We start from the raw sequence: 57,671 nt of genomic DNA on the forward strand, positions 1-57,671 counted from the left end.
TCCGCACCACCATCTTCTTTTATTATATCTTCTATCTCTTTTTTACCTAGGCTAACTAAAGCCTTTTCTACTCTTTCTTTACTACAATCACATTCATAATATATATGATGTTTTTCTAATATTTCCATATTAAAATCTCCGAAGACTTCATCTATTATTTTTTCCGGAGTATAGCCATTATCTATCATGGTAGAAATAGGTTTAGATTTCTTTATATTTTTTTCTATCCTATCTATGTCTTCCCCTGATACTTCAGGAAGTAATTGAAGTATATAGCCCCCAGCAGCTTTTACCGATAAGTCTACATCTACCAAAACACCTAGACTGACAACAGATGGTTGTTGTTCTGAATTTGCAAAATAGTATGTTAAATCTTCAGCTATTTCTCCTGATATAAGATTTGATTGCCCTATATAAGGTTCTTTTAATCCTAAATCCCTTATGACAGTCAATATTCCATCTTTCCCTACTACTCCACCTACATCTAATTTTCCCTTAGATTTTGATGGTAAATCTGCCACCGGATTGTCAACATATCCTTTAACTTTTCCTAAACTATTAGACACAGTTACTATTTTTCCTAAAGGGCCGTTTCCTTTTATTTGTAAAGTTAAAGTATCTTCATCACCTTTCATCATTAACCCCATTATACTTGATGCAGTTAATGTTCTACCTAAAGCTGCAGTAGCACTAGCGGAAGTATTGTGAGTTTTTCTTGCTTCTTCTACTATATTAGTACTAGAGGCTACTAATAACCTAATAGTACCTTTCTCATCTATTGCTCTAACTATATAATCTTCCAGCTTTAACACCTCTTCCTTTAAATATTTAAAGCCCCTTTACAGGGGCTTATTTGCTACCGTTAAAAACTAAGTAACTGTTTATAGTTTTGTAACATTTGTAGCTTGAGGACCTTTGTCTCCTTCAACAATTTCAAATTCAACTTCTTGTCCTTCTTCTAGAGTCTTAAATCCATCTCCTTCAATTGCGGAATAATGTACGAATACATCTTCCCCTTCTTCTGTGGATATAAATCCATAACCTTTAGTAGCGTTGAACCACTTAACATTACCTTTAACCATTTAAAACATTCCTCCAATACAACTAATTTAAATAGATGCTTCTCATCTACTTTCAATTTAGTTTATCATAAACAACATACTCTGTCAATTATTATTACCTAGATTAAGATAAATATTCCCCTAAAATAAGCTATTATTTATGTGCAATAAAATGTATCCTTTCAGATTTATCCCTAGGTTTATTAAATGTAAAATCCTCATAACATACAATATCATTGAAATTAGCCTCTTTTAATAGCTCCCTAACCTCTAAAATTGTATAGGCTCTCTCTACATGTTCTTCATCAAATCTAATGTATTTATTATCTTTATTCTTTATAAAAAAGGTTAAATAAAAATTGGATAAATTCTTTTCTTCATCAAATTCATTTTGCCAAGCGTAAAATAGATTATCATTTTCATCTACAAAAGTATTGTTGCCTATTATATTTTTTAATTTATAGTATGAATTAATATCAAATATGAATATTCCTTTATCATTTAAATGATTATGAACATTTACAAAAGTTTTATATAAGTCATTCTTGTTAGTAATATAATTTACACTATCACAGATACTTAAAACTGCATCAAATTTTTCATAAATATTGAAATCTACCATGTTTTGCGAAAGTACATTTACATTTTTAAATTTAAATAATTTATTGTAAGCTATAGCTAGCATATCCGAAGATACATCAAAACAGGTTACATTATAACCATTCTTACAAAGATAATATGTTAAATTGCCTGTACCACAAGCCATTTCCAATATAGTCTTAGGCTTTTTATTAAAACGGGAAAAAATTTCTTCAGTATATTCAAACCATTCTTCATAATTTACATCTTGCATTAACTCATCATAGTAATTTGCAAATAGTTTATAGGTTTCCATGTTAGTTACTCCTTTAACTCTTCTAATATAGCTTGTAGAGTCTCTCCAGCACCGCCTTTTATAATTAAATCTGCAAAAGAGTCCATCGAAGTATCCCCTTGATTTATTAATATTAAATTTTTAGCCCTCTGTGGTAGATAACTAACTGGTGCTACCGCTAAGCTTGAACCAACAACTATTAATAAATCACTTGTGCTTACCTCTTCCCATGCAATAGTAAAAGCTTCAGGAAGCATGTCCCCAAAAAAAATAACGTCAGGTCTTAAGGTTCCACCACATTTATCACACTTAGGTGGGATCTCTCCATTGTCAACCTTTTTGGTTAATACTCCTATTTCCACAGTATTGCTACAGTTTAAACAACTTCCTTTTCTTGTATTTCCATGAACCTCAAGAACATACTTTGAACCAGCTTCAATGTGAAGATTATCAATGTTCTGAGTTATAATCCCTTTTATATAACCTAGTTCCTCCATTTCCCCTAAAGCATAATGTCCATCATTGGGTTTAGCCTTTGTCATATCTAGTAACATTTTAAAACCTTCATTATAAAACTTTCCAGGGTCATCATATAAAACCGTAGTTGACAGAGCTTCCATAGGATCTACATTCTCCCACAAACCAGTATCAGGGCTTCTAAAATCCGGTATTCCACTTTCTGTAGATATACCAGCTCCTGTTAACACCATAGTTTTTGACGATGTTTTTATCATAGTACTAGCCTTTTTAATTAAATCTTTTGCCACTAAAATACCCCCTATTTTATTCTTCTTTAGCTTTTTTCATTTCTCTCTTTCTAACAGTCATAAGACCGCCAATTTTTCCAGATTCTTTTGCCGTTAACCCTCCCCATCCTACTTTATTTATTTTATCTATAAGATTTAACTCTTCTGCAATTTCATATTTTAATTTATCTTCTAAAGTTTCTATTTTTTCCTTCTTATTCTTCTTTTTCTTGGACATTTTAAACCTCCTTCTTTTTAGTATTCCAGAGGTTTTAAAATTTATTCTTTAAAGTGTAAAAATCATATAGTTATAAAAGATATATATTCCCATTACTATAATAATAGGTATATATGAATATGCTGGAGTTTTCCATTGATTCTCTATATAATCCCCATTATAATTCACATCATAATATTCACCATAATTTACATTGTTTTCTACGCCCTCATATATATAATCCCTACTACTTTCATCCATTTCTCTATCTTCAGGCAAAGATCTTAAGATAGTTAAAGCTATTGCCCCTAGGGCCAACACAATTATACCTAATATAATTATTCCAATAATAAAATATTGATTCATATCAACTGCCATTGGATTTTCTGACATATCCATATTCTCCATTATATCCATACTATTATTTGCGAAATAACTTATTATCATTGAGATACTATTATTAACTGTGTGCCCAATCATTGCAGGATAAATTGAATTAGTTTTATATACCATTATTCCAAAAACTATACCTAGTAAAAATGGGCCTATAAAATTTTGTAAATTGAAATGAAATATTCCAAATAAAAAAGCTGAATAAAGAATAGCCTTCTTTTTTCCTAATTTATCATAGACGGACATGATTAATCCCCTAAACATGAATTCCTCACAAATCCCAGGAGACAAAGCTATTACAAATAAACTTATCCATAATTCACTTGGCGTATTTGGCAAAGGTATTGATGGGGTTTTAAGTTCTACAAAGAGACCAATTAGAAGTAAAACTAGGTAGTTAATAAAAATACCAAGTGGATATGCAAATATAACTATTAGACCACTCAAGAATCCTTGTCTTGGAGAAATTTTATTTAATTTAAAAGTTTCCCTGATATCGTACCCTTTAATTCTTGTATATATAAGACTTGTTAAATACACCAATATGTAAGAAGTAATAAGGGAACCGATTAAAATATTTTTACTCATAATAAATCCACCTAGCGTCAACAATACAAGCCCCATAAGCAGATAAAATAAATTAACTTGAAAAATACTATTTTTATCTTCTCTAATTTCCATAAATACCTCCTATAATTTCCTTTTTTATATTGTATCTTTTTTTATGGTTTTAAGCAAATATCAAATTTCTTATGACAAAATACTATATAATAGTATACTATATAATAATAGTATATGAAAAATTTATAATAGGGGTGATAAAGTGAAAAAAGTAAATGTGGCAGTTATAGGTGCTACTGGTATGGTAGGAATGACAATCTTGAAAGTAATGGAAGAAAGGGGTTTCCCAGTTAATAACCTATACTTATTTGCCTCTAGCAAATCTAAGGGAAAAAAGGTAGTTTTCAAAAATGAAGAATATACTGTAGAAGAATTGAATAAAGATTGTTTTTGCAGGGATATTGACATTGCTTTATTTTCAGCTGGAGGTGGTATAAGTAAGAAATATGCACCTATTGCCAAAGAAAAAGGGATAATTGTTGTAGACAATAGTAGTGCTTGGCGAATGGATGATACTGTACCTTTAATAGTTCCAGAGGTAAACGCTTCATCTATTAAAAATCACAAAAATATTATTGCCAATCCAAATTGTTCAACTATCCAAAGTGTAATACCCTTAAAACCTCTCGAAGATAATTTTGGTATAAAGAGAGTTGTTTTTTCAACTTACCAAGCTGTTTCAGGTTCTGGGATTGGTGGCCTTACGGATTTAGAAAAAGGTATAAAAGGTGAAAATGGTGAACTTTATCCATATCCTATTGCATATAATTGTTTACCTCATATTGACTCTTTTATAGAAAATGGATATACAAAAGAAGAAATGAAAATGATTTTAGAAACTCAAAAAATTCTTAACAACCAAAATATAAAAATTACTGCTACTACAGTTAGAGTTCCTGTTAAATATGGTCATTGTGTTTCAGTTAATGTAGAATTAAAGAAAGATTTTAAATTAGATGAAATTCGTAAATCCTTAGAAGAACAAGAAGGTGTTATAATATTAGATAATATCTCTAAAAATCTATATCCAACTGCTTTAGATGTAGAAGGTAAAGACAAAGTATATGTAGGTAGAATAAGAAGAGACTTTAGTGTAGATAATGGTTTAAACCTATGGATAGTAGCCGATAACATTAGAAAAGGGGCTGCTACCAATACTGTACAAATTGCTGAATTATTAATTTAAATATAAAGAGGGAGGCTTGGACATGAGTTTATTTAAAGGTTCTGGTGTAGCTATAGTTACACCTTTTAAAAATGATGAAATTGATTATGATAAATTAGAGGAATTAATCGAATGGCATATTGAAGAAAAAACTGATTCTATTATAATTTGTGGTACTACTGGAGAATCAGCTACTATGACTGATGAAGAGCGTAAAAAGGCTATAAAGTTTACTGTTGATACTGTAAACAAACGTATACCTGTAATAGCCGGTACTGGTTCAAATAATACAAAATATTCAGTAGAACTAAGTCAATATGCGGAAAATATAGGTGCTGATGGTCTATTAGTAGTTACTCCTTATTATAATAAAGCTACAGAAAAAGGTTTAATTGAACACTATGAAGCAATAGCAAATAATGTAAACATACCTATAATAGTATATAATGTTCCCGGAAGAACTGGAGTAAACATATTACCAAAGACTATATATGAATTATCAAAACATCCAAATATAAGGGGTGTTAAAGAAGCTAGCGGAAACATTGCCCAAGTCGTTGAAATTGCACGATTATGCAAAGACAATTTTTATATTTACTCCGGCAACGATGATATGATAGTTCCTTTATTATCAGTAGGTGGCGTAGGTGTTATATCTGTCGTAGCCAATATTCTTCCAAGAGATACCCATGATATGGTTTTTGCATATCTTGAAGGGAACTTAGAAAAATCAAGAAAATTACAATTAGACATGAAACCATTAATTGATGCATTATTTATAGAAGTTAATCCAATACCAGTAAAAGAGGCTATGAATTTATTAGGAATGGAAGTAGGCCCTACAAGATTACCTTTAACCTCAATGGCTGAAGATACTAAAGAAACTTTAAAAAACGAAATGAAAAACTACGGTCTTAATATAAGGGGGTAGAATAATGCTAAAAGTCGGTATTAATGGGTATTTAGGAGCTATGGGCCAGGTAATTGCAAAGGAAATAAAAGAAAATAAAGAAATGTCTTTAGTAGTAGGAATTGATAAGAAAGCTATTGAAAATGACAAAAATAACATTAAAGTATATGATAATATTTCAGATATTAAAGAAGAATTAGATGTAATAATAGATTTTTCCCATCCTAGTTCTCTAGAGCCAATATTAAAATTTGCTAGTGAAAATAACATAGCCTTGGTCATTGGTACCACAGGACTAGAGAATGAACATATAGAGAAAATAAAAGCTGCATCAGATAAGATAGCTATATTTTATTCCGCCAATATGTCTTTAGGTGTAAATTTACTACTTTCTCTAGTAAAGAAGTCTGCTAATCTTCTTGGGGATAGTTTTGATATTGAAATAATAGAAAAACATCATAATAAAAAAATTGATGCACCTAGTGGTACTGCCTATATGATTGCAGATTCAATTAATGAAACTTTGAATAACTCTAAAAATTACGTTTATAATAGACATGATAAATCATTAAAAAGAGAGAAAAATGAAATCGGTATTCATTCAATACGGGGTGGCACAGTTGTAGGAGAGCATACTGCTATTTTTGCAGGACCAGACGAAGTAATAGAAATAACTCATAGTGCTGCATCTAAAAAAATCTTTGCACAAGGTGCCCTTAAAGCTGCAAAATTTATTATTAATAAAGACAATGGATTATTTAATATGGATGACTTAATAAACAATTAAAATAATCCCAGCAATAGATATTGCTGGGATTATTTCTATTCATCATAAGTAAAAATATAAGGAATATTTCTATAATGATTGCCATAATTTAATCCATATCCAACAATGAAAACGTCTGGTATAGCAAAGCCTGCATAGTCAGGTTTAATATCAACCCTCCTTCTACTAGGTTTATCTAACATAACACAAGTTTTTATTGAATTAGGATTATATTTTATAAAATGTTCAACTACATATCTCATTGTAAATCCAGAATCCATTATATCGTCTACTATTAATATATCCTTTCCTGTAACTTTAGTTCTAAAATCATTTATAATATCTACTACTCCTGAAGTTTCCTCATCACTTCCATAACTAGACGTAGTCATAAAATCTATTTCAACTGGTACATTAATTTCCCTAACTAAATCTGCTGCAAATATAAAGCTACCTCGTAATAATGATATAACTATAAGTTCTTTACCTTTATAATTCTTTGATATTTCTTTTCCTAACTCCTCTACTCTAACTTTAATTTCATCACTATTAAATAATATTTTCTCTTTTTTACTGTTTTTCATTTGTTCCTCCCCCTTGCTCGTCTTTAGTTTTTTAGTTTTTTTAGTTTTTTGTAATTACATTTAAACATTATTGTAATACTAATTAATTTTTTAACTTTTCTCTTACAATAGTGCTTTCACCCTATTTTTAACCTTTGCCTATACTCTACCCTCATTTTTACTTTATTTCTTGGCTGCTGTCTTTATCTCTTCTATTATTATCATTTTCTATATGTTGAAGTTTAGATATGGAGACCTCGTAAGCAACTCTGGATTCCACTTCTCCATCGGACAATTTTTTTTGATATTTCCTACTTTGAATTCTTCCCCATAATCTTATATGATCTCCAACTAATAATTTTTCACAAAATCTTGCATTTCTTCCCCAAGCAATAGTAGGTATATAGTCTGATTTATTATAGGGTCTATTAACAGCTATTAGTAAATCTGTTATTTCTCTACCAAAAGGTGTTGTCCTGTAAATAGGTGGTTTACATATATAGCCATCAAGATAAATTTCATTAGGTTTTTTTAACAATTCCTCTAATTCTATTTCTTGTGGCAAATATATGTCTCTAGCAAATATTGTTAAAACTAATTTGTTGGAATTCTCAATATAACGATTATAAGATCTTAACTGCCCCTTAATTACGACATAATCACCAGGCTTTATGTCTAAGTTTACAAGTAATCGTTCAGAAATAGTTACTGGCAAAATATCAATAGAATCACTTAGCCTAGGTACTTCTAAAGAAAAACGATAAAATCCTTCCCCATACATTTCATGAGTAAACTCCTTCTCTGTGGTGACCTTCCCCACTAGTGTAACTGTATTTGTATCTATAACCTTATCTACCATTAAGATTCACTCCCTATTCTTATGTATTTTATTAACTTATATTTATACTTATTCAGTACTAATATACTTTATGAATCTAATAGGGATAATACTAACGACTTAATGATATGAATAGATCTTATAATAAAAAACCAGCTAAAATTTATTAGCTAGTTCCAAATTTATAATTTCCTTAGCTTTATTTAAGTTTTCTCCACCCACTAGAAGTAATATATCATTTTTATTTAATAATTCTATACCTTTCCCTATGGACAATTTTAAATCATAATAGATAGAAAAATCAACACCTTTTTTTTCTAACATAATTTTTATATTATCCTCTATTAATTTATTCTGATTATCCATATGAAATAATAATGTATTTACTCCTAAAATAGGAAGCCAACTTATTATAACATCAATGTTTTCCTTAATAGAAACAATTCCTTCATCTATTTCAATCCCCCAAAAAATAATAAGTTCTTTATATTTTAAATTTTGTATAGTTTCAAAAGTTAAATTAAGAGCCAAAGAATCTTTACAATAATTATCAATGATTAAATAATCAGCTTCATATATTTTTTCGTATTCTCTTCCAGAACTTCTTATATTCTTTAATGCTGCATTTATAATGTTTATTTTTATATTATAACATATACTACCTATAATTGCTGCTAAAGCATAATAAATATTCCATTTACCTATTAAATCGAGAGTTATAGGTATTTCAAAGGGTTCAATTTCATCACCATTTAAAGTCAATAGTTGTCTTTGTAGGCAAAAGTTAAAATTTATAGAATTAGTTATCTGAAAACTAGAGGCTGTAACTGTAGATTTTTTATTAAATCCATAAGTAACTATTAAAGCATCATTGTTATTCTCTATTAAATTAATACTTTTTTCTTCATCAGTGTTTAAAATTACAAATTTTTTAGTTCTTTTAAAAAGTTTTTGTATAGCCAATTTATTATAATCTTCATCTTCTAAGAAGGTGTGTATTAGTACTTGAAAATTCAAATTTAAACTTAATAATCCTTCTGCTATTAAAGGAGTAATCTCTATTAATCCGATATTTTTATCATTCTTCTTAAAAAATATAATATTACCTTGTTTATTTTCATAAATAGTTGCATAACCATCCTTTAACATAATCTCTTTCAACATGATAAAAGCCATATTTTCTTCTTTACTAGTCACCACACCTATAAAACTCATTTTTTGTAAATTCATTTTTTCCCTTTTCTCCTTCGTTTTTAATTAACAGTTAATCGTCTTTTTTTCCTTTAATTTGTCTGCCTGTGTGATCCATATGGTAATCATCTTTATGTATGAGTTCTGAAACTGGAACTATTTCATAACCTTCACTTTGAAGTCTTTCAATAACTACTGGTAAATATTCATCTATATACTTTGCATTATTATGAAATAAGACAATAGAACCTTCTTGTACATTTCTAGTAACTCTATCTATTACAGATTGAGCCCCTAATTCCTTCCAGTCTAAAGAGTCAACATCCCACTGAATTACATAATAATTGTTTTCCTCACATGTTTTTATTACCTTATCATTATAATCACCAAAAGGTGGCCTAAATAGTATTGGTTCTTCTCCAGTTATTTCTTTTATTAAATCCCCAGTTTCATTTAACTCCTTAGCCATCTGCTCTTCAGATAACTTTGTCATATAGGGATGATTTGTAGAATGGTTACCTACTTCATGACCTTTGTCATGAATCTCTTTTACTAAGTCCTCATGTTTTTCGGCCCAGAATCCTACTAAGAAAAAAGTGCTTTTTACCTCATACTTATCTAAAACTTCTAATATATCGTTGGTATAATCTGTTCCCCAAGCAGCATCAAAGCTAATAGCAACTTTCTTATCATCTCTATCTACACTGTATATAGGAAGTTCTTTCCCTTGAGAAAAAACTTCTACTATATCTATATGATTTCTAAAACTAGTATAAATTATTGACATAACTAAAAGTCCAATAACTATGAATATTCTAAAGATTATATGACTTTGTGATTTTATTTTGCCCAATTCCTCGCCTCCTAATAAAACTTTTTACGTTATTATAATTTATTCCAATTCATAAGAAATATTACTTTCTTTCATCATCTAGTCTTTTATTTTACTTATTTTACTAGGATATATAATCTTAAAAAGGTTATATTATAATTGCAACATAAAATATGATCCTTTTTAAAAGGAGGTTCCAATAATGGCTAATAACAATAATAGAATATTGGTTCCAGAAGCAAGAGAAGCTTTAAATCAAATGAAATTAGAAATAGCAAATGAATTAGGTTTATCTAATTATGATGATATAGATAAAGGAAATTTAACTTCTAGAGAAAATGGATATGTAGGCGGGCTAATGGTAAAAAAATTAGTTGAGCAAGGACAAAATGAGATTTCTAATAAATAGTTTGGTAAAATAGAGAAGTGAAATTTCACTTCTCTATTTTTTATGGTATAATTTATTTAAATACAATCTAATATTAACTAAAGAAGGTGTTATTTGTGTTTATAGATAATACAGAAGAATTAGCACAAAATAAAATGCTTTTGCTTTACATAATTGATAAATCTAGTATTCCACTAACTAACAGTCAAATATCAGAATTTGTTTTGGAGAATAATTATATGAATTATTTTTTAATCCAACAATTCTTAAGTGAATTAGTTGAATCTAAGTTCATTGAATTTTCCGATTTAGAAAAACAGGAAACCTATTCCATACTCCAAAAAGGTGAACTAACTTTAAAATATTTTGAAGATAGAATTCCTAAAAGTATAAAAGAAGATATTGATAATACCTTGAAATTAAAAGAACTAGAATTTAAAAAAGAAGCCCAGGTAATAGGTGATTATTTCAAAAAAAATAACAATGAATATATAGTTAACCTAAAATTAATAGAAAACGGTACAAGTTTATTTAATCTATGTTTAAATGTTGTCTCTAAAGAACAAGCGAAAATGATCTGCAAGGAATGGAAAGAAAACCCTGATATAATTTATCAAGATATTTTCAACATATTACTTAAAAATAATATATAGTCATATAAAAATTAAATCGTTCGGTTCTAAGCCAACTTTTATATTTTTTATTACCTTTTCCTCTTTATGGTTTACTACAGATACTAAGTTATTATATATATTGGCTATATATAAAATATTGTTCCCATTATATAAAATTTTATTTGGCATTCCACCAATGTGAATTTTACCTATTACCTTGTACTTACTTATGTCAAATTTATATAAAAAACCACTTTCTATTTCTGAAAGAAAAACCAAGTTTTTATTTTTTAATTTTATCATATAATTAAAAATTCCTTTTAGATCTAAAGTTTTAATAATCTTATAATTCTTTAAATCTAAAATTGATATATTACTACTATTATAAAAACCATTGTTTTGAATAGACAATATATATATAAATTCTTTTTCCAATTGAATTTTAACAGGGTTTGATTTTAATCTAATTCTTTCTACCTTATTTTTCTCTAAATCTATTACCTCAATACTACACCCATTACTATTTGCTACATAAATCTTACCTGTTTCTTGATCTATTTCTATATCATTAGGTTTTTCTCCAACGGAAATATTTTCAATTAACTTGAAAGGATATTCATTAATTACTGATATTGAGTTTGAATCACTATTGGATATTAGTATCAAATCATTATATGCTTTTATACAAGTCGGACATTTCCCTACTAAAACTAAATCCTCTACCTTTTTCTGAGATAAATTTATTTTGAATACAGAATTACTGTAAGAATTAGTTGTGTAAATCTTGTCCATTTTATGATTTGCATACACACCATAAGGTCCAATGAGAAAATAGTCTAAATAAATATGGTCAGTCTTATAATTATTTTTAATATCTATTATAGATAAAGAATTCTGACCTGTATTAGCTACAACTATCTTTTCTTTTCTCATTAAAAAATCACCTCCACCTATGTATATATATCAATTTATGTTGAAACATAGATTAAGGTGATTAAAATTTCTTTTATTTCTTTAATATCTTTCTAATTAATTCTCCTTCATCCATTTTAATACTTCTATTTTTTATTTCTATAATCATGTTATTGACTTCCATTGCAATCTTCCAATATTCATTCATATTTTCTGATTCTAAATAATTTTTCATCTTATCTATCTCTATATCAACAGTATCTACTAGTTCAACATCGTCCATTTCCTTATATAAACATAAATCTTTATTATTCATAACATACCTCCCTTCAAATATATAATATATATATTCAAAGAGAGGTTGTTTAAGACCTATTTATTAGTTACAATCTTTCTAACATCTCCAATTAAATATATTGAACCAGCAAATAATATTAAATCATTTTTATTTGCTATTTCAAGAGATTTATCAACAGCATTTTCAATGTTTTCTTCAATAACATAATTATTATTATATTTTTGTATTTTCTTTGCTAATTCTTCGCTCTTCATTTTTCTTGGTATATTAACTTCGGTAATTACTATTTCATCTGCTAAAGGTACAAGGTATTCAATAACATGGTCTACATCCTTATCTTCTAATACTGCTATTCCTAGTATTAGCTTATCATATTCAAAAATACTTAAAGATTTTGACAAGTGTTTTGCACTTTGTGGATTATGGGCTGCATCTATTAAGAAAAGTGGATCTTTTTTTAATACTTCTAATCTTCCATTCCATTTAGTCTTTTCCAGCCCTTTTCTAATTTCATCATCTGTTACTTTTACTAATTCTCTTTGTCTTAACTCTAAAATATTAGTCAATGCTAAGGCAGCATTATAAATTTGAAATTCTCCCAACATATTAATTTTTAAATCCGAATAAAATGCATTTCTATATTTAAAATCAAACATTCCACCTTCATGGGAAACTTTCTTTACTGTCAAATTATCCATATTACATAGAAGGAAATCTGCATTCTTACTGTTAGCTTCATTTTCTAATACTTCTAAAACTTCAGGTTTTTGAGGATAAGACACTACTAATCCATCCTTTTTTATAATTCCAGCCTTCTCATGGGCAATATCCGTAATTGTATTCCCTAAAATATGAGTGTGATCCATGGCTATAGTAGTTATAATACTAGATAGAGATTGTTCTATTACATTAGTAGAATCAATTCTTCCTCCTAAACCTACTTCCAATACTGCAAAGTCAACTTTTTCTTCCTTAAAATATTGAAAAGCTACAGCAGTAATAGTTTCAAAAGTAGTAGGATGCCTAAATCCCATAGACACTATTTTTTCTGTTTTTTCTTTAACTAGCTTAGTATTTCTAGCTAAAGCCTCATTAGATATATCTACTCCATTAATTTGGATTCTTTCATTGAATCTTTCCAAATATGGGGAAGTAAATAATCCTACTTTATAGCCAGCTTCTTTTAAAATATTAGCAGTATAAGATGATATAGATCCTTTGCCATTAGTTCCTGCTATATGAATATAATTAAGATCTTCATGAGGACTATCCATCTCTTTTAATAAAGTATTTATAGTCTCTAATCCTAATTTGGATCCATATTTTTCCGTACTTTTAATATAATCTAAGGCTTCCTTATAATCCATAATTTCCTCCTTATCCTCACCTAAATGTTTTTCTTCATATCCTTTAATCTTTCTAAAACTTTTTCCATCATATTATTATATTTTAACTTTTTAGCTTTTTCTTTATCTACAATGTTTTTGGGAGCTTTATTTACAAAGTTTTTGTTTGATAATTTTCCTTCTACCCTTTTTAATTCAGATTCTAATTTTTCTTTCTCTTTTTCTAATCTCTCTATTTCTTTTTCAAAATCTATTAAATCTTCTAAAGGAAGATAGATTTCTGCTTTTTCCACTACAATTACTACATTATCTTCATCTAAGCACTTATTATTATTTCTAATATCAATTTCTTCTGCATAGGCTAAATTCATAAAATACCTTTTACCATAATCAAGTATTTCCACTATACTTTCATCTTCTGTTACAAATATAACTTTAGACTTTTTAGAAGGTTTAACATTCATTTCTGCCCTTGCATTTCTTATTCCCTTTATGGCTTCCATTATATATTTAAGTCTTCTTTCCGCTTCTTCAAAGCTATATCTTTCGTCATATACTGGCCAATCACTAACAATTAGCTTTTCTTCAATATGAGGTAAGTGATTCCATATTTCTTCAGTTATAAAAGGCATAAATGGGTGGAGAAGTTTTAAAATATTCTTTAGAACCAATAATAATACTTTTTGTGCTACTTCATTAGTTTTAGACCTTTCATCATATAATCTAGGTTTTACAATTTCTATATACCAATCACAATATTCTTCCCATATAAAATCATATATTTTCCGTGCTGCTATACCTATTTCATATTTATTTAAATTATCTGTTACTTCTTTAATAACAGTATTCATTCTTGATAGTATCCATTTATCTTCTTCTTCCAAATCGTCTAAGGATAAATCTTCTTTAACTACTTTTTCATCTAAATTCATCATTACAAATCTTGTAGCATTCCATAACTTATTTGCAAAATTTCTGCTAGCTTCCACTTTATCCATAGAAAAACGTATATCATTTCCTGGCGTATTCCCTGTTATCAAGGTAAACCTTAAAGCATCTGCCCCATATTCATCTATTACTTCTAGAGGATCTATACCATTTCCTAGGGATTTACTCATTTTCATACCTTGCTCATCTAAAATTAAACCTGTTAAAAATACGTCTTTAAATGGTAATTTATCTGTCTGTTCAATGGCAGAAAACACCATCCTTGCAACCCAGAAGAATATAATGTCATAGCCTGTAACTAATGCATTAGTTGGATAAAAGTACTCATATCCTTCCGTTTCTTCTGGCCAACCTAATGTAGAAAATGGCCATAGCGCTGAAGAAAACCAAGTATCTAAAGTATCAGTATCTTGATAAATATTAGAACTATTGCATTTTGTACATTTCTTAGGTTCCTCTTTAGAAACTATTACTTCATTACAATCTTCACAATAATATGCAGGTAATCTATGTCCCCACCATAATTGTCTTGATATACACCAATCTCTTATATTTTCCAACCAGTGAGAATATATCTTTCCAAATCTTTTTGGTATGAAATTTAATTCTCCATTGTTATAAGCTTCAAGTGCTGGCTTTGCTAAAGGTTCCATTTTTACGAACCATTGTTTTGATATAATAGGTTCAATAGTAGTTCCACATCTTTCACAATGTCCAACACTATGTTCATGATCCTCTATCTTCAATAAATAACCTTCTTGCTTTAAATCTTCTACAATTTTTTTCCTAGTTTCATTTCTATTTAGTCCTTTATATTTACCGCCATTTTCATTAACAATAGCCTCATTATCAAATATTTTTAACTGACCTAGATTATGTCTTTCTCCTACTTCAAAGTCGTTAGGATCATGGGACGGAGTTATTTTTAATGCCCCTGTTCCAAATTCCATTTCTACATAATCATCCGCTATAATAGGTATTTCTCTATTAACTAATGGGAGTATTGCACTTTCACCTATTAGTTTCTTATATCTATCATCTTCAGGATGAACAGCTATTGCTAAATCTCCTAACATAGTTTCTGGTCTTGTAGTAGCAATTGTTATATATTCGTCTTCATCCTTAATAGGATATTTTACATACCATAACTTACCTTCCTCATCTTCGTGAATCACTTCAATATCGGACACCGCTGTTTTACAACTAGGGCACCAATTAATTATCCTGTCTCCCCTATAAATTAAATCTTTCTCATAAAGCTCTATAAATACTTCTTCTACTGCATTACTTAAACCTATGTCTAAAGTGAATCTTTCTTTTGTCCAATCACATGAAACTCCTAGCTTTTTAAGCTGATTATTAATATTCCCACCATAAGTTCTAGTCCAATCCCAAGCTTCTTCTAAGAATTTTTCCCTACCTAATTCCTCTTTACGTTTACCCTCTTTTTTTAATTTATCTACTACTCTTGCTTCAGTTGATATACTAGCATGATCAGTTCCTGGTAACCATAAGGCTTCATACCCCTCCATTCTCTTCCACCTAATTAGTATATCTTGAATAGTATTATTTAAAGCATGCCCCAAATGAAGATTACCTGTTACATTTGGTGGTGGCATCATAATAGTATAAGGTTCCCTTTCACGATTTACATTCGCCTCAAAATATCCATTATCGTTCCAAAAAGAATATATTCTTTCTTCAAAATCTTTTGGATCATATGTTTTTGACAAATTTTCTAACATGTTCTTCCTCCTTTGACAATATTAAAACCCTTCATCCTAATTTTAAGGACGAAGGGTTTCCGTGGTACCACCTTATTTTTATAAATATATATTAAATACATTTATACTCTAATTAATATAACGGAATAACCGTTCAAGCCTACCTGCAGTTCAGCTTGAAGACTCAGAAGCTACCTTCAATAAACATTGCCTAAAAAGCCTTTCAGCCTATGGACTTTTTTCTCTAATAGGGTATTTACTTACTCCTCTTCCTCATAGCCTAAATATAAAATTGTTAATCCTTATTATATATAAAAGTACCTTCTTTTGTCAATAGCTCAGTAAGTAATTTGTCAAAGCTATTAAATGCAAAAATACCATTAGGTATAAAAATAAGTTATTAATTGCTGGATTTATATTTAATATTATAAAAAATACAGCTAAATAAAATGAAGCGCTAGCTATTTTACCAAATTTATTTGCTGATACTACTTTTCTATCCTTAAAACAATATAAATAACTTCCTCCTAATAATAGTATGAACTCTTTAATAGCTAATACTAATAAAATCCAAAATGGAATTAATCTCTCACTACTAAGACTTAATAATACAGCAAAAGTAGTTAATTTATCTGCTATTGGGTCAAGAACAGTTCCCAGTCTAGTAATCATATTATATTTTCTTGCTATGTATCCATCTAATATATCAGTAATACCTGCTATAATTAGAATTAAAATTGCATATTTTAATTTATTTTCCCCATAAGTATAGAAGACCCATAAATAAATAGGAACAAGTATTATTCTTGCAGTAGTTAATATATTTGGTATATTCAATTTCATTCTCCTTTCTATATTTAATAATTTTCTAAAGTAACCTTTTAAATGTATAAGAATATAATGTCAATAATGACATTACTTTATTCTAAAAATTCAGGAGGGATCCTATGTCAAAATTTTTTAAATTTAGTTCCCTAATACTAGTATTAACATTATTTATAACTTTTACTTTAACAGGGTGCAAAAAAGATGAATTAAAAACAGTAAGGCTTATAGAAGTTACCCACTCTCTATTTTATACCCCCCAATATATAGCAATAACCCAAGGTTTTTTCGAAGAAGAAGGTTTAAAAATTGAGCTAACAAATGGAAAGGGTGCTGATAAATGTATGACTGCTTTACTTAGTGGTGAAGCTGATATTGCCTTTATGGGACCTGAAGCTTCTGTATATGTCTATAATCAAGGTAGAGATGACTATGCAATTAATTTTGCCCAACTTACCCAAAAAGATGGTTCTTTTTTAGTTGCTAGAGAACCAGACCCAGATTTTACTTTTGACAAACTTAAAGATAAAACTATTATAGGTGGTAGAAAAGGCGGAATGCCTGAAATGACTTTAGAATATGTATTAAAAAATAATGGCCTTGATTTAGAAAATGATGTAGATGTAAGAACAGATGTTCAGTTTGATGTAATGGCGGGAGCTTTTATAGGAGGGGAAGGAGATTATGTAACATTATTTGAACCTATAGCGGCTAGTTTAGAAAAAGAAGGTAAAGGCTACGTTGTAGCTTCTATTGGAAAAGAGGCTGGATACATTCCTTATACATGCTATTGCACAACTAAAGATTACATGGAAGATGAAGATGAAATAGTTCAGAGTTTTACAAATGCTATCTATAAAGCTATGCTTTGGGTAGAAAGCCATAGCGTTGAAGAAATCGCAGAAGCTCTAGAACCACAATTTCCAGATACAGATAAAGAATTACTTATTGCTCTCTTGGAAAGATATAAAGAACAAGATACATGGAAACCAGACCTAATACTTACAGAAGAAGGATTAGATCATATGATGGATATAATGGAATTAGCAGGTGAACTAGATAAAAGAGCAGACTATGATGAAATAGTCACCACTAAATTCGCAAAAGAAGCCATGAAAAATATAAAACCAGATTAACCTGTAAACCACTATGAGCCAAAAGACGGTCCTAAGTGACTCACTTACTGAGTCAGTAAGGACCGTCCTTAGGTGATTCATCTTGGGATGAATCCAACCTTTTTATAAACTTTTCTTAATGTTTTTATAGCTGCTCTTTCTGCTTTTTCTGCTCCTTGTTTATATATTTCTTCTAAATAATCTTTGTTTTTCATATAATAATCGTGTTTTTCTTGAATAGGCCTTAGTCCTTCTATTATTACTTCTGCTAAATCTCCTTTAAACTTTCCATATCCACTACCCTGGTATTTACTTTCAATTTCTTTAGCAGTTTCCCCAGTAAAGGCAGAATAAATATTTATTAAGTTTTTAATCCCTGGTTGCTCATCTCTATATCTTATTTCTCCATAAGAGTCAGTTATTGCTCTTTTCATTTTTCTATTTATAACATCTGGTTTATCTAATAAAAGTATATAACCATTGTCATTATCATCAGATTTAGACATTTTAGCTTCTGGGTTTTGGAGGCTCATTATTCTTGCTCCAACCTTTTTAATTAATGGTTCTGGCACTCTAAATGTATCGCTATATTTATTATTAAACCTTTCAGCTAAATCTCTAGCCAATTCTACATGTTGTTTTTGGTCTTCTCCTACTGGTACACAGTCTGCTTGATATAAAAGAATATCTGAAGCCATAAGTACAGGGTAAGTAAATAATCCTGCATTTATATTTTCTTCATTTTTTTGGGACTTTTCTTTAAACTGAGTCATTCTACTTAACTGTCCCATATAAGATATAGTATTTAATACCCAACCAAGTTCTACATGGGCACTTACATGAGATTGAATGAATATAGTAGATTTTTCTGGATCTAACCCACAAGCCAGATATAAGGCTAATAAATTCAAGGTATTTTTTCTTAAATCCTTTGGTACTTGAGGAACAGTTATAGCATGAAGATCTACTATAGAATAAAAACATTTATATTCATCTTGAAAATCGATCCAGTTTCTAATGGCCCCTATATAATTGCCAATTGTTGATGCCCCAGATGGTTGCACTCCACTAAATATTACTTTTTTATTTCCCATTTTAAATCCTCCCTCTTTAAATTACTCTATCGATAAAATAAAAAACCTTTCATCTCAAAATTTAGAGACGAAAGGTTCGTTTCCGCGGTACCACTCTAGTTGGCTTAAAAGCCACTTCTACCCTTTAACGATGATAAGTCGTAAAATCCTACTTAAGTTCAGACTTTCACTCCCAAGTCCATTCAATATAAGAGTATCACTAGGTTCTCACTTTTCCTAGCTCACTATAGACCTTTCTTATATTTACTACTCTTAGTCATGGTTTTAAATATTCTATTAATATACATTATATACAAAAATCTATAATTGTAAATAGCTATTTACCCTAAAGTTTCTCATCTTATCACAAATCTTTCACTGTAACATGCTTTAAAAGTTATCTTCTAACCTATCCTCTAACCTATGGAAACCTGTTTTGAAAATATTATAATCATTTTTAAAACTTTAACTGCCTACCATATTAAATCACATATCCATATTAAAATGAAGCATAATTAAAGATACATATTTGCCATAACCATATATACGTGACCTAATGGGCCATTATTTATATCTCTACCAAAAGTATATATTATTTCTTCCACCCTATCTATAAACTCCCTATTACTAGTTATATTGTATAATTTTATCATGTTTAAAGCTGCAATAGAATTTCCAGAAGGAGTAGCCCCATCATAGGCATCCTTAGGCCTTAATACTAATTCCTCTGAAATATTACTATAATAAAATAACCCTCCTCTCTTTTCATCCCAAAATAAATTTAGCATGTCATCATTAAGTTTTTCTCCAATTTTTAAATAAACTAAATCTTTTGTAACATTATAAAGCACTAGTAAACCATAAATAAAAAATGTATAATCTTCTAACAACCCATAGTTATAACTTTCACCATCTACATAGGTAGATAGCAATCTTCCATCTTTATCTATAGAATTAGTTATTATAAAATCGGCTGCCTTCTTAGCTTTATTTATATAATCTTCATTCCCAAATACTTTTCCCCCATAGGCTAAAGCACTAATCATAATACCATTCCAAGAAGTTAATATCTTTTCATCCCTATGAGGATAGATTCTTTTCTCCCTATATGAAAACAATTTCTGTCTCAGCTCTTCCAAATGTCTTTTATCTTTATCATCAATAGATTCAATATCATATCCAATTAAATTAGGTAGGTTTTTACCTTCAAAATTTCCTTCTTTAGTTATATCATAATGATTACAATAAAATTCTCCATCTTCCTTACCTAATACATCAATAATTTCATCATAATTAAATACATAAAACTTGCCCTCTTCTCCTTCTGTTTCTGCATCTAATGCAGAGAAAAAAGCCCCTTCTTTAGAAATCATTTCCCTAATTACAAAATCAAATATTTTTTCTGCTACCTCTTTGTAAAGTAGTTCTTTCGTAAGTTCATAAGCTTTAATATAAGTTATAGCCAATAATCCATTATCATAAAGCATTTTTTCAAAATGAGGAACTAACCATTTTTCATCTACTGAATATCTACAAAACCCATAACCTATATGGTCAAATATACCACCTTTATATATGCTTTCTAAGGTGTTCTTGGCCATTTTTTTGGCTTCTTCATCATCATACTTATGACCATATTCTAAAAGAAAAAGAATATATTGAGGCATAGGAAATTTTGGTCTATATCCAAAACCTCCATTCCTTTTATCAAATATACTTAATAGTCCTTCCTTAGTATCCTTAAATATATCTTCCTTCACATCTCCACTAGAATAAGAAATAAAATGTTCCTTGACTTTTTCAGTAATATTACTACTTTCTATCATTAATTTTTCTTTATCTATTCTCCATATTTCTGCCGACTTTTCCAATAGCTCTATTAGGCCATTAAGTTGTCCTTTAGATCTTTTGGGAAAATAGGTTCCTACAAAAAAAGGTTTAGTATCAGGAGTCAATAATAAATTTAATGGCCAACCACCACTACCAGTAATAGCATCAGAAAAAGTCATATAAACTTTATCAATATCTGGCTTTTCTTCTCTATCCACTTTAATAGGGACAAAATACTTATTTAATATTTCTCCTACTTCTTCATCTTGAAAAGATTCTCTATTCATATTATGGCACCATCTACAAGTAGAGTAGCCAATACTTAAAAAAATTAGCTTATCCTCTTCCCTTGCTTTATTTAAGGCCTCTTTTCCCCAAGGATACCATTGCACTGGATTATAAGCATGTTGAAGAAGATATGGTGATTTTTCATTTATTAATTTATTCGGGGCTTTATTATTCTCTATATTCATAAACTCAAATCCTTTCTCTTCCATTTATAATGTATTTTACCCATAATAATGGATATATATGCTAAAACCCATATTATATATCATTTATAAATTAGTATACTAGATACCAATATTTAGTTGTTTCTAATATTGACAACAACATTTTATATAATGCAATAAAGTCAAATAATCATAATAAAATATTCTATCGATTGCGTAAGCATTAATAGGGAACAAGGTGAGAGTCCTTAACATCCCCGCTACTGTAAAAGCTACGATAACCTATTCGTATCAATGAAACATAATGTTTTGGCTAAAATATTTAAAAAACTTCAACAAAAAGGAGTCACTATAGTAATGGTTACCCACGATATTGAATTTTGTGCTGAATACTTTGATAAATCTGCCATGCTATTTGATGGGACTGTTATTTCACAAGGTACTCCTAGGGAACTTTTTAGTGTCAATAGCTTTTATACTACAGCTTCCAACCGAATGTCTAAACATTTATTTAAAAATGCAATAATATGTGAGGATGTGATTCAGCTATGCCCACAAAATATGATCCAGAACGCTATAGGTTATCCCATAAAAAACGAACTATTTTATCGGCCTTTATAATATTTATTATTATTTCTATTACTATATTTATAGGAATAAAGTATCTAAATGATAAATTATACAAACTTATAGGTCTACTTATAATCCTTTACACTATGTTACCTTTTTTCATGGGCTTTGAAAAAAGACGTCCAAAGGCTAGAGAGTTAGTAATAATAGCCGTACTTTATGTATCAGTGGTACCTTATGACACGGTTCACAGCCTAGACACAGCATTCTTCATGTTTGTATTTGGAGAAAAAATGATAAGTAAAATGGAAAAAGTGAAGATTAAATATAGATTATATGTTTAGTAAATAAAAAATCTCATGCTATTCACATGAGATTTTTTATTTCTCTAAAGCAGTATCAATAAACTTATACAATCTATCTATATATTCTTCTCTATTATTCTTAAAACTTTCACCATGCCCCGCATTTTCTGCCAGGTACACATCCTTTAACCCCTTATTCTTTGAATTAAACAACTCTTTACACATGGAAACAGGTACAAGCTCATCCTTTTTACCATGAATAAACATTATTGGTGTAGTAACATTTTTTACAGACTCTTTAGGAGAAACATCACTGTATTTAAAATCAGATTTTATTTTTGTTGCTAAACTTGCATAAAAAGCGAAAAAGCGTGATGGTATAGTCAGATCTCCCTTATCTGCAACATAAATAAATTCATCTTTTAAATCAGAATATGCACAATCGGATACATAAAATTTTACATTTTTAGAATCCTCATTAATTTCCGAGTGTAAAAGAGCAGTTGCTGCCCCCATAGATCTACCGTGAACTCCAAGATTTCCACCAGGATTTCTCTTAGCTATATATTCTACCCATTCATCCAAGTCGTATTTTTCAAAATGACCAAAAGTTGTATCCTCTCCCCCACTTTCACCATTATTTCTTGAATCATATAGCAACACATTAAAATTTTTTTCTAAGTAAACCCTAGCTGTAGAAAGCATACTTCTTCTAGTTCTCATTAGTCCATGTACTAATATCACTGTATCTTTAGTTTCTTTTGGATTTTTTATATATGTGCCACTTAATTTATAACCTTGTTTTGTCTCTATATTAACATTCTCTTCTTTATATAATCTATTTTTATTTGTATTTAATACTTCAGACACTAGTTGATTACCCTCAGGCTTTACCCCTCGTCTTAAACACATTTGTTTATGACAAAATCCTCCTATAGATAATCCTATGAAGTTAACTATCATAAAAGCTATTAAAAAAAAAGTTAGAAAAACTTTTAATTTAGATTTATTCTTCATAAACACATCTCCCTTACATAAAGCTTAGCTTGGGTAATTTTTATTTTACCTAGGCAGTCAATATTTAAATAATATCTTGCACTAAAAGTTTTCCCTTGATTTTTATTTTAAGTCTTTCAGTTTTAGGCAATGAAAACATATATATGCTATATATTATTTTTATTCATATTGCACCTATTTAAGCAAGTCTAATGTTCCAATTATAGTATATGGTCCCTTATTATTGAAATATCTAACTAAAAAATTCAATTTTAATTTTAACTATACTATATATTATTTAGAATAGTATTCTAGTATCATCACTAGTCAAAATAGAGATATGCTTATAAATATTCTCTGCTGAAATCTCTTCAAAAATATTTTTGTGAATAGACTCTGCTGCTACTATAGATGATGTAGTAAAAATAAAAATTAGTAATATGAATATAATACTCAGTTTAAACTTTTTCTTATTTAACATTTTATTTCCCCCTTTATGTTTTATAAAATTACATCAAGATAAAGGTGAAATATCCGTCAAGACTTGTAATTCCCTAAGAATTTCTCAGCAACAAACTACATAATTCTTATATTATTATTCCATTGATATATTACTTTCTACACATTTAAACTGCTAAATCTCAATAAAAGAATTAATAAATTTTCTATCTCAAAATTATTTGTGAACGCTAAAGTTTATATAAGTTAACCCTCTCTTATGTCTTTTTCTACTTATTTATGCTTCAGCAAGAACACTTAAAAAGACAAGTCTTTCGACTCGTCTTTAATATATTTATTTAATACACTTATTTAATTATTCCTTTTCCAGTACCATCAATTAAAATTCCATTTTTAAATGCAATTTTCCTCATTTACTTGTCCCTTATGTTAAATTTTCCTAATAGTCCATAGGCATTATATCATAAAATCAAAAAAATATGCTAGTATAGATAAAAACTTTATTATAATCATTTTTAGGACTGTAGGCTTTTTTGCTTCTATATTTGGATCTTCTATATATGAATAATCTTTCCCCACCATTAAACTTTGATCAATTTGATTTTTAATTTCTTCTTTAAAATGTTCCGCAAATTCTTCACCATCAATAACAACCATAGTTTCTGTACTTAAATAGGCACTTCTCCCATCTACATTAAAAGAACCTACCAGACTAACTCGCTCATCAAAAATATAGGATTTAGCATGTATAGACTCGGTCCCCTGGTATTCATACAAATTTATTCCCGCATCTACTACATCTTTTCGTCGCAGCATAGTCCCAGCCGTACCCATAAGATTAGGATTGGTTGTAAGGGAGTTAGTTAATATATCTGCCTTTTCCGGCAAATCATTTTTAATGTTAATATGTTTTAGCATTTTATTAGTTGGTACAATGTATGGGCTTTGAATAAATATTGATTTCTCAGCTGCCTTTCCTAGATTTGTAATATCATACCAACACCAAGGTTCTTTATTAAACCTTTCAATAGGATTATGTATCAAAGTAACTTTATTAGTCGGATAAGAGATTTCTCTCCAATCAAAAGGATGATTAAACATTTCTTCTTCTGTTTCTTTTAATTTACTAATATAATTTTTTAACCATTTAGCTTTTTCTTCTCCTTTTTTCTTTTGTCCTTTTCTAATCCTTTTTAAAGGCAATTTTGAAAATTTACAGTTCCATGTTTTATTAAAATACTCTTTCATTTCTCCAATAACACTATTAGATATATTTTCTTTCTTTGTGTTTAATATAACTACATCTCTATCATTTGTAACAAGTTCACCATTTTCTTCTTTAGTAAAATATCTATCTCCTATATTTCTACCACCAATCATAGCCAGTTCATTATCTACAATAATAATTTTATCATGAAGCCTATTGTTCCATGTCCATGGTTTAAACACATTTAAAGGTTCATATAATTTAAGTTGAATATTTGGATGATTATAACAGACATAGATAATATCTTTCATATCATCTTTTAAATTATGAAATATTCCATCTAGTAGAACCCTGACCTTTACACCTTTATCGGCAGCATTTATAATAGAACCCCAAAATATATCAGCAGATACACCTTTTTCTATTGTATAGTAAGATATATCTATAGTTTCCTGAGCATTTTCAATAAGGTTAATTCGAGCAAGTCCAGATTCATATCTATCCTCTACTAATGCAACTCTATCTTGACCAAGTCCTTTTCCCCAGAACCTATCAACTGGGTGAGTCTCTCTATAATTGCTTACATTATGCTTATAAAAAGCGAAAATTACTACTCCAAAAATAAAAGCATATAATATATATATTTTAATAATAACTGGTATTAATTGTATCATCTTTTTAACCTTACCTAGTATTTTACTATTTTTAATACTTTCTTTAATATAAATACCCATTGTCTTTTATATACGCCTCTTTCAATTAATAATTTATATTCTATTATATTGGAATCTAATTCAACTATGAACTTATTAGATAAGATATAAGAATTGCTGTTATTTATCTGCTAAGTTAAAAGCCCTAGCTGTTTGATAAAAGGCATCTTCTGGATCCCTTAGTGCCATGACCATCCTTGGGAACTCCCCATGACCTGCATAAATTAAAAAACTAAGATCCCCCTGTTCAGTTCTCGTGGCAATACCAGTAGCTGGTGCTGGACTTTGAGCATTTAATTGAAGCTTCCATTAAAGGTAGCCCTATTACTTCTTTTCTATTACTTATACCTTTATCGCAGATTATTATTCCTTCTTCTTTCAATTTAGACTTTTCAAGGCTTATTGATTCTTCGTTTAATCCAAATATTAAGTCTACATTTGAATCATGAGTATATATTGGCTTATCTGAAAATCTAATTTGAACAAAATTATGTCCTCCCCTGACTCTAGACATAAAATCCTTATATGAAAAAACATGAAAACCATAGCGCTTTAATACTTTTTCCAACAAATTACCGATAGTATCCATACACTGTCCCGCTGCGCCTGCTATAAGTATACTATAATCCATATTTTGATCCCCTTCTTATTTTCCTATGTACTCTAATAGAAGGATATTAAAATAATATCCTTCTATCCAAAATTTATATAAACTCTTCCATTAATTTTTCCGCATCTAATGGATCTAATTTTCTATCTACCATTGGTGGTCCTTCTTTTACAAAATCAAATTTATCCTCATAGGTATCCTTTTCCACTTTATATAAAATACCTATAGGTATTTTATCATCAAATTCCATGGCCTTTTTAAAAGCTTCTTCTTTATTTGTATAATCATAATCCTCTGGAAGATGATAAACTCTTTCTTTATACCAAGCATAGGTGTTAACTTTATTCCATACTACACAAGGTTGTAAAATATCTACTAATGCATAGCCTTTATAATTTATTGCCTCTTTCATTACCCCTACTAAATGGGGGACATCTCCTGAAAAACTTCTTGCTACAAATCCAGCCCCCATAGTAAGAGCTAGGGCTAAAGGATTTAATGGTTCTACCTTGACTCCATCAAATTGCAAAGTAGTTTTTTGTCCCTCTGCTGTTGTTGGTGAAGCTTGACCTTTAGTTAAACCATATATCTGATTATCGTGAACAAAATGAGCTATATCAATATTACGTCTTATAGTATGAATAAAATGATTTCCACCTTCACCATAGGTGTCTCCATCTCCAGACTCTACAATTACATTTAAATCTTTATTAGCCATTTTTATTCCAATAGCTGGTGGTAAAGCCCTACCATGTAAACCATTAAAACCATTTACCTTTATATAGTGAGGCATTTTTGCTGCTTGCCCTATTCCCGATGATATAACTACCTCATGGGGTTCTATTTCTAATTCTTCTAGGGCTTGCTTTAAGGCTGTTCTTATCATAAAATTTCCACAGCCTGGACACCATGCTGGTTCTTTAAGTTCATAATCATACTTCGTCATTATAATACCTCCTTAAGCCTATTATACAATTCATCCACATTGAAAGGACGACCGTCAAACTTAAGTATCTTATGAGTAGATTTAATAAGAGCTTGTTCCTTTATTAAACTATCTAATTGGGCTGTAGCATTTTGTTCCACATCGATGATATTTTTCGCATTCTCACTCATTTCTAAAAGTTTTTTAGTTGGGAATGGCCATATATCGCCAAATACTAAAGCACTGATTGAAACTCCTTCTTCTACTAATCTTTCTACTGCTTCTTTTATTATTCCATAAGTAGAACCCCAAGCTACTATAAGGTTTTCTGGATTTTCTCCACCTATAACCCAAGGTTCCTCTACCTCTTTTTTTAAACCTTCTAATTTTTTCATTCGTTTCTCAACCATTTTTATTCTAGTTTCACTATCTTCAATGATATTTCCCCATTCATCATGTTCATCACTATCTACTAAAACTATTTTACCAGATACTTTGCCTGGTATTAATCTTGGAGATATACCAGTCTCTGTAAACTTATATCTTTTATATTCTTCATCCTTTATTTCATCCATATTAGCTAGATGTCTTTCTATTTTAACCTTATTAAAATCAAAAGGCTTTGAGGTTACCATGCTATCTGCCATATATTGATCACTTAGCAATAGTACTGGTATTTGGTATTTTTCCGCAATATTGAAAGCTCTTACGGTTTGATAGAAGGCATCTTCTGGATCTCTTAAAGCCATAATCATTCTAGGGAATTCTCCATGACCTGCATGAATTAAGAATCTAAGATCTGCTTGTTCTGTTCTTGTTGGAAGTCCCGTTGCTGGACCTGGCCTTTGAACATTAGCTAAAACCACAGGTGTTTCTATAATACCTGCTAAACTTAAGGCCTCTACCATTAAAGAAAATCCTCCACCCGAGGAAGCTGTCATAGACCTTACTCCTGTATAGGATGCTCCTAATGCCATATTTAATGCTGCAACTTCATCTTCTACTTGATCAACAACTATATTCATTTCATCTGCTTTAGAAGATATATATGTTAATATTCCTGAAGAAGGTGTCATAGGATATCCACAGTAAAATTTACATCCTGCTGTAACAGCTCCTAATCCAATTGCATCATTGCCATTTATTAACACATTCTCATCTTTACTGATTTCTAATTGATGTTTAGTTTCTACCATTTCATAGCCTTCTTTTAAGGCTTTAATATTTACATCTGCCACTTTTTCATTAAATACACTTTTTATTACATCTTCTCCAATTTCCAAAGATAGTCCAAAATATTTTAAAATAGCTCCCAGCCCTGCAGTAGTATAAACCCTACTATTTTTCACCTTTTTTGCTACTTTAATTAAAGGTAAATGTACTATATCCTTTCCTTCTCCTACGCTTTCATCGCAAATTATTATACCATTATCTTTTATACTAGATGAGTGAATGTCTATTGTTTCATTATTTAGGGCAAATATCACATCTACCTTTGATGTAGATGCATATATAGGATTATTTGAAAATCTTACCTGTACAAAATTATTTCCACCCCTCACTCTAGACATGTAATCTTGACTTGAAAATACATAAAATCCACTACGCTTTAGTGTTCTTTCTAATAAATGACCAAAAGTATCCATTCCTTGGCCAGCTTGTCCTCCTACAAGTATGCTATAATCCACATTCTTACCCCCTTTATAAGTTTTATGTCCTTAATCAATGTTATACCCTACTTTTTTATAAGGAAACTTACATTAAAAATAAAAAAATTCCTGAAATGCTTGCTTTATTAAACTATTTCAGAAATTTCTATTACCCAACTATCTTTTCTTTTTTTTATCCATTGCCACTTCTACCCTGACCTTTTTTCCCTTAATTCTATTATTATTTAGTGAATCCAATATATCATTTGTATACTTTCTAGGAGCTTCAATAAATGAAAATTTATCATAAATATCAATATCTCCTATAGAGTCTCTGGAAATATTAGCTAACTGATAAATCCCACCAACAATATGTCTTGGTCTAACACCATCTTTTCTTCCTATATTAATATATAACCTTTCCATTTCTTCGCTATTTTTACTTTCTAGTTTCCTATTTTTATCTTCTGATTTATCATCAAAATATAGTTTTAAAAGCCCAGCCGCTATATCTTTAAGTTTATAGCCTTCTTCTAGTAGCAATTCTACACTAGTTTCATACTTAGAAAGATCAGAAATTCCTATTTCATGCTTTATTTTTCCTAATATATCCGTAGTTTTACTTTCTGCTACCTCATTTAATGTGGGGATATCTTTTCGAACAACTTTAGTTTTGGCATATTTCTCTATATCTTTAAGCTTATTAATATCTCTGCCTACTACAAGACTATAGGCTTTTCCTGTTTTCCCAGCTCTTGCTGTTCTTCCAATTCTGTGAACATAATATTCCAAATCCTGTGGTATGTCGTAGTTAAACACTATATCAACATTATCTACATCTATTCCCCTAGCCGCCACATCTGTTGCCACTAAAATATCGATGTTTCCTTTTCTAAATTTAGACATAACCTTGTCCCTTTGGGATTGCTTTAGATCACCATGGATTCCATCTGCAAAATATCCTCTTCCCTGAAGTTCTATTATGAGTTCATCTACCTTCCGTTTTGTATTACAAAATACTATGCTTAAATTGGAATTTTGTATATCTAATAATCTAGAAAGTATTTCAGTTTTCATACCTTTCTTAACCTTTAAATAATACTGTTCAATATTTGGAACCGTTAATTCCTTGGGAACTGTTCTTATATATTTAGGGGTTTTCTGATATTTTTTAGCAAAATTAATTATCTTCTTATCCATTGTTGCAGAAAAAAATACCGTTTGTCTATCTTTAGGAGTCTTATTAATAACAAGCTCAATATCATCCCTAAATCCCATATCAAACATTTCATCGGCTTCATCTAATACCATCATTTCAATATTATCTAATTTTAATGTACCTCTTTTTATATGGTCAATTACTCTTCCTGGAGTACCTATAACTATCTGGACTCCCTTTTTTAATGCCTTTATTTGTCTTTCTATAGGTTGCCCTCCATATACTGGTAATACAAAAATTTCTTTTTTATATTTAGCTAGTTTCTTTATTTCTTTCGCCACTTGAATTGAAAGTTCTCGCGTGGGACATAATACAATAGACTGAAGCTGCCTCGATTCAGAATTTATTCTTTCAATAATAGGTATACCAAAAGCTGCGGTTTTCCCAGTACCTGTCTGTGCCTGACCAACCACATCCCTACCCTCCATTAAATAGGGGATAGCTTGTGCCTGAATTGGCGATGCCTCTTCAAACCCCATATCAGATACAGCTTTTTTAATTTCTTTTGAAACATCCATTTCTTCAAATCGTGTTTTATTCATATACGTATTTATACTTCCTTTCTTATTTTTAATTAATTGTGGAATATACCATTATTATTTCAATAATAAACTCTAAATATTATATTCCAATATTAATATTTTTTTGATTAATACAGTAGATTGGCTGCACAATATATTATCAGCTTTTGTAGGAATATACAAGCTAAATGTTTATTGTTAATTATGATTTTAGAAATTTCCATATTCTAATTTTCATCTAATCCATATCTCTTTACTGCATTATTTACTATTTTCATGACTAATCCATCATAGTTTAACCCAGCAGCACCAGCCATTTTACACAAATCACTATGGCCTTTCATTAATCCTGGTAATGAATTAATTTCCAATACATATGGAATATTATCTTCATTTAATCTAAAATCAATTCTAGCATAATCCCTCATATTTAGGGCCTTATATGCCTTAACTGCCATTTTTTTTATATTATTTTCCGTTTCCTTTTTTATTCTCGCTGGGACATAATATTTAGTTTGTTCGCCATAATGAACTTTTACTTCAAAGCTATAAAATTTATTTAAATGATTCGGTATGTTTGAAAAGTCTATTTCTAGAATTGGAAGTACTGAAATATTATCGGAATTACCCATAACCCCTACAGTAAATTCTTTTCCTTCTATATACTTTGTTATCATAATTGGTGGATTATAAGTTTTTAGCTGTTCTCCAATTATTTTAATTAAAGACTCTTTATTAAATACTAAACTGTCCTCATGTATACCTCTACTTGAGCCTTCATTTTTCGGTTTAACTAAAACTGGAAAGTTAAATTCTAAGTCTTTAATTTCATCAATATTATAGACATAAATAAAGTTTGGCGTAGGTATGCCTAATTTTTTAAAAATCAAACCAGAATAAATCTTATCCTGAGCAAGGCCATGACCTAAAGGTGAAGAGCTTGTATACGGAATTCCTGCAGATTCTAACATGGCAGGAAGTTGGGATAGTCTTGAATTCCCTCTTATACCATTGCATAAATTAAAAACTAAATCAACTTTTTCTCCTTTTAGCCTTTTTATAGCATTATCATCAAATACTAAATTTATACAATCGTATTTTTTAGAAATGGTTTCCTTCAGCTGCTTTACGGTTTTTCTTTTTTGCTTGTCTTCTAACAAACCCTCCTCAGTCGGTAAAAACTCTGCCCTAGGCTTATCAGTAATAATTCCTATCTTCATATTATACATTCAACTCCCTTTCAGATCTCTTTTTAGAAAAATACATACAAAAAAAGCAGCACAGCTGCTTTTACCGGGGAATCTTAAGTTCCTTTCGGCAGTCACATCTCCATTTTATTATCTAGGAAAATATATCTTTCTAGAAAGAGTCTCTCTATATATATTATATTACTTTTCTCGTCAAAAGTCAAATTAATGGCTATTTTACTTATATATACCTTAAGCAAGATTATCTTCTGAGAGCTTCAGTATAAAATATTTAAATAACAATGGTGAGACTTATATTTCATTAAAAGCTTTCGGAGATAAAATAACCATTAAGGTAGCAGATAATGGTCTAGGCATATTAGAAGAAGAGTTACCGTATATTTTTGAACGTTTTTATAGGGGCAATAACTCAAAAAACAATCAAGTAAAAGGCTATGGATTAGCCCTTGCCATAACAAAATCCCTTGTAAAGGCCCATAATGGTAGTATAGAAGTTGAAAGTAAGGTAGGAGTAGGCACCAAGTTTACTATGGTCTTTCCATTTTAGAATTCTTATTATATTTGTTGGCCTCTATACTTTTTCTTCTAAATAAATAGACTATTAAAGCTATAAGTGGAATTATAAACATACTAATAAGTGAAATAATTAATAATATCCCTTGAATAGGATGTTTAACTGCTACAATTGGCCGATTGTCTTTTAAAATTACAGATGCTATAAGGACTATTACAGCATTTGGTATTATGTAAGGTTTATTATTAGTTTTATTTAGAACTTGAGACATGGATACACTAGAAAAATATAAAAGCCCTGATATTTTCCCAATACTTCCCATAATCCAAGTAACAATAAATATAGATTCTATTCTTTCAATGAAGTGGTAAAGCTCTATAGTTCTAGTATATGTAAAGAAAGGAAAATTTGCATGTTTTGCTTGTTCAATACCAAGTACACTTTGAGTCACTATTAACATAAGGACAATAATTAAAGTTGAATATACAAGGCACTTATAAAATATTGAGTTTAATTTCTCTTTCTCTTCTAAATAAGGTGTTATCATAGCTAAAACTAATATATCCGTAAATCGTAGAGCTACATCTATAGTTCCTTTATTTATCCCATCTAGGGTAGAGTCTTTAAGTATGGGTAAAAGTACTTTAAGGTCCATCCTTTTCCACCCTAATACTGATAATAAAAAAATAACTATTAAAATAAAAGGTACTATTATTTCTCCAGTTTTACACATAGTTATCAGTCCTTTATAAGCAACATAGGTACATGTTGCTATTCCAATTAAGGCCGTAAACCATGTTGGAGTATTTGGAAACATAGTAGAATCAAGCATTTCTATTAATAGAGAGAGAAAGAATATTGCCGAAACAAGAAAAAATAAACTATAGTAACTTCCTACAATTTTCCCAATTACTTTTCCAAATATATTTTCCATATATTCTATTAATGTTAGCTCATTAAACCTATTACTTAAAAATAGTACAGGAAAACATAGGAGCAAAACATAAGGGATAGATAATAGTAACACTATCCAAGCATCTTGATTTGCTGGTATAATATTTATAGACGGTAGATAGGAAAAACCAATAATTACCCTAAAAATTAATATTAATAATATTGCCTGATATGAAGTTACTTTTCTTTCCATTACTATTTATTCTCCCTTTACTTTAATAGTAGGTGTATTTGTTAACCCAGTTCTTAAAATACTAGTTTCTACTTCTACCTGAAACTCTGTTTCTGGAAAAATATCACCCCAATCATCCTTTATTTCATCCCATTTTTCAGGATATTTTCTATGAAATAAGGATGCTGATTTAAATATATCTACTTTAAATTCTTTTTGTGCTTTGTTTATAACTTTTTCCATTTCATTCTTTACCTCTTCTGAACAAGCTTCTTCTAGACTCTCTATTACAGCTTTTCTTGAAATACCAATATCCCCCACTACCTCAGCCACAGATCCCTTTAAAACAACCTTTATTTTAAATATTATTTTCCCATCCTTTACCTCAACATCTCTTTTCGTCTTACTCTTTATAATCTCAACCAAAGTTGCTTCATAATTCATATTTTTAGAATCTCCTATTTCGCATTCAGCCTTGGGCGTTGGAAGTGTGTGTTCATCTGCATCAATATGGGGAGTTGGAAACTGAATAAGCCCCCCTTTTATTTCCCCAGTTATAAAATTAAACCCTCTGGTTTCATTACCATTCAAATATCCTACTATCATTCCTTCTTTAAATACAGTTGCACCCTCTACTGATAATTCATATGGTTTTTTTGGTTGTGAAACATCTACCCTTTTTATTTCGTTTCTAGTTTTTCTTTCTATAACTCCAACCACTGGTTGTGAACCTTCCTCATAATAATATTTCATAAAGTCTAATATATCTACATCTACCGTTTTCCCATTAACCTTTTTATTCTCTACTAGTTGCGTAACATAATTTGCTGGAACATCCTCTATTCCTGCAGCAATTCCCATAATTTCATAAGCCTTAGAATCTTTAGCAATTAATAAATATGTAGTTTCTCTAGGCTCATCATATCTTTTAAAAAAATCCATATATTCAATTATCTCACTTTTACCAATTTCTTCACCAAAGATAAAAACCCTACTATGAGACCCAAATAATGCTCTATCAAATTTTAAAGTTATATCCCTACCAGCATCAACTATGGTTTTACCTCTTCCTTGAACATAACTTGTTTCTAATTCACCCAACCCTTTTGTTGATGGCTCAGGATCTATTACCTCTGCTGTTAATAATATATCTCCATTCTCTTCTAAATCAAAACCCATAATTAATGAAATACCTAGGGTATTAAGTTCTCTAGAATTCCAACATCCACTTAGTACAAAGCTTATAATTAAAACACTTAATAATAATAGACCTTTTTTATTCATTCTTTTACTTCATCCCCTTATCTCTTTGTCTAGTAATATTTCTTCTTTCTATTGACCTAGGTCTAAATATTAATCTTTTTAAAGGAAAACGAACAACTGTATCCTTTAAACCTTCTTTGTCTACAGGAGCCATTGGAGAAGTATAGGGTATACCAAAAGAATCTAGAGATATAATTTGTACAACTATAACTACAAGACCACAGGTTATCCCGTAAAGACCCATAACCCCACCTAATATAATAATAATTAATCTATATATACTTATTCCTTCTACTAAAGTGGGGACCGTAAATTCTGCAATAGCAGTAGTTGCTATAATTATTACCATAGGGGCACTTATCAATCCTGCTTCTACAGCTGCCTCACCTAGGACCAAAGCTCCAACTATACTGACAGCAGAGCCTACAGACCTAGGAAGCCTAATTCCAGATTCCTTTATTACATCTAATACTATTGTCATTAATAATGCCTCCACCATAGCTGGAAATGGCACTCCCTCCCTAGCCCCAGCCATAGTTATTAAAAGTACTGTAGGTACCATTTCTTGGTGGAAGGTTTGTAATGCTACATAGAATCCAGGTAGTACTATACTTATAAATAAAGAGAAAACCCTAATAATTCTTAAAAAAGTAGAATAAGGGGATGTAGTATAATAATCTTCACTAGTCTGTATATTTTCAATAAAAAGTTTAGGAATAGTTAAAACATGAGGCGTTCCATCACAAAATATAGCTATTCTCCCTTCAAGTATTCTACCGGCAACTACATCGGGCTTTTGTGTATCTCCTATAGTTGTTAGAAATGAATAAGGCCTATCATCTATTAATTGTTCTATATATCCTGTCTCTAGTATTGCATCTATATTAATTTTATTAATCCTTCTTCTTAACTCTTCTAATACATCTTCATTTACAATTCCCACTATATAGGCTAGAGAAATTTTTGTATTCGTTTGTTCTCCTAGTATGTAATCCTCAAAAACTAAATTCTCATTTCGTATTTTTCTTCTTAGTAAAACCCTGTTTGAACCTAAATCTTCAATAAATCCTTCCTTAGGTCCTCTCACTACAGTTTCTGCATCTGGTTCTTCTATACTTCTTTTATTCCATTTTCTTAACTCTATAATATAACCTAAATCAGTACCATCAACAAATAAACCTATACTGCCATAGGTAATTTCTTCTATTATCTCTTCTATGTTATTTGTTTCTTTAAGACTACTAACTTTAATAGTCTTTTTCAAATCCTTTATATCTTCAAAATCATCAATAATAGGTCCTAATACATCTCTATCTAATAAATCCTGGTCAATCAGTCCATCAATATATGAAATAAAAAATTTCTTTTTCTTTCCCCCTTCAAACTCATATAGTTCTAAGTCACTAGAATTATTAAATTTTTCAATTATATTCTTCCTATTTTTCTCTATTTTTTTTGATATCAAAATATCACCCATTATGTTAAAATTCTTATATATTAGTATGCAATATTAGGATATAAAATATTCCCACAGGAAAAATAATGGGAATACTATAGTTATATATTTATAAATTTGATAATATATAATATGTTAAGTATAAATTAACCAAGGGTGATTAAATTGAACAAAATAAAAATATTTACAGACAGTACAAGTGATTTATCAAAAGAACTTATTGAACAAAATAATATTTCTATTATTCCTTTACACATCCATTTTAATGATGAGGAGTATAAGGACAATGTAGATTTAACTCAGGAGGAATTATATAAAAAAGTTGAAGAATATAATATTCTTCCTAAAACTTCTGCCCCCTCGCCTCAAGAATTTATAGAGGCTTTTAGACCCTATATAGAAAAGGGCTATGACATAATTTACATAGGTCTTTCATCAAAAATGTCAGCTACAATACAAAATGCTTTAATTGCTAAAAGTGAATTCCCCAGTGCTAATATTGAAGTTGTAGATTCATATAATTTATCTTCAGGAATAGGACTTTTAGTTATGAAAGCTTGCGATTTCCGTGAACAGGGTTTAAACCTACAGGAAATAGCGAAAGAGTTAAGAAAGTTAGTTCCTAAGGTCAGGTCCTCTTTTATTATTGATACATTAGATTACCTTCATAAAGGAGGAAGATGCTCTTCTGTTGCAAATTTTGTCGGCGGAATATTAAAAATCAAACCAGTTGTCGCCGTAGCCGATGGTGAAATGTTCTTAAGCCATAAAATTAGAGGAAAAAGAAAAAAAGTTATAGATACAATGCTAAAAGAATCATTAAAAAATAAAAATAAGATGGATGAAAAAAGAGTGTTTATTACCCATTCTCAAGGTGGAGATGCTGTAAATTACTTAAAAGAGGAATTAGAGAGAAGCATTAATGTGGAAAATATCCATATAACTGATGCAGGTTGTGTAATATCTAGTCACTGTGGCCCTGGCACTGTAGGTATATTGTATATAGAGAAATAACCCCTAATTATTAGGGGTTATTTCTACTTCCAGGTTTTCCATAAGGAATCTCTTTTTCACACATAGGACATTCACTTTCACTATAAGTATCAATTTTAAGTTTTGTACCACTAAATATAGGGTATGAAAAATCCTCATTACTTCTATCTACTATAGAGGCTACCCCTACTACTTCTCCACCTAATTTTTCAATAGCTTTTATAGTTTCTAAGGAAGATTTACCAGTAGTTATAACATCTTCTCCAATTAAAACTTTTTGACCTTTTTCTACTTTAAATCCTCTCCTTAAAACCATTTCCCCGTCAATTCTTTCTGTGAATATACTAGGTTTTCCTGTTTGTCGTCCAATTTCATAACTAACTACTATACCACCCATAGCCGGTCCAACGACAATATCAAAACCTACATTCTCTAACTTCCCAACTATTACTTTTATTGCTTTCTCAGCTTTGTCTGGATATTGTAAAAGTTTTGCACATTGAACATACTTATTACTATGTTTTCCTGAGGACAATAAAAAGTGTCCTTCTAAAAGAGCCTCTGTTTCTTTTAATAATTCAATAACCATGAATTTACCTCCTCACAATCCCTCTAATTTCTTTAATTGAATTTATTCCTTCCTCTTTCATATAATTTTCTATTCCTTCAATAATATCTACAGTTAAACCAGGTTTTATAAAGTTTCCACTGCCTACTTGTATTGCCCACGCCCCCGCCATTATAAACTCTAATGCATCTTCATAGTCTAATATTCCTCCTATACCAATAACCGGTATATCTACAGCTTTAGCTACCTCATATACCATTCTTAAAGCTATAGGTTTTATACAAGGCCCAGAGAGTCCTGCTGTTATATTATTAAATACAGGTTTTCTTTTATTAATATCTATAGCCATTCCATTAAATGTATTAACTAAAGATATACTATCTGCTCCTGCCCTACAACATTTTTCTGCCATATCTACTATATCTTCTGCATTAGGAGACAGTTTCACTATTAAAGGTTTCTTGCAAACCTTTCTTACTTCAGATACGACTTTAAAGGCAATATCTGATTTTATGCCAAAAGCCATGCCACCTTCTTTAACATTGGGGCAGGAAATATTTAATTCAATCATAGATATATTAGTATTATTCAGTTTTTCAACAGCCTTCACATATTCCTCAACACTACTTCCACCTACATTTGCTATAATGACAGTATTTTGTTTTTCCATATAAGATAATTCATCTTCTATAAATTCATCTACCCCTGGGTTTTGCAACCCTATACTATTGAGCATTCCACCAGTGGTTTCATAAATTCTAATACCTTTATTTCCTTCTTTTTTACTTAATGTAAGACCTTTTGTACAAATGCCTCCTAGTTTTGACAAGGGAAACAACCCCTCGTATTCCCTACCAAAACCAAAAGTTCCAGAAGCAGCAATTACAGGATTTTTAAATTCTATACCAGATATATTTACCTTAGTATTAATCATTAAAAACTATCTCCTCTCCTGGGAAAATCGGACCATCTTTACATACTTTTTTCATACCATTTACTGTTTCAATAGTACATCCCAGGCAACTTCCTATTCCACAGCCCATTATATTTTCCATAGATATATATGCTGGAACATGATTTTCTTCACAAATTGAAACAATTTTTTTAAGCATAGGAGTTGGACCACAGGCTAAAATTTGAGAATATTTTTCTACATTTAACATATCCACTACATAGCCCTTGTGATCGACACATCCATTTTCAGTAGCTATATATAATTTATTAACTTTATATTTTATTTCCTCTATAGAATAAGGCTCTTCTCTAAATCCTGCATAAAAATCTACTTGTTTTCCAAGTTTATTTGCCAAATATATCATAGGAGCTATACCTATTCCTCCAGCAATTATACCAACTCTTCCATGAATATCTAAATTAAATCCATTACCTAAAGGACCAAGTAAATATAAAAAATCTCCAGATTTTAAATTAGAAAAAATTTTCGTACCTCTTCCCTTTACTTCATATAAAAATTCTATATATTTATTAGATAAATTGTAAATACTTAAAGGCCTTGAAAGAAAAGGCTCTCTATCCCAAGCCCTCAGCATATAAAATTGACCTGGATTTCCATTAAAATTTCCCTTTACTTTAATTTTAAATATTTTTTTTGCTATTTCTTCATTTAAAAGGACTTCCCCCTTTTTATAGTTTAGCTGCATTTTCTATATCCTCCCTCATAGTTAATACAGCTTTCCGTGCATAATAATCAAATTTCTCTTCCCCGTCATCATATTTTTTATAAGCTGTAATAATACCTCTAGATGAGTTAACAATTCCCCCGTTTCTACTTTTTAAATATAAGCTAACATCCTTTCCCCGTCCCCCTTGAACACCATAGCCTGGTATAAGGAAAAACATGCTATTATATTTCTGTCTTATTTCTATTCCTTCATCTAAATAAGTTGCACCTACTACACCGCCTATTAAACTGTACCCACTTGATCCCATATATCTTGAACCTATTTCTAATAGTTTTTCTCCTACATGATTATAAACTTTCTTTCCCTTTATATCTAAATATTGAATATCCTTTGCTCCCTCATTAGAAGTTTTAAGAAGTACAAACAAACCTTTTTGACCCTTTTCTAAATATTCTAAATAGGGGATAATACTGTCAAAACCCATATAAGGATTTAAAGTAATAAAATCACTTTCAAAATCCCCTTCAAAATGAGCTTTTGCATACATCTTAGCTGTTGAAGAAATATCTCCTCTCTTCACATCTGCTATAACTATAGAACCTTTTTTTCTTATATAGTCTAATGTTTTTTTATAAGCCTTCATACCTTCCAATCCATAGGCTTCATAAAAAGCTATTTGCACTTTGTAGCATGGAACTATATCTATTGTTCCATCTACTATGGTTTTATTAAATTGAAAGATAGCGTCACTTAAAGATAAATATTCCTCTTTTAGTTTATTAGGAATATAGTTTATATCTGTGTCCAACCCTATACAAACATTACCCTTTCTCTCCACCTCTTCATATAATCTATCTATTATCAATTTCTATCCCCCCATTAGAATATTTTATTTCCCCACTTTTTATAGTGGCTATTATTTCACCAAGATACTCTTTTCCATAAAAAGGAGTATTTTTACCTTTTGATATAAAGTTTTTACTATTAACCTTTACCTTATTATTTAAATCCACCAATACTAAATCTCCATCGTAGCCTATATCAATCTTTCCTTTATTAGACTTCATAAGTCTAGATGGATTGGCTGACATTAGTTGAGATAATTTGTTTAAGGAAATATAACCTTTTTTAACTAAAATAGTATAGCATATGGAAAAAGCTGTTTCTATTCCTGATATGCCACAGGCACCTTTTTCCTTATCTTTCTCTGTATGAGGAGCATGATCTGTACTTATAACGTCTACAAACCCTTCTTGTATTGCCTTAATTAATGCTTTAGTATCCTCCTTTTTTCTAATAGGTGGATTTACCTTATAATCATAGTCATGCAATGCTATATGGTGAGGCGTTACTTCACAAGTTATATTAAATTTTTCCCTCTTTGCTTTTATAATTTCCTCCATGGCTTCTTTAGTACTGACATGAGCTATGTGAAGTTTGGCGCCTGTTACTTTTGATAAATATATATCCCTTAAAGTCATTATATTTTCTGAAAGTCTATTATCTATTAAGGTTAAGTATTCATCTTCTGCATGGGACAATATAATTAAATCTTTCTCTTTTGCTTTAATCATGGCCCTATACATAGTATTATTAGACAATACTCCTTTGCCATCATCGGATAATACCTTTACCCTGTTATCAAGATTATCAATATGATCTATGTTTTTTCCATCAAAATTCCCTGTTATAGATACTGTTTGATGAATATCTATTAAATCTATTTTTTTAGACTTTTCTAAAATATATTCTACCGTATCCATAGAACTACAAACAGGATTAGTATTCCCCATTAAATTTACTAAGGTATAACCTCCTTTTAATGCAGCTAAACTTCCCGTATAAATATCCTCCTTATAAGTATATCCAGGGTCTCTAAAATGGGCATGCATATCTATAAAGGCAGGAAGAACTACTAAACCTTCAGCTTTTATAGTCTTACAATTATAGTTTAAATTAGAACCTATAGCCTCTATCTTCTCATTCTTTATGTAAATATCCCCTCTAGTGCTCTTGTTACAATCTATTAATTTTCCACCTTTAATTAATATTTCCATGCTATCCCTCCCAAGAATAAATATGGTCACAATATTCACATTTATAAATTCCTTTTTCCTCATCAATTAAAATAAATCTGTGCATAATATACCTTTCTGATGATGTAATACATCTCGGATTTTTACACTTTATAATATTTTCGACTCTTGTAGGAAGAGATAAATTTATTTTTTCTGTAATTTTCTCATTCTCTATTATATTTACTGTAATATTAGGATCAATAAATCCTAACATTCTTAAATCAATATTTATAGTATTTTCAATTTTTATCATATCTTTTCTGCCATATTTTTTACTTGGTGCATTCATAATTAAGGCAACTGTAAAATCTGCTTTATCTAATTTTAGATATTTAAATATTTTAAATCCACATCCTACTTTTATATGATCTATAACTATACCTTTTCTAATACTATCAATGTATAACATTACATCACCTCCAAAAGTTTTGAAATAAGAGCCATTCTGGCATACATACCATATTTCACTTGCATAAAATAGCAAGCTCTAGGATCCTTATCTACTTCATAACTTATTTCATTAACTCTTGGTAAAGGATGTAATACAATTAAGTCTTTTTTAGCTAATTCCATTTTACTTTTATCTAAAATATAACTATCTTTAAGCCTAATATAGTCTGCCTCATTAAAAAATCTTTCTTTCTGTACTCTAGTCATATATAGAATATCTAACTCTTGTATTAAATCTTCTAGTTTTTCAACTTCTATATATTTTAAATTGTTCTTGTCTAATATTTCAGTTTTTATATAATTAGGTACTTTTAGTTCATTAGGGGATATTAATATAAAAGAAATGTTTGTATATCTTGACATAGCTTTAATTAATGAATGTACTGTTCTACCAAACTTTAAATCTCCACAAAATCCAATAGTTAAATTAGAAAAACCACCTTTCACTTTATGAATAGTTATAAGGTCAGTTAGTGTTTGGGTAGGATGTTGATGTCCGCCATCACCTGCATTTATTAACGGAACTGGTGAAAAATAAGATGCGTATTTAGGAGCTCCTTCTTTAGGATGTCTCATAGCAATAATATCTACATAAGAGCCTATAGTTCTAACAGTATCTGGTATGCTTTCACCTTTCATAATTGAGCTGGAACCAATTTCTGAAAATCCAATGACTTGACCTCCCAATCTAATCATTGCTGATTCAAAACTTAGTCTTGTTCTAGTACTAGGTTCATAGAAAAGAGTTCCAAGTATTTTACCATTGCATACATTATTATACCTTTCTGGATTATTAGAAATCTCTTCTCCTAATTGTATTAATTCATTTATCTCATCTAAAGAAATATCTTGTGGATCTATTAAATGCTTAACCTTTGACATAATACTCCCCCTTTTTAGCCTCTCAGGACTCGTTTAAAAGAAAAGAATTACATTAAAAATGCCCTCCACAAAGGAAGGCATAAGTATAGTATATTCTACGCTTCCCTTTTTGACCTCACAGGATCAATTTAAAGGCTTTATATTTTAACTTAAAATATCATACTTTTCCTCAAAAGTCAACAGGGACCATCCTGCTCTCGGGACAAGAAAACGAAGAGCTTCCTTTTTGTAGCTAAAGGAAACTCTTCGTTCTTATTGTTGGTTGAAAATATTCTTTTTTAACTCTATGTTTATATTATTCTATTATTGTAATGAATCAGTTCCTCCTGATAATCCGGTTTTAATTTCTTGTATATCTTTTTGGTTTGCTGTTGGTGCAGGCGTATAATAGCCTTTTTGTTCTGCTATTTGGAATAGTTGGTATTGAAATTGTTCATCAGCATTTCTAAGTTGAGTAAAAGTATTTCTAAGTTGTTGATTGGCACATTCAGAAATAGCTTTTGCATAACTATTTAAACTTGCCTTAGTCCCTGATAAAATATCATCTACTATATCTTTCTCTTGCATTATATTTCCTCCTTTATAATGAATTTAATAAATTTGTAGCTGTAGTTTGAGCATCTTGGCTGGATTGCTTAAACATTTGTTTAAGTTGTGGATCTTGACATTGATTTGAATAATAATCTAATTTATTTGCCATGGTCTGATGACTTGCAATTATCTCTCTTAAACTTTGAAGCTCTTGTTGATTTACATTACCTAAATTCACAGTATTTTTTAATACCATAAAATGCTCCTTTCTTTTATTTTTTATTCTCTAATATTTTGTCTTCTAACGATAGATTTATTCATGGAAAAAAACGTTTAAATAATTCCACGAAAATTGTAAATAATAAATTTGGGAGGTTAAAAAATGAGCAAAAAAATAGTTGTAGAAAATATATTAACACCCCATATTGAATTTTTAAAAGACTCTGGCTATAATGTTTATACTTTAAATAAAAACGCAAATTTAAACGAAATTACATCGCCAGAATACAAAGCTATTATCGTGTCGGGGTTAGATGTTCTTAGTACTAATGGAGCCGATTATAATAATCCATCAGCTCCCATTATTGAAGCTAAAGGTCAAACTCCTGAAGAAATATATAATCTTTTAGAAAGTCGATATCAGTAGTAAAATTACCCTTCTATAAGGTTAATTTCATTGCTTACAGACAATAAACTGAATGCTAGTAATAACTTTTCCTTAAGTTTTCATAAAAATTAAGGAAGGAACATATTATATCTTTATAATATATCCTTCCTCCCGTTTACATATTTTATAATCATTATTTTTTATCTATAGCTTCTTGAACAGCAAACTCTAATTTCTTTACTTTGTTCCCTGAAATTTCAATTCCAGTTTGATCATCTCTTTTAATATAAATACTTTTTCCTAACTCATTACTTAACCTATTTAATTTTTCTATTTTAGTTGATAAGTTTACTAGTTTAATAGATTTAGGAAAATTCATTTTATCACTTCATATCTATAGTCTAATCTTTTTTATTTACATAATTCTTAATAATATTTTATCATTTATTAATATTAGATGTCTAATTATCAATATATATGATACTAGAGAATAGATAAGGGTATATTGATTAATATAGAATAAACTGAAAAGGTGGTGTAATTATGAGCGATTTACTATCCAAACAATGTATTCCCTGTAGTATTGGTGCTCCTACCTTAAACGACGAAGAAATAAATAAATATTTAAAATCATTAAAGGAAGGATGGAAGGTAATAGATTCTAAGAAAATAGAAAAAACCTATAAGTTTAAAAATTTTGTGGAAGCTTTAGATTTTACTAATAAAGTTGGAGAGTTAGCAGAAAAAGAAGGTCACCATCCAGATATTCATCTCTCTTGGGGGAAAGTAGTAATTCAGCTTTGGACACATAAAATTGATGGTCTTCATGAAAATGATTTTATTTTAGCAGCCAAAATTGACGAAACCTAAAAATATTAGACCTGCCTAAAATTTAAAGATAGAACTATCCCAAACTAACTTACTGGAGCACATAGGCTATTATTAGCTAATGTGCTCCTTTTTATGTTCTTATGATAAACTAAAGTTAAGAGAAAGTTTTGACAACTATATTTCAGGATTAAAAATTTAAAAGCTAAAAATATAAGGAGGATAGAAAATGAATAATGGTGTTAAGGTTATATTAGAAGGATTCACTAAGTCCTATGTTAAAAAAACAAAAGAGCCAAGTGATTTTAGTTTTGGTTTTAAGGTAGACAACAATTGGTATTACATATTTATTCAAAAAGATGGTGAGTTTGAAGTAATAAAAGAGGAACCACCAAAAGATAAGCTTTATTTTACCACAGACAGTGAAACCCTTAAAAAAATATATAATGGAAAAATGGCGATTATGACCGCCATGGGTAGAGCCCGTTGGGATGATCCTACACCTTTAGATATAAAAAATTTAGAAGACTTCCCGCAAGATATAAATCCTTATGCTTTTGTATTTAAATACTTTACCATAGGCCAACCTGAAAAAATAAAATTAAAAAACGAATATGCTCGAATTATCCATGGCGGCTATGCTATCCCAATTGTTTATGACGAGGGTCTTAGAACAGGTTGGTATCGAATTGAAGAAGGGATGATTATTAATGAAGAAGAGTCTCAACAAACAAATCCTTTCCCAACATTAATAATTGCTATAGAAGGTACAGGAACTGCCAAAATAGGAGATAAAGAATATACCTTAGAAAAAGGAGATGCCTACCATATCTCCCCTAATATTCCTCATATGTTTTGGACTAATGATAAAAATGGTTTTGAGTTCATAATTATTATGTATGGAGAAAATGCCTAATCCCTATTTAATATTAAAAGAATTTAAAAATAAATTTGACAAGTAACTAATTTCATATTATAATGTACTACAATATTAAAAAATCGAATATAAATCTTATCCAGAGTGGTTGAGGGACTGGCCCTATGAAACCCAGCAACCTGTGCTCATATAGTACAAGGTGCTAATTCCAGCGGTGTATAATACCGAGAGATGAGAAGGAGATAAACCTCTTTCTTAAGAAAGAGGTTTTTTATTTATATCTTAATTTAGTTAATTATCACTATAGAGGAGTGATGTAATGATTAATATAAAAGATTTATCAAAAGAATTTAATAATAATGACAAGAGTCTTTATGCCTTAAATAAAGTAAATCTTCATATAAAAAGAGGAGAAATCTTTGGAATAATTGGTTTAAGTGGTGCTGGAAAATCTACATTGATTCGATGTTTAAATAGACTGGAGGAACCAACAGAAGGAAAAATATATATAGATAATTTAGAGGTTACTAGTTTAAACAAAGATGAATTAAGAGCTTTGCGAAAAGATACTAGTATGATTTTTCAACATTTCAACCTACTATCGTCTAAAACAGTTTTTCAAAATGTAGGTTTCCCTTTAGAATTAGAAGGAATTGATAGAAACCAAATATCAAATAAAGTAAATACTCTATTAGAATACGTTGGGTTAATGGATAAAAAAGATGTATATCCTTCACAATTAAGTGGTGGTCAAAAACAAAGAGTTGCTATTGCTAGAGCTTTAGTCAATGAACCAAAGATTCTTCTTAGTGACGAAGGAACATCAGCTTTAGATCCACAGACTACAAATTCTATTCTTCATCTTTTAAAAAAGATACGAGATGAGTTTGGCGTAACTATTGTACTAATAACTCATGAAATGGAAGTGGTGAAAGATATTTGTGATAGGGTTGCAATTATGGAGGATGGAAAAATAATTGAGGTAAATACAGTAGAAGAATTATTTAAAAATCCTCAAACTAAAACCGCAAAGTCTTTTATAGATAATTTAAAAATAGTTTCAAATGAAGAAATAATACTACCTAATGATGGTAATGGAAAACTACTTAGATTAAGTTTTACAGGAAAAAGTGCAAAGAAACCTGTCGTTTCAAATATGATAAAAAGTTTTAATTTGGATGTAAATATTCTTGCTGGGAATATAAATGAATTAACTACTACAAGTGTAGGCTATTTAATTATCCAATTAAAAGGAAATAAGTCCGAAATAGATAAATCAATAAATTGGCTTAAAAATCAAGGAGTTAATACAGAGGTGATAAAGTGATTGAATTAGTCATTCCATCCTTATTGGAAACTTTATATATGGTATTTTCATCTACAATATTTTCTTTATTATTAGGTTTTCCTCTTGGAACCCTTTTAGTAATAACAGAAAAAAATAGTTTATGGGAAAAACCTATTTTAAATCAAATTCTTAATGGAATAATTAATATTCTTCGATCTATTCCTTTTATTATTTTAATGATTTTAGTTTTTCCATTATCAAAATTAATTGTACACAAAACTACAGGAACTACTGCTACAATAGTGCCACTATCTATTGCTGCTGCACCTTTCGTTGCAAGAATTATAGAAAGTGCATTAAAAGAAGTAGATCAAGGAATAGTAGAAGCAAGTCTTTCTATGGGAGCTACTGTACCTCAAATAATATTTAAAGTGCTTATACCTGAAGCAATGCCTTCACTGGTAATGGGTATAACTCTAACTATTATAAATTTAATTGGATTCTCTGCTATGGCAGGGGCTATAGGAGGTGGAGGACTGGGAAACTTAGCAATTCGTTATGGTTTATATAGGTTTGAAAAAGATATTATGTTTGTATCTGTTGGAATAATTATATTGCTAGTTCAAGTTATTCAATTATTGGGAAACAAATTAGCAAAATCTATTGACAAAAAATAAGGAGGATTTAAATTGAAAAAAATATCATTAATTTTTTTAACATTAATACTAACTTTTACATTATTTACTGGCTGTGGAAAAGAAGAAAATAGTAATAAAATTAAAATAGGAGTATCTCCAGTTCCTCATAGTGAAATTATTGAATTTATTAAAGATGATTTGGAGAAAGATGGAGTTGAAGTTGAGATTGTTGAATTTACTGATTATATTATACCTAATAAAGCTTTAGACGACAAAGATATAGATGCAAACTTCTTTCAACATGAGCCTTATATGAATGATTTTAGAGAAAAAGAGGATTTGGATATTGTCTCCTTGGGAGCTGTCCATATAGAACCTATGGGATTATTTTCAACTAAGCATGATAATATAAATGATTTAAAAGATGGTAGCACTATAGCTATTCCTAACGATGCTACTAATGGTGGTAGAGCATTACTTCTTCTTGAACAAAATGGCTTAATTAAATTAGATGATAAAGCAGGTTTACTTGCTACAGAAAATGATATAGTTGAAAACCCAAAAAATTTAGAGATTGAAGCTTTAGAAGCTGCACAACTTCCTAGAGTTTTAAATGACCTAGATGGAGCAATTATAAATGGAAATTATGCTTTAGAGGCGGATTTAGTTCCCACAGAAGATGCCCTTATTTTAGAAGAAAAAGATTCCCCTTTCGCTAATATTATAGCCATTAGAAAAGGGGAAGAAAATGAAGAAAAATTTAAGATACTTATGAAGCATATTCAAAGTGATAAAGTTAAAAAGTTTATTGAAGATAATTATGAAGGAACATTAATACCAGCATTTTAATAAAAGAACTATTTAGAAAAGAGGGTTAAATAACCTTCTTTTTCTAAATTTTCTACCATTAAACTCCATCATACTAAACAATAACATCACGATAATTCACTTTTAATTAAATAATATTTAAAGTATCACTTTGAATTATCTACTATGCTTTCAGTAAGGTGGCTATATCAAGGTCTTTATAGGCCATAACTATTTCGTCTCTAGTTTCATAAGGCCAATCTTCTTCGTAATCAATAGTAATTTTAGCATCATAATTTTTTACTTCTCTTCTCCAGACATAAATCCCTTTTCTAAAGCATCATCCAACATATTTTCTACGTACTCCCAAAGCTCCTTTGAACTTTTCTTTATTGGGGAAATTCTTTCATATACTTGTCCCTTAGAAATATTAAACTTCCTCCAGGTTCCTCCACCTGAATAATAATTTTGTAGCATAGGTTGCAATCTATCCATAGAAGCTGCAAATAATGCATCCTTTGTTTCCATTTCCTCAAATTCTTCCCATAATTCACTTATTTCCTTACCTTCTTTTTCTGGAAGCATACTAAATAATTTATCTGCTGCAACTTTTTCTCTTTCCTTTTTGTCTAAATTTCCTATTTCATCATAACAAAAAGTGTCGCCTGCATATATTTCTACTAAATCATGGACTAAAAGCATTTTTATCACTTTACATTCATTTATATCTTCATTTGCATATTTAGAAAGGAGCATAGTCATTACAGCTATATGCCAAGAATGTTCTGCATCATTTTCTCTTCTTGATTTGTCTACAAGACTAGTTTGCCTGAAGATACTTTTCATTTTATCTAGTTCAATTATAAATTCTATTTCTTTTTCTAAATCTTTATTGTACATAATCTTCATCTCCTCCATGAATATAATTACATTTCTAATCTACTTTAGTTTATCATACTTTTATAAGTACAAAACCTATATTTACCCTTTATGAATTTATTATAAGTTTCATTACATATGTAAATACTATGAAAGATGTAGTTTATTTTAAATCATTAGGAGGGATAGCTTGGGAAAAAATAAAGACAATAGATTTAAGGAAAAGAAAGTCTCTATCCCTATAGAAAATCAAAATACTGCAGCATATTATAATATAAAAGGTCTAACTCCTATTGCAAAAGTTCCTATACCAACTTTATCTGGGGTAAGAGATGCTAAAGAATGGGTAGACGAAAATAGAAAATAAATAGTAAAATGGGAGTAGATTTCTCTACTCTCATTTTATTTCTGCCATATTTTTATAGATTTCATATCTTTCTTTGGCATCCTTTTCTGCCTTCTCATACAATTCTTCTGCTAACTCTGGGAATGTACGTTGCAACTGGGAATACCTTACTTCTCCTAATAAAAATTCTTTCAGAGATTCTTTTGGTTCTTTAGAATCTAGTACAAAAGGATTTTTTCCCTCTTCTTTTAATTTTGGGTCATATCTATATAGATGCCAATATCCAGATTCTACAGCTTTCTTTTCCTGTTTAACAGTTTTACCCATTCCCACTTTTATACCATGACTTACACAAGGTGCATAAGCTATTATTAAAGAAGGCCCATTATAATTTTCTGCTTCTACAATAGTTTTTATTGTATGGTTCATATTTGCACCTAAAGATACTTGGGCTACATAAACATATCCATAAGTCATAGCCATTCTACCTAAATCTTTCTTTTTAGTTCTTTTCCCTGCCGAAGCAAATTTAGCTGCCGAGGCTGTAGGAGTCGCCTTTGATGCCTGACCCCCAGTATTAGAGTATACTTCCGTATCAAAAACTAAAATATTTACATCTTCATTTTTAGAAAGTACATGATCTAATCCTCCATATCCTATATCGTAAGCCCAGCCATCTCCACCTACTATCCATTGACTCTTCTTAACTAAGAAATCCTTTCTTTTAAGAATTTCTTTTACTATAAAGTTATCTTTATACTCATCTTTACTTAATATATTAACTAGTCTTTCAGATACTTCTTTAGATTTTTCTCCATCATCTATTGATTCTATCCACTCTTTAAATATTTGACTACATTCTTCACTAATATTAGATTCTATTCCTTCCTCCATTAATTCCTTTAGCTTTTGCCTTATTTGTTTTGTTGCTAAATAAATTCCAAATCCAAATTCTGCATTATCCTCAAATAATGAATTTGCCCAAGCTGGTCCTTTTCCACCATGGGTAGTAGTATATGGAATACTTGGAGCACTAGCTCCCCATATTGAAGAACAGCCTGTAGCGTTGGCAATAATGGCCCTATCCCCATATAGTTGAGTAACTAGTTTTAAATAGGCAGTTTCTCCACATCCTGCACAGGCTCCATGAAATTCAAGTAAAGGCTTTGAAAATTGGCTTCCCTTTAACATTGTCTTTTTCATTAAATTATCTTTGTAGATAATATTATTTGCAGCATACTCCCAATTTTCTTCTTGTCTTTCTATTTCTTTTTCAGCCTTAACCATTACTAAAGCCTTTCCAGGTGCTGGACAAATATCAGCACAGTTTCCACATCCTGTACAATCAAGAGGGCTTACCTGTATCCTATATTCTAAACCTTCTAGCCCTTTTCCCACAGCTTTCTTAGTCTCAAAGGTTTCTGGAGCATTTCTTTTTTCCTCTTCATCTAGTAAGAATGGCCTAATAACTGCATGAGGACAAATGTAGGAACATTGATTACATTGAATACATTTATCTGTTTGCCATTGAGGAACCATAACAGCAATTCCTCTTTTCTCATAGGCTGTAGTTCCCATGGGAAATGTTCCATCTTCCATACTTTGAAAGGCACTAGTTGGAAGCTGATCTCCTTCTAGTTTGGCCATTGGTCGTTGAATTTTCTTTACAAATTTTGGTTCATCCTTTATTTCTTCCTTTTCTTCTTCTAAATCTCCCCAAGTATCAGGGACATTAACTTTTACTAATGCATTTATTCCCTCATCTACCGCTTTATAATTCATGTCTACAACCTTTGAACCCTTTTTACCATAGGTTTTGTTTATAAACTCTTTTAAATACTTTACTGCATCATCTAAAGGTATTACTTTAGCTAGCTTAAAAAATGCAGCCTGCATTATCATATTTATCCTAGTACCTAACCCTATTTCCTGAGCAATGTCCTCTGCATCTATTATATAAAAGTCTATATTGTTATCTTTTATATACTTCTTTAGCTTATTAGGTAGTTTTTCTTCTAATTCTTCTTCTTTCCAAGGAGAGTTTAAAACAAAAGTACCACCCTTTTTTAATCCTTTTAAAATATCATAATGATATATATAGGATTTATTGTGACAGGAAATATAGTCTGATTCATAAACTAAATAAGTCGATTTTATAGGGCTTTCTCCAAACCTCAGATGAGAAACTGTAGTTCCACCTGATTTTTTACTGTCATAGGAAAAATAACCTTGAGCATATAATGGTGTATTATCCCCTATTATTTTTATTGCCATTTTATTTGCTCCTACCGTCCCATCAGAACCTAATCCCCAAAATTTACATCTAATAGTCCCTTTAGGTGAAGTATCAATAGATTCTTTCGTATCTAAAGAGTTATTAGTAATATCATCAACAATACCTATAGTAAAATTATTCTTAGGTTCAGATTTATTTAAATTTTCATATACTGCTATTATTTGTTCTGGAGTAGTATCCTTTGAACCTAATCCATATCTTCCTCCTACAATTAATGGCTTAATATCCGTATCATAAAATAAATTTCTTACATCTAAATACAAAGGTTCACCTAAAGAACCAGACTCTTTAGTTCTATCTAATACAGCTACTTTCTTAACTGTACTAGGAAGTACATCAAGGAAATGTTTCTTAGAAAAAGGTCGATATAATCGAACCTTTATTAATCCTACTTTTTCTCCCTTATTATTCAGATAGTCTATAACTTCCTCGATAGTTTGACATACTGAACCCATAGCTACAATAATATTTTCCGCATTTTCATGACCATAATAATTGAAAGGCTTATAGTCACTTCCTGTAATTTTATTTATTTCGTTCATATAATTTTCTACTATATTTGGAATCTCCTCATAGTGGGGATTTGATACTTCCATTCCTTGAAAATAAATGTCTGGATTTTGGGCTGTACCTCTAACCACTGGTCTTTCTGGATTTAAGGATCTATTTCTAAATTCATCTACTTTCTCTTTATCTAATAACTTTTCTAATTCTTCATATTCAATTACTTCTATTTTTTGTATTTCGTGACTAGTTCTAAATCCATCGAAAAAATGTAAAAAAGGTACCTTCCCTTTAATAGCGGACAAATGAGCAACTCCTGCTAAATCCATAGTCTCTTGAACACTACCTGAACAAAGTAATGCAAAACCAGTTTGCCTTGTGGCCATAACATCTTGATGATCTCCGAAAATACTTAAGGCGTGAGTTGCTAATGCCCTAGCAGAAACATGAAATACTGCTGGCAAAAGTTCTCCTGCCATTTTATACATATTTGGTATCATAAGAAGTAGACCTTGAGAAGCGGTATAAGTAGTAGTTAATGCTCCTCCTTGCAAAGAACCATGGACGGTTCCTGCTGCCCCTGCTTCTGATTGCATTTCTTCCACTCTTACTTTTTGTCCAAAAATATTTTTTCTCCCTTGATTAGACCATACATCCACTAATTCTGCCATTGTAGATGATGGAGTAATTGGATATATAGCTGCAACTTCAGTAAAAGCATAAGATATATAAGCTGCTGCTTCATTTCCATCCATAGTTTTCATTTTCCTAGTCATAGCATCCCTCCATAATTATTTTCTACATCTTAGTATTTTACAAATTTAAATATTAATACATGAAAAAACCTTATGTTCTGAAACATAAGGTTTTTATTTGGGATCTATATCTATATATTAATTTTATATAAAATATCTAATTTATTTAAAATCTCTAATCTTTTTCAAGATCATTCTTTGTTCTACTGCTGCGACGGCTCTTCTTGTATTGGCAACAGTATCAGGGTTTACACTCATACTGTCTATTCCTTCTTCAACTAGGAACTCAGCAAATTCTGGATATTGTGATGGTCCCTGACCACAGATAGAAATAGTTTTACCATATTTATGGGCTGCTTTTATAAGTATAGATATTGCCCTTTTTACTGCCTCGTTTCTTTCGTCAAAGTATCCCATAGTGTTTAATATACCTGAATCTCTATCTGCTCCCATTACAAGTTGAGTTAAATCATTACTTCCAATACTAAATCCATCAACTAGTTGAGCAAATTCTTCAGCTTGGAATACTACTGATGGTACCTCTGCCATTATCCATATCTTAAAATCATTCCCTTGTTCTAAGCCTTCTTCAGCCATTATTTCTTTTACTTTTTCTAGTTCCCAAGTAGTTCTCACAAAAGGCAACATTGCCCATACGTTTGTAAGTCCATATTCATCTCTTACTTTTTTCATTGCTCTACATTCTAATCTAAATCCTTCTTCATATTCTGGTGAGATATATCTTGAAACACCTCTCCAGCCTATCATTGGATTATTTTCTATTGGTTCTACTTCTTCCCCGCCTTTGAGTCCTCTAAATTCATTTGTTCTGAAATCACTTAATCTAACTACTATAGGCTTTGGATATATTTCTTGAGCTACCATTGTAATTCCTTCTGCCATTTTATCTATTAGTAGCTGTCCTTGCCCAGTTTTAACTAGATACATTGGATGAGCTCCAACCATGTTTGAAAAAATAAATTCTGTCCTCATTAATCCTATACCATCAAAAGGTAAATGCTTATACCTATCAATAATTGTTGGTTCTCCAAGATTCATATATATTTTTGTTGCTGTTACTGGTGCTAATTGATGAATTATCTCTTCTGATATTACGGTACCTTGAGAAACCTTTGTTTCTTCTTTTTCCTTCTTTTCCTCTTGTAAAACTTTCCCTTCATAAACTACTCCCCTAGTAGCGTCTACTGTTATTATCATACACTCTTTTAATACTTCCGTTGCAGTCTTAGCACCAACTATACATGGTATTCCTAATTCCCTAGAAACTATAGCAGCATGACAAGTTCTTCCCCCTTCATCTGTTACAACAGCACTAGCCCTCTTCATAGCAGGAACCATATCTGGGTTAGTCATTACTGTAACCAATATATCTCCTTCTTGGACTTTTTCGATTTCTGAAATATCATCTATTCTTCTTACTTCCCCACTAGCTAATCCGGGAGATGCTGGCAATCCTCTAACTAACATTTTTAATTCTTCTTTATCTACCATACTCTCTTCTTCCCCCTTTACTTCTTTCAAAGTAGTAATTGGTCTTGATTGAAGTATATATAGATTTTTTGTATCTTCATCGAAAGCCCATTCAATATCTTGAGATTTCTTATACATGTTCTCTATTTTTATACCGTAATCACTTAATTTAACTATTTCATCATCTGTTAAACATTGTTCATTTATCTTTTCTGGACCTATTATATCTCCTACATTACCTTCAATTGTTCCTATACTATTTTGTTTTTTAACTATCATAACAGTTTTTTCTGCTATATGTTTTTCTATTATTTCCTTATTCTCTTTACTTACAATATATTCATCTGGAGTAACATTTCCGCCTACTATTGCCTCCCCTAATCCCCAACTTGCATTAATCATTAACTCATCTATATTACAGTTAACTGGATTAGCTGTAAACATCACTCCTGATTTTTCACTATTTATCATCTTTTGTACTACTACACTTAAGGCTACATCAAAATGATCAAAACCTTGAGTTTCTCTATAATATACAGCCCTTGCAGTCCATAAAGATGCCCAGCATTTTTTAGCATGTTCCAACACTGCATCTGCACCACTTATATGTAAATAAGTATCTTGTTGTCCAGCAAAAGACGCTTCTGGCAAATCTTCAGCCGTTGCTGAACTTCTTATGGCTACAAAAGGTTCTTCTATTTTTATTTTTTCGCTAAATTCTTTATAGGCTGATATTATTTCTTCTCTTAATTCTTCTGGAATTTCTACTTCTTTTATCATTTTTCTAACATCAGCACTTATTTTGTGTAATTCAGCTGAATCTTCCACATCTAAATTATCTATTTTTTCCTTTATATTATCTTCTAAGTTTGCCAGTTTAATAAATCTTGTATAAGCATCAGCGGTTATACAAAATCCAGGTGGTACATCTACACCATTTTGTGTCAGTTCTCCTAAATTTGCTCCTTTTCCTCCTACTATTAGTATATCATTTTTATCGATATGGTTAAACCACTTAATATACTCATATTTCATTAATTAAACCCCCTTTATGACTTTTATGAGTATATTGTATCACACATATATAAATTATGCTATACTAATTCAGTATTTTTTAAAAATTGTACGAATAGTGCATGGAACAACATAACGTAATTATGGCATTCTAAGCTATTCAAACATTTTAATTTATTCTATACATATGGACCTTTAGTATAACATACCTTTTTATAATTATTTTATTACAATAATAGCTGTATCATTAGGATCTGCCCATTCATAGATAAATTTAGCACTACTGGTGTAATTTCTTACACATTTATGAGATCTTGGCATTGTGCCTATTGTGAATAAATACTCTTTCATTCCTGGATCTACCTTTTCTCCATTTTTAATAACATAGTCTATTGGAACTCCATGAATATAGGCTCCCTGTGCAAACCTTACAGCATATGGGGCATAACCTGCTAATTCTTTTCCCTTATTATCCGAATAATAAAATCTCTCTTTTTTCTCTTGCACTTTAAATTTTCCTTCAGGGGTTTCATAAGCCCGTTCTCCTCTAGCTCCTGTAGTAGCTAAACCATAAGATATCATGGTCCATTTTCCATTTCTTTTTTCAAAAACTCCTTGATTCTGATTGGTAACATCTACTACTACTGTTTTATTTAAACTATCTAAATTATTATCAAGTGAAATATAATTTTTAGGTATCCAATATTCTCCTTCATAATCTAAAGCCTTTACCTTATAATAATCCTTTGCATTCTCCAGTATTAAAACTATCATTCCATCTGGAAAATATCTAAAATTAGATAGATCATTTAAATCCCCATAAGCTGGTGCACTTTGATAAGCTTGCATACCATATTGATCTAAAGCTTTATTATTAATTAAAGGTGGTGAACCGTTTACATCTTTGTAGTTTGAAATATATGCAAATTCATTATTACTTAAAACCTCTTCAAGGTGTAAAATCGAATTATACATATGGTCAAATCTAAACCTTCTTAAAGCTCCTTCACTTTCTGGCATATATCCACTATGACTGGTTCCATTGTCATCAGTCCAAGCTAAGTTAATCCACCTATTAGAATTAGTAGCCCCAATAGCATCTCCTTTAACCTCATTCAATGCTTTAATCTTTTCAAAATAACTGGCCTCCCCTAGTACCTTTGATTGGAAGGAGGGATTTTCATAAATATTTGCTTTTTCTTTAGTAATTAAAAAATATTCTTCTGGCATTAAATATTTATCATATTTTATATCTATATTAAATCTATAATTTTCTTGTTCATTAAAATCCTTTGTTAAAGCTAAATTTGATAGTTTAGAGTTTATATCATCGTTATCAGTGTAGGGAGGATTTAATAAGTAGTCTATATTCTTTTTCTTTTGGATATTATCTGTCATTTTTATATCTTCTTTTATTTCTATAAAATTTATATCTGGCTCTAAAGATTTTTCATCTAATTCTGTTAGTTCATCATTTATTTCAGCCTCCTCTTTCTCTACTTTAGGTTTAACCGGCTTTTTAGGGCCACAGGCAGTAAATAGTAGGCAAATTAAAATAATAGATAGTAATTTAAGTTTCTTCATTTAAAACGTTTCACCTCATTTTCATAATAAAAATTCTTAGTTTTATTATTCCTCGAAGGTAGAAATAAATACAAAATTAACAAAATAAAATCCTGCTATTCGGGATTTTATTTTAACTATGCACTATACTTTTCACAAATTTCTTCATTAAAACCACTTATTAAAAATC

The 57,671-nt window shown here is 30.0% G+C and carries 57 protein-coding genes, 2 riboswitches and 2 other annotated features; of the genes, 15 read left to right on the forward strand and 42 right to left on the reverse strand.

Annotation, left to right across the window (positions count from 1 at the left end; genetic code table 11):
• The 6 genes from hslO to VK071_09440 all read right to left on the reverse strand — a co-directional run.
• On the reverse strand, positions 1-812 hold an 812-nt coding region (gene hslO / locus VK071_09415), incomplete at its 3' end, for an Hsp33 family molecular chaperone HslO (GenBank protein ID HLR35522.1).
• A 69-nt stretch (positions 813-881) separates the two neighbouring features.
• Positions 882-1,082: a cold-shock protein gene (locus tag VK071_09420; protein HLR35523.1), complete on the reverse strand. Its 201-nt coding sequence runs from the start codon at positions 1,080-1,082 to the stop codon at positions 882-884.
• Positions 1,083-1,215: 133 nt separating this feature from the next.
• Positions 1,216-1,956, reverse strand: coding sequence for a class I SAM-dependent methyltransferase (locus VK071_09425; GenBank protein ID HLR35524.1), 741 nt, complete (start codon positions 1,954-1,956; stop codon positions 1,216-1,218).
• A gap of 5 nt (positions 1,957-1,961) precedes the next feature.
• Positions 1,962-2,702, reverse strand: coding sequence for an NAD-dependent deacylase (locus VK071_09430; protein ID HLR35525.1), 741 nt, complete (start codon positions 2,700-2,702; stop codon positions 1,962-1,964).
• Positions 2,703-2,718: 16 nt separating this feature from the next.
• Entirely contained in the window at positions 2,719-2,919 is a 201-nt protein-coding gene (locus tag VK071_09435) for a small, acid-soluble spore protein, alpha/beta type (GenBank protein HLR35526.1), read from the reverse strand.
• Positions 2,920-2,967: 48 nt separating this feature from the next.
• Positions 2,968-3,972, reverse strand: coding sequence for a type II CAAX endopeptidase family protein (locus VK071_09440; GenBank protein HLR35527.1), 1,005 nt, complete (start codon positions 3,970-3,972; stop codon positions 2,968-2,970).
• A gap of 142 nt (positions 3,973-4,114) precedes the next feature.
• On the opposite strand from VK071_09440, the gene VK071_09445 reads away from it, so the two are divergent.
• Genes VK071_09445 through dapB form a run of 3 tightly spaced genes read left to right on the forward strand, consistent with a single transcriptional unit; the run spans position 4,115 to position 6,774 of the window.
• Complete coding sequence (locus VK071_09445; protein HLR35528.1) at positions 4,115-5,098, forward strand: aspartate-semialdehyde dehydrogenase; 984 nt, start codon at positions 4,115-4,117, stop codon at positions 5,096-5,098.
• 22 nt (positions 5,099-5,120) lie between these two features.
• Positions 5,121-6,008: a 4-hydroxy-tetrahydrodipicolinate synthase gene (gene dapA / locus VK071_09450; GenBank protein ID HLR35529.1), complete on the forward strand. Its 888-nt coding sequence runs from the start codon at positions 5,121-5,123 to the stop codon at positions 6,006-6,008.
• Positions 6,009-6,012: 4 nt separating this feature from the next.
• Positions 6,013-6,774, forward strand: coding sequence for a 4-hydroxy-tetrahydrodipicolinate reductase (dapB, locus tag VK071_09455; protein ID HLR35530.1), 762 nt, complete (start codon positions 6,013-6,015; stop codon positions 6,772-6,774).
• 35 nt (positions 6,775-6,809) lie between these two features.
• Here the strand turns inward: dapB and hpt are convergent, their stop codons facing one another.
• The 4 genes from hpt to pdaB form a co-directional block, all read right to left on the reverse strand.
• Entirely contained in the window at positions 6,810-7,337 is a 528-nt protein-coding gene (hpt, locus tag VK071_09460; protein HLR35531.1) for a hypoxanthine phosphoribosyltransferase, read from the reverse strand.
• Positions 7,338-7,494: 157 nt separating this feature from the next.
• Positions 7,495-8,175 carry a single-stranded DNA-binding protein gene (locus VK071_09465; GenBank protein ID HLR35532.1) on the reverse strand — a complete coding sequence of 227 codons (681 nt, stop codon included), beginning with the start codon at positions 8,173-8,175 and terminating at the stop codon, positions 7,495-7,497.
• Between the two features lie 135 nt (positions 8,176-8,310).
• Positions 8,311-9,384 carry a Mur ligase family protein gene (locus VK071_09470; protein HLR35533.1) on the reverse strand — a complete coding sequence of 358 codons (1,074 nt, stop codon included), beginning with the start codon at positions 9,382-9,384 and terminating at the stop codon, positions 8,311-8,313.
• A gap of 34 nt (positions 9,385-9,418) precedes the next feature.
• On the reverse strand, positions 9,419-10,198 hold the full coding sequence (gene pdaB, locus VK071_09475; GenBank protein HLR35534.1) for a polysaccharide deacetylase family sporulation protein PdaB: 780 nt from the start codon (positions 10,196-10,198) through the stop codon (positions 9,419-9,421).
• Between the two features lie 181 nt (positions 10,199-10,379).
• Here pdaB and VK071_09480 point away from each other — a divergent pair, with 181 nt between their 5' ends.
• The gene (locus VK071_09480) at positions 10,380-10,586 is read left to right on the forward strand and encodes an alpha/beta-type small acid-soluble spore protein (GenBank protein HLR35535.1); all 207 of its coding nucleotides are present in this window, start codon (positions 10,380-10,382) and stop codon (positions 10,584-10,586) included.
• Between the two features lie 95 nt (positions 10,587-10,681).
• A complete protein-coding gene (locus tag VK071_09485; protein ID HLR35536.1) occupies positions 10,682-11,218 on the forward strand; it encodes a DUF4364 family protein in 537 nt (178 codons plus the stop codon).
• Here VK071_09485 and VK071_09490 read toward each other — a convergent pair whose 3' ends face one another.
• The 5 genes from VK071_09490 to VK071_09510 form a co-directional block, all read right to left on the reverse strand.
• A complete protein-coding gene (locus VK071_09490; protein HLR35537.1) occupies positions 11,219-12,112 on the reverse strand; it encodes a hypothetical protein in 894 nt (297 codons plus the stop codon).
• Between the two features lie 73 nt (positions 12,113-12,185).
• Complete coding sequence (locus VK071_09495) at positions 12,186-12,407, reverse strand: hypothetical protein (protein ID HLR35538.1); 222 nt, start codon at positions 12,405-12,407, stop codon at positions 12,186-12,188.
• A 56-nt stretch (positions 12,408-12,463) separates the two neighbouring features.
• Entirely contained in the window at positions 12,464-13,756 is a 1,293-nt protein-coding gene (locus VK071_09500; GenBank protein HLR35539.1) for a folylpolyglutamate synthase/dihydrofolate synthase family protein, read from the reverse strand.
• Between the two features lie 20 nt (positions 13,757-13,776).
• Positions 13,777-16,428, reverse strand: coding sequence for a valine--tRNA ligase (locus VK071_09505; GenBank protein ID HLR35540.1), 2,652 nt, complete (start codon positions 16,426-16,428; stop codon positions 13,777-13,779).
• 41 nt (positions 16,429-16,469) lie between these two features.
• Positions 16,470-16,693: a binding site (T-box leader), on the reverse strand.
• A gap of 44 nt (positions 16,694-16,737) precedes the next feature.
• On the reverse strand, positions 16,738-17,250 hold the full coding sequence (locus tag VK071_09510; GenBank protein ID HLR35541.1) for a CDP-alcohol phosphatidyltransferase family protein: 513 nt from the start codon (positions 17,248-17,250) through the stop codon (positions 16,738-16,740).
• 104 nt (positions 17,251-17,354) lie between these two features.
• Between VK071_09510 and VK071_09515 the strand changes: the two genes are divergently transcribed.
• The gene (locus VK071_09515) at positions 17,355-18,368 is read left to right on the forward strand and encodes an ABC transporter substrate-binding protein (protein HLR35542.1); all 1,014 of its coding nucleotides are present in this window, start codon (positions 17,355-17,357) and stop codon (positions 18,366-18,368) included.
• Positions 18,369-18,445: 77 nt separating this feature from the next.
• On the opposite strand, the gene trpS is transcribed toward VK071_09515, so the two are convergent.
• Both trpS and VK071_09525 read right to left on the reverse strand, forming a co-directional pair.
• Entirely contained in the window at positions 18,446-19,441 is a 996-nt protein-coding gene (trpS, locus tag VK071_09520; protein HLR35543.1) for a tryptophan--tRNA ligase, read from the reverse strand.
• A gap of 60 nt (positions 19,442-19,501) precedes the next feature.
• Positions 19,502-19,710: a binding site (T-box leader), on the reverse strand.
• Between the two features lie 225 nt (positions 19,711-19,935).
• Positions 19,936-21,723 (reverse strand): thioredoxin domain-containing protein, encoded by a 1,788-nt coding sequence (locus VK071_09525; GenBank protein ID HLR35544.1) that lies wholly within the window; start codon positions 21,721-21,723, stop codon positions 19,936-19,938.
• A 171-nt stretch (positions 21,724-21,894) separates the two neighbouring features.
• A riboswitch (cobalamin riboswitch) is annotated at positions 21,895-22,007 on the forward strand.
• Positions 22,008-22,250: 243 nt separating this feature from the next.
• Here VK071_09525 and VK071_09530 point away from each other — a divergent pair.
• Positions 22,251-22,616: a hypothetical protein gene (locus VK071_09530; protein HLR35545.1), complete on the forward strand. Its 366-nt coding sequence runs from the start codon at positions 22,251-22,253 to the stop codon at positions 22,614-22,616.
• Between the two features lie 36 nt (positions 22,617-22,652).
• Here VK071_09530 and VK071_09535 read toward each other — a convergent pair whose 3' ends face one another.
• The 11 genes from VK071_09535 to VK071_09585 all read right to left on the reverse strand — a co-directional run bounded on the left by VK071_09535 (position 22,653) and on the right by VK071_09585 (position 36,452).
• Positions 22,653-23,594, reverse strand: coding sequence for an alpha/beta hydrolase (locus tag VK071_09535; GenBank protein HLR35546.1), 942 nt, complete (start codon positions 23,592-23,594; stop codon positions 22,653-22,655).
• A gap of 277 nt (positions 23,595-23,871) precedes the next feature.
• Positions 23,872-24,054: a hypothetical protein gene (locus tag VK071_09540; GenBank protein ID HLR35547.1), complete on the reverse strand. Its 183-nt coding sequence runs from the start codon at positions 24,052-24,054 to the stop codon at positions 23,872-23,874.
• 434 nt (positions 24,055-24,488) lie between these two features.
• A complete protein-coding gene (locus VK071_09545) occupies positions 24,489-25,973 on the reverse strand; it encodes a phospholipase D family protein (protein ID HLR35548.1) in 1,485 nt (494 codons plus the stop codon).
• A 226-nt stretch (positions 25,974-26,199) separates the two neighbouring features.
• The gene (locus VK071_09550; GenBank protein ID HLR35549.1) at positions 26,200-26,583 is read right to left on the reverse strand and encodes a 2-oxoacid:acceptor oxidoreductase family protein; all 384 of its coding nucleotides are present in this window, start codon (positions 26,581-26,583) and stop codon (positions 26,200-26,202) included.
• Positions 26,584-26,656: 73 nt separating this feature from the next.
• The gene (locus VK071_09555) at positions 26,657-27,508 is read right to left on the reverse strand and encodes a 2-oxoacid:ferredoxin oxidoreductase subunit beta (GenBank protein ID HLR35550.1); all 852 of its coding nucleotides are present in this window, start codon (positions 27,506-27,508) and stop codon (positions 26,657-26,659) included.
• Positions 27,508-29,175 carry a 2-oxoacid:acceptor oxidoreductase subunit alpha gene (locus VK071_09560; protein ID HLR35551.1) on the reverse strand — a complete coding sequence of 556 codons (1,668 nt, stop codon included), beginning with the start codon at positions 29,173-29,175 and terminating at the stop codon, positions 27,508-27,510. Before VK071_09560 ends, VK071_09555 begins: the two co-directional genes overlap by 1 nt.
• A gap of 138 nt (positions 29,176-29,313) precedes the next feature.
• Positions 29,314-30,897 carry a DEAD/DEAH box helicase gene (locus tag VK071_09565; GenBank protein HLR35552.1) on the reverse strand — a complete coding sequence of 528 codons (1,584 nt, stop codon included), beginning with the start codon at positions 30,895-30,897 and terminating at the stop codon, positions 29,314-29,316.
• A 206-nt stretch (positions 30,898-31,103) separates the two neighbouring features.
• Positions 31,104-32,096, reverse strand: a complete 993-nt coding sequence (locus VK071_09570) for an ATP-grasp domain-containing protein (GenBank protein HLR35553.1) — start codon at positions 32,094-32,096, stop codon at positions 31,104-31,106.
• A 515-nt stretch (positions 32,097-32,611) separates the two neighbouring features.
• Positions 32,612-33,745, reverse strand: coding sequence for an endospore germination permease (locus tag VK071_09575; protein ID HLR35554.1), 1,134 nt, complete (start codon positions 33,743-33,745; stop codon positions 32,612-32,614).
• Positions 33,746-33,751: 6 nt separating this feature from the next.
• Positions 33,752-35,008, reverse strand: coding sequence for a Ger(x)C family spore germination protein (locus tag VK071_09580; GenBank protein ID HLR35555.1), 1,257 nt, complete (start codon positions 35,006-35,008; stop codon positions 33,752-33,754).
• Positions 35,009-35,012: 4 nt separating this feature from the next.
• Positions 35,013-36,452 carry a spore germination protein gene (locus tag VK071_09585; protein ID HLR35556.1) on the reverse strand — a complete coding sequence of 480 codons (1,440 nt, stop codon included), beginning with the start codon at positions 36,450-36,452 and terminating at the stop codon, positions 35,013-35,015.
• Positions 36,453-36,599: 147 nt separating this feature from the next.
• Between VK071_09585 and VK071_09590 the strand changes: the two genes are divergently transcribed.
• Positions 36,600-37,457 (forward strand): DegV family protein, encoded by an 858-nt coding sequence (locus VK071_09590; GenBank protein ID HLR35557.1) that lies wholly within the window; start codon positions 36,600-36,602, stop codon positions 37,455-37,457.
• Between the two features lie 10 nt (positions 37,458-37,467).
• Here the strand turns inward: VK071_09590 and pyrE are convergent, their stop codons facing one another.
• The 9 genes from pyrE to VK071_09635 form a co-directional block, all read right to left on the reverse strand.
• The gene (gene pyrE / locus VK071_09595; GenBank protein HLR35558.1) at positions 37,468-38,025 is read right to left on the reverse strand and encodes an orotate phosphoribosyltransferase; all 558 of its coding nucleotides are present in this window, start codon (positions 38,023-38,025) and stop codon (positions 37,468-37,470) included.
• Positions 38,026-38,029: 4 nt separating this feature from the next.
• Positions 38,030-38,938, reverse strand: a complete 909-nt coding sequence (locus VK071_09600; GenBank protein HLR35559.1) for a dihydroorotate dehydrogenase — start codon at positions 38,936-38,938, stop codon at positions 38,030-38,032.
• Positions 38,931-39,665, reverse strand: coding sequence for a dihydroorotate dehydrogenase electron transfer subunit (locus VK071_09605; GenBank protein ID HLR35560.1), 735 nt, complete (start codon positions 39,663-39,665; stop codon positions 38,931-38,933). The genes VK071_09600 and VK071_09605 overlap by 8 nt, the downstream gene beginning before the upstream one ends.
• Positions 39,649-40,512 carry an orotidine-5'-phosphate decarboxylase gene (gene pyrF, locus VK071_09610; GenBank protein HLR35561.1) on the reverse strand — a complete coding sequence of 288 codons (864 nt, stop codon included), beginning with the start codon at positions 40,510-40,512 and terminating at the stop codon, positions 39,649-39,651. The genes VK071_09605 and pyrF overlap by 17 nt, the downstream gene beginning before the upstream one ends.
• The gene (locus tag VK071_09615) at positions 40,499-41,704 is read right to left on the reverse strand and encodes a dihydroorotase (protein ID HLR35562.1); all 1,206 of its coding nucleotides are present in this window, start codon (positions 41,702-41,704) and stop codon (positions 40,499-40,501) included. Before VK071_09615 ends, pyrF begins: the two co-directional genes overlap by 14 nt.
• Before the next feature lies 1 nt (position 41,705).
• Positions 41,706-42,134 carry an aspartate carbamoyltransferase regulatory subunit gene (locus VK071_09620; GenBank protein ID HLR35563.1) on the reverse strand — a complete coding sequence of 143 codons (429 nt, stop codon included), beginning with the start codon at positions 42,132-42,134 and terminating at the stop codon, positions 41,706-41,708.
• On the reverse strand, positions 42,134-43,057 hold the full coding sequence (gene pyrB, locus VK071_09625; protein ID HLR35564.1) for an aspartate carbamoyltransferase: 924 nt from the start codon (positions 43,055-43,057) through the stop codon (positions 42,134-42,136). Before pyrB ends, VK071_09620 begins: the two co-directional genes overlap by 1 nt.
• A gap of 303 nt (positions 43,058-43,360) precedes the next feature.
• Positions 43,361-43,624 (reverse strand): spore coat protein, encoded by a 264-nt coding sequence (locus VK071_09630; protein HLR35565.1) that lies wholly within the window; start codon positions 43,622-43,624, stop codon positions 43,361-43,363.
• A gap of 13 nt (positions 43,625-43,637) precedes the next feature.
• Positions 43,638-43,844, reverse strand: coding sequence for a hypothetical protein (locus tag VK071_09635; protein ID HLR35566.1), 207 nt, complete (start codon positions 43,842-43,844; stop codon positions 43,638-43,640).
• 126 nt (positions 43,845-43,970) lie between these two features.
• Between VK071_09635 and VK071_09640 the strand changes: the two genes are divergently transcribed.
• On the forward strand, positions 43,971-44,234 hold the full coding sequence (locus tag VK071_09640) for a YkuS family protein (GenBank protein ID HLR35567.1): 264 nt from the start codon (positions 43,971-43,973) through the stop codon (positions 44,232-44,234).
• 154 nt (positions 44,235-44,388) lie between these two features.
• Here VK071_09640 and VK071_09645 read toward each other — a convergent pair whose 3' ends face one another.
• A complete protein-coding gene (locus tag VK071_09645; protein ID HLR35568.1) occupies positions 44,389-44,574 on the reverse strand; it encodes a hypothetical protein in 186 nt (61 codons plus the stop codon).
• 164 nt (positions 44,575-44,738) lie between these two features.
• Between VK071_09645 and VK071_09650 the strand changes: the two genes are divergently transcribed.
• The 5 genes from VK071_09650 (at position 44,739) to VK071_09670 (ending at position 48,675) form a co-directional block, all read left to right on the forward strand.
• Complete coding sequence (locus VK071_09650) at positions 44,739-45,065, forward strand: 4a-hydroxytetrahydrobiopterin dehydratase (GenBank protein HLR35569.1); 327 nt, start codon at positions 44,739-44,741, stop codon at positions 45,063-45,065.
• A 187-nt stretch (positions 45,066-45,252) separates the two neighbouring features.
• Positions 45,253-45,939 (forward strand): cupin domain-containing protein, encoded by a 687-nt coding sequence (locus tag VK071_09655; GenBank protein HLR35570.1) that lies wholly within the window; start codon positions 45,253-45,255, stop codon positions 45,937-45,939.
• A gap of 93 nt (positions 45,940-46,032) precedes the next feature.
• A riboswitch (SAM riboswitch) is annotated at positions 46,033-46,138 on the forward strand.
• An 81-nt stretch (positions 46,139-46,219) separates the two neighbouring features.
• Complete coding sequence (locus VK071_09660) at positions 46,220-47,227, forward strand: ATP-binding cassette domain-containing protein (protein ID HLR35571.1); 1,008 nt, start codon at positions 46,220-46,222, stop codon at positions 47,225-47,227.
• Between the two features lie 38 nt (positions 47,228-47,265).
• Positions 47,266-47,865: a methionine ABC transporter permease gene (locus VK071_09665; protein HLR35572.1), complete on the forward strand. Its 600-nt coding sequence runs from the start codon at positions 47,266-47,268 to the stop codon at positions 47,863-47,865.
• 12 nt (positions 47,866-47,877) lie between these two features.
• Complete coding sequence (locus VK071_09670) at positions 47,878-48,675, forward strand: MetQ/NlpA family ABC transporter substrate-binding protein (GenBank protein ID HLR35573.1); 798 nt, start codon at positions 47,878-47,880, stop codon at positions 48,673-48,675.
• Between the two features lie 258 nt (positions 48,676-48,933).
• Here VK071_09670 and VK071_09675 read toward each other — a convergent pair whose 3' ends face one another.
• The gene (locus VK071_09675; protein ID HLR35574.1) at positions 48,934-49,533 is read right to left on the reverse strand and encodes an HD domain-containing protein; all 600 of its coding nucleotides are present in this window, start codon (positions 49,531-49,533) and stop codon (positions 48,934-48,936) included.
• A 169-nt stretch (positions 49,534-49,702) separates the two neighbouring features.
• On the opposite strand from VK071_09675, the gene VK071_09680 reads away from it, so the two are divergent.
• Positions 49,703-49,879, forward strand: a complete 177-nt coding sequence (locus VK071_09680; GenBank protein ID HLR35575.1) for a DUF3787 domain-containing protein — start codon at positions 49,703-49,705, stop codon at positions 49,877-49,879.
• Between the two features lie 30 nt (positions 49,880-49,909).
• On the opposite strand, the gene nifJ is transcribed toward VK071_09680, so the two are convergent.
• The 3 genes from nifJ to VK071_09695 form a co-directional block, all read right to left on the reverse strand.
• Positions 49,910-53,434, reverse strand: a complete 3,525-nt coding sequence (nifJ, locus tag VK071_09685) for a pyruvate:ferredoxin (flavodoxin) oxidoreductase (protein ID HLR35576.1) — start codon at positions 53,432-53,434, stop codon at positions 49,910-49,912.
• A 141-nt stretch (positions 53,435-53,575) separates the two neighbouring features.
• Complete coding sequence (gene ppsA, locus VK071_09690; GenBank protein HLR35577.1) at positions 53,576-55,939, reverse strand: phosphoenolpyruvate synthase; 2,364 nt, start codon at positions 55,937-55,939, stop codon at positions 53,576-53,578.
• Between the two features lie 198 nt (positions 55,940-56,137).
• Complete coding sequence (locus VK071_09695) at positions 56,138-57,502, reverse strand: L,D-transpeptidase (GenBank protein ID HLR35578.1); 1,365 nt, start codon at positions 57,500-57,502, stop codon at positions 56,138-56,140.
• Positions 57,503-57,671 lie beyond the last annotated feature (169 nt).

This window comes from Tissierellales bacterium, assembly GCA_035301805.1.
Classification (GTDB): domain Bacteria; phylum Bacillota; class Clostridia; order Tissierellales; family DATGTQ01; genus DATGTQ01.

Coding starts and splice junctions, on each gene's coding strand:
- VK071_09575 (HLR35554.1), bottom strand. CDS start 33,745: ATGGAAAGAAAAGTAACTTCATATCAGGCAATATTATTAATATTAATT.
- VK071_09500 (HLR35539.1), bottom strand. CDS start 13,756: ATGGATTATAAGGAAGCCTTAGATTATATTAAAAGTACGGAAAAATAT.
- VK071_09470 (HLR35533.1), bottom strand. CDS start 9,384: ATGAATTTACAAAAAATGAGTTTTATAGGTGTGGTGACTAGTAAAGAA.
- VK071_09440 (HLR35527.1), bottom strand. CDS start 3,972: ATGGAAATTAGAGAAGATAAAAATAGTATTTTTCAAGTTAATTTATTT.
- VK071_09510 (HLR35541.1), bottom strand. CDS start 17,250: ATGAAATTGAATATACCAAATATATTAACTACTGCAAGAATAATACTT.
- VK071_09635 (HLR35566.1), bottom strand. CDS start 43,844: ATGGTATTAAAAAATACTGTGAATTTAGGTAATGTAAATCAACAAGAG.
- VK071_09650 (HLR35569.1), top strand. CDS start 44,739: ATGAGCGATTTACTATCCAAACAATGTATTCCCTGTAGTATTGGTGCT.
- VK071_09655 (HLR35570.1), top strand. CDS start 45,253: ATGAATAATGGTGTTAAGGTTATATTAGAAGGATTCACTAAGTCCTAT.
- dapB (HLR35530.1), top strand. CDS start 6,013: ATGCTAAAAGTCGGTATTAATGGGTATTTAGGAGCTATGGGCCAGGTA.
- VK071_09480 (HLR35535.1), top strand. CDS start 10,380: ATGGCTAATAACAATAATAGAATATTGGTTCCAGAAGCAAGAGAAGCT.
- VK071_09525 (HLR35544.1), bottom strand. CDS start 21,723: ATGAATATAGAGAATAATAAAGCCCCGAATAAATTAATAAATGAAAAA.
- hpt (HLR35531.1), bottom strand. CDS start 7,337: ATGAAAAACAGTAAAAAAGAGAAAATATTATTTAATAGTGATGAAATT.
- VK071_09490 (HLR35537.1), bottom strand. CDS start 12,112: ATGAGAAAAGAAAAGATAGTTGTAGCTAATACAGGTCAGAATTCTTTA.
- dapA (HLR35529.1), top strand. CDS start 5,121: ATGAGTTTATTTAAAGGTTCTGGTGTAGCTATAGTTACACCTTTTAAA.
- trpS (HLR35543.1), bottom strand. CDS start 19,441: ATGGGAAATAAAAAAGTAATATTTAGTGGAGTGCAACCATCTGGGGCA.
- VK071_09435 (HLR35526.1), bottom strand. CDS start 2,919: ATGTCCAAGAAAAAGAAGAATAAGAAGGAAAAAATAGAAACTTTAGAA.
- VK071_09665 (HLR35572.1), top strand. CDS start 47,266: ATGGTATTTTCATCTACAATATTTTCTTTATTATTAGGTTTTCCTCTT.
- VK071_09645 (HLR35568.1), bottom strand. CDS start 44,574: ATGAATTTTCCTAAATCTATTAAACTAGTAAACTTATCAACTAAAATA.
- VK071_09425 (HLR35524.1), bottom strand. CDS start 1,956: ATGGAAACCTATAAACTATTTGCAAATTACTATGATGAGTTAATGCAA.
- VK071_09535 (HLR35546.1), bottom strand. CDS start 23,594: ATGAAGAATAAATCTAAATTAAAAGTTTTTCTAACTTTTTTTTTAATA.
- VK071_09675 (HLR35574.1), bottom strand. CDS start 49,533: ATGTACAATAAAGATTTAGAAAAAGAAATAGAATTTATAATTGAACTA.
- VK071_09505 (HLR35540.1), bottom strand. CDS start 16,428: ATGTTAGAAAATTTGTCAAAAACATATGATCCAAAAGATTTTGAAGAA.
- pyrE (HLR35558.1), bottom strand. CDS start 38,025: ATGGTTATTGAATTATTAAAAGAAACAGAGGCTCTTTTAGAAGGACAC.
- VK071_09580 (HLR35555.1), bottom strand. CDS start 35,008: ATGAATAAAAAAGGTCTATTATTATTAAGTGTTTTAATTATAAGCTTT.
- VK071_09495 (HLR35538.1), bottom strand. CDS start 12,407: ATGAATAATAAAGATTTATGTTTATATAAGGAAATGGACGATGTTGAA.
- VK071_09695 (HLR35578.1), bottom strand. CDS start 57,502: ATGAAGAAACTTAAATTACTATCTATTATTTTAATTTGCCTACTATTT.
- VK071_09600 (HLR35559.1), bottom strand. CDS start 38,938: ATGATTAATACTAAGGTAAATATATCTGGTATAGAATTTAAAAATCCT.
- pyrB (HLR35564.1), bottom strand. CDS start 43,057: ATGTCAAAGGTTAAGCATTTAATAGATCCACAAGATATTTCTTTAGAT.
- VK071_09420 (HLR35523.1), bottom strand. CDS start 1,082: ATGGTTAAAGGTAATGTTAAGTGGTTCAACGCTACTAAAGGTTATGGA.
- VK071_09605 (HLR35560.1), bottom strand. CDS start 39,665: ATGCAGCTAAACTATAAAAAGGGGGAAGTCCTTTTAAATGAAGAAATA.
- VK071_09540 (HLR35547.1), bottom strand. CDS start 24,054: ATGTTAAATAAGAAAAAGTTTAAACTGAGTATTATATTCATATTACTA.
- VK071_09550 (HLR35549.1), bottom strand. CDS start 26,583: ATGGATTATAGTATACTTATAGCAGGCGCAGCGGGACAGTGTATGGAT.
- VK071_09630 (HLR35565.1), bottom strand. CDS start 43,624: ATGCAAGAGAAAGATATAGTAGATGATATTTTATCAGGGACTAAGGCA.
- nifJ (HLR35576.1), bottom strand. CDS start 53,434: ATGACTAGGAAAATGAAAACTATGGATGGAAATGAAGCAGCAGCTTAT.
- VK071_09660 (HLR35571.1), top strand. CDS start 46,220: ATGATTAATATAAAAGATTTATCAAAAGAATTTAATAATAATGACAAG.
- VK071_09530 (HLR35545.1), top strand. CDS start 22,251: ATGCCCACAAAATATGATCCAGAACGCTATAGGTTATCCCATAAAAAA.
- VK071_09565 (HLR35552.1), bottom strand. CDS start 30,897: ATGAATAAAACACGATTTGAAGAAATGGATGTTTCAAAAGAAATTAAA.
- VK071_09640 (HLR35567.1), top strand. CDS start 43,971: ATGAGCAAAAAAATAGTTGTAGAAAATATATTAACACCCCATATTGAA.
- VK071_09615 (HLR35562.1), bottom strand. CDS start 41,704: ATGGAAATATTAATTAAAGGTGGAAAATTAATAGATTGTAACAAGAGC.
- VK071_09570 (HLR35553.1), bottom strand. CDS start 32,096: ATGAAGATAGGAATTATTACTGATAAGCCTAGGGCAGAGTTTTTACCG.
- VK071_09545 (HLR35548.1), bottom strand. CDS start 25,973: ATGGGTATTTATATTAAAGAAAGTATTAAAAATAGTAAAATACTAGGT.
- VK071_09515 (HLR35542.1), top strand. CDS start 17,355: ATGTCAAAATTTTTTAAATTTAGTTCCCTAATACTAGTATTAACATTA.
- ppsA (HLR35577.1), bottom strand. CDS start 55,939: ATGAAATATGAGTATATTAAGTGGTTTAACCATATCGATAAAAATGAT.
- VK071_09465 (HLR35532.1), bottom strand. CDS start 8,175: ATGGTAGATAAGGTTATAGATACAAATACAGTTACACTAGTGGGGAAG.
- VK071_09620 (HLR35563.1), bottom strand. CDS start 42,134: ATGTTATACATTGATAGTATTAGAAAAGGTATAGTTATAGATCATATA.
- VK071_09555 (HLR35550.1), bottom strand. CDS start 27,508: ATGACGAAGTATGATTATGAACTTAAAGAACCAGCATGGTGTCCAGGC.